This is a genomic window from Mesorhizobium sp. M0166 (genome assembly GCF_040322255.1).
Taxonomy (GTDB): domain Bacteria; phylum Pseudomonadota; class Alphaproteobacteria; order Rhizobiales; family Rhizobiaceae; genus Mesorhizobium.
The window spans coordinates 57,237-113,594 of the sequence record NZ_JAMYTD010000006.1; the positions used below are offsets into that span (position 1 = coordinate 57,237).

The following is a 56,358-nucleotide window of genomic DNA, read 5'->3' on the forward strand; positions in this document are numbered from 1 at the left end:
TACCCGCGACCTGCAGGAATCCGAGCGCTTTCTTAGCGTCGACGGATCGGACTGCGGCATCGCCAACGTCAATATCGGCACGTCAGGGGCCGAGATCGGCGGTGCCTTCGGTGGCGAGAAGGAGACCGGCGGCGGCCGCGAGTCGGGGTCCGATGCCTGGAAGGCCTATATGCGGCGCGCCACCAATACGGTGAATTATTCCAAGGCGCTGCCGCTTGCGCAGGGCGTGTCGTTCGACATCGATTGAAATGCCGGACCTTCGTCGCGGTGGCGCCAACATCGCGACGAAGGCGTTCGACTCGCTGTTCAGCTTGCTTCGGAAGTTACAACACAGTTGTCGAAGGCTGCATCGATGATGGCGAGCTTGACCGCCTGGGCGGTCATGTATTCCTGATAGAACTCGCTCGACACCCACATGACCGAATGACCGCGCTGGCCCAGCCAGCCGATGCTGCCGAGTTCCTCGGCATCGCGCAATTTGCGCGACAGGTGAGTCCGGGAAAGCTTGAGCCAGTTCGCAAAATCCCGGATTGAGACGACACCGGTCGGAATTCGGTCCAGATCGGCATGATCGGGATCGACGCCGGACATCAGCCAATCCATGACGATGCCGCCATTGTCGAGCCAGGTGAACAAGGAAAAAGTCTGTCTTGGCTCGCGCACGGCATGCGACGAAAGCAGGCCGTCGGCCACCAGTGGCTGCAATTTGGCGAGCGCATCCGGTTGTGCGACGAATGCCACCAGTCGAGATCCACCGTCCAGGCTGTCCAGCGTTTTCAGATGGGCCATGACCCAGCCGGCAACCGTCTCCAGAGTGCCCGCCGTCGGCTCAAACGGGCGGATGCGCCCGTATTTGATCGGCAAATGCCGGATGAAACCGTAATGCAGCATCTCCTTCAGGAAGGCGTCGGCGGTGTTGCGGCTGGCCACCAAATGCCGGCAGGTATCGTCCATGAACCGTGCGGACGTAAGTCCCTTGCGATGATCGTCCGGCTCTCGATCGAAATACAAGCCAAGGCCGATATGGGCCATCAGCCAACGTTGTTGGGTGGCGAATACGGAGGCCAGCCGCGGGTTCGCTTCATAGGTCTGGAGCAGCGTCCGCGACTGAGCCTGGACATGCCGACGCAATGCCGGATGGCTGGCAATGTCTTCAGAAACCAGCGCCATCCCCGCCGAGCCCAACCAAATTTGCAACTGGAAATACCGGTCACAATTTCAGCCTTCGCGGACCGTGTCCAGAGCCGGCGCATCAGGATACCAGCTGAATCCCGCCGGTTAGCAATTCCGCGACTGGGTCGCCGAGGACCTGATCTCGCGAAGCGCTGATCTTGCCGCACGAGACTAGCCTGCTCGAACCCATAATGGTGGCTTCGCCTGGCCAGCCGGCGTTCCCGACGGCGACGCGGAACCAACACCAGTTTTGCTCGTTGAAGAACGCTGATTGGACCGAGACAGTGAGGAACTACAGAATGGAGAATGGCCCTTTTGCCACGCCGCCCGCAGCTTTCCGGCAAACAGCGTCGGTCTGGCCGCGTGCGCTCAAGTGGCTGCTGCGCCGGGTGCGCAGTGCCTCCGACAGCTCGGGAACCATGTTGAAGCCAATCCTGTCCGAACCCGAGGATGATAGCGGGCCTACTCCGCCTCGACGCGCCTGAGGGTGACCGCGCTGCGATCTTGACGCCAAAAATGACCGCTCACATATCCTTTTAGGGCCGCGCCGCAGCCGACGGTCATGACCGCTTCGAAGGCCTGCCACGGCGGCGTGTCCGCCTGATGCGGAAGGCAAGAGCGGCAGTGGCGCGCAACGGCGGAACCATCGGGCATGCTTGGCTATTAGATACAGGCGGCTGCTGGTCTGCCGGGCCAGGAGCCTTTACTAATGATCATCAATCCCCCACCGGAAAGCGCCATCCCGGCATCCGTTCCGTCGGTCGATCCAAAAGCCGCCCCGACGCCTCGCAATGCCGAAGCGGAGGTCTTTTATATCGAAGCGATCCGCGAACTTGTCGCGACCGGCATCCCCTTTCTCGTCGCCGGCACCTATGCCGTAAGCGCCTATACCGGGATCATCCGCCCGACCAAGGATCTCGACATTTTCTGCAAGGCCGGCGACTGCCCGCGCATCCTCGCTCATTTCAAGCGGATCGGCTACGCCGTCGTGGTCGAGGACGACCGGTGGCTCGGCAAAGTGTTCAAGGGGACGCATTTTTTCGACGTCATTTTCGCCTCAATGAACGGCACAATGCCGGTCGACGACCAGTGGCTGGAGCACGCCCGTCAGGGCGAATTGCTGGGCAGCCAGGTGCGGATCATCGGTCCCACCGAGCTTGTCTGGTCCAAATGTTTCATCCAGGACCGCGGCCGCCACGATGGCGCCGACGTTTCGCACACCATCCTCAAGACGCACGACCAGATCGACTGGCAAAGGCTGCTTTCCTACATGGAAGTCCATTGGGAAGTTCTGCTGATGCATCTCTTGAACTTCCGATGGATCTATCCGTCGGAGCGGGGCCGCGTACCCGCCTGGCTGCTCGACGAGCTGCTTGACCGGCTGGCCAGGCAGCGCGAATTGCCACCTTCCCGGATGAAAATCTGCCGTGGGCGCATGCTTTCACGAACCGACTATGAGATCGACGTCAAGGACTGGGGCTTTGCCGACGTCGGCGGTGAAGGAGAACATAGCAATGGCTGACGAGCTCGAAACTGCTTCGGCAAAGGCGGAAAACGGCGGCACACTCAAAGTCGCCGCCATTGGCGATCTGCATGTCGGCAAGGAAGACCAGGCCTCGTACCGCGATCTTTTCGGCGAGATGTCGCGTGAAGCCCAGGTTCTCGTGCTGACGGGTGACCTTACCAATCTCGGCAAGCCTCGGGAGGCCGAAATCCTTGCCGAGGAACTGCGTGCCTGCACGATCCCGGTCGTCGCCGTACTTGGCAACCACGACTATGAGTCAGGCGCCGTCGACCAGGTCACCGACATTCTGCGCCAGGCGGGCGTTCACCTGCTCGACGGTGAAGCGACAGAGATTCACGAGGTCGGGTTCGTTGGGGTCAAGGGCTTCGTTGGCGGTTTTGGATCGCGCATGCTCGGCTCCTTCGGCGAACCAGCGATCAAGTCAATGGTGGCGGAAAGCGTGAACGAAGCGATGCGGCTTGAAAACGCGATGCGGCAGGTCCGCGCCAAACGCACGCTTGTCGTTCTGCACTACGCGCCTGTCGTCGAGACGGTCGAAGGCGAGCCGCTGGAGATATTCCCGTTTCTCGGTTCGTCACGCCTGGCCGAGACAATAGACCGGTTCCAGGTCAGCGCGGTGGTGCATGGTCATGCGCATCGCGGCGCCTATGAGGGCCGCACGCCGGGCGGGGCGCCGGTCTATAACGTTGCCATGCATGTCGCCAAGCCGACCGGCCGCCCCTACGCCATGCTCGAAATCTGACAGGCGGCGCCACCGGCGCAAGCAATCGTCAGTGCACACTGCAGAATGATCACGGCAATTGCCGGGTAACAGCCATCCGCTTCGGTGGAATGTCGTTTTCATCCGGGTTGGGAACGGGATCCTCGTCGGGGAGCCTGTCGGGGTCCGGCTCACGCACGGGCTTGGGATCGGGGATGGGAGGCGGTGGCACCGGGGTCGGTGTTGGCTCGGGTGTGGGAATAGTGGCCATCGTAATCATCTCCTCTTGGCGCAGAACAACGCAATGGGCCAGCTGGTTCCCGGCTTCCTCGTTTTTGGAAAATCACACGGTCGCACTTGGCCGGTCAGCCCATCTCCGGATTCGGCTGGCTGCCGCCCGACTTGTTTGACCGCAGCAGCAGCGCCAGCGGAACGAGCAGGGCGGTTGCCACCGCGCAGTAGCGGAAGACATCGACATAGGCGAGTAGCGTGGCCTGGCGGGCGATCAACTGGCCAAGCCAGCCGATCGCCTGCTGCTTCGCCTCGACTATCGGCGAACCCTGGGCGACGAAATGATCGGTCGCCTGCCGAAGCGCCTGCTGATAGGCGGGCGACGATTGCACGGTGTGGCCGACCAGATTCGATTGATGGATCTGGGAGCTTTGCGCAATGACGGTGTTGGACAGCGAGACGCCGATGCTGCCGCCGATATTGCGGGCAACGTTGATCAGCGCCGATGCCTGGTTGGTCTTCTGCGGGGGCAAACCGACATAGGCCGCGGTCGAGATGGGAATGAACAGGAACGGCAGTCCGACCATCAGGAAAACACGGGCAAAGGCAAAGAAGCGGAAGCTGGCGTCCGGAGTAAGCGAGGTCATATGCCAAAGGGCCACTGCGACCACCGACATGCCCATCATGATCAGGTATTTAGGCTGCACGATGCTGCCTACAAATCCGGACACCGGCATCAAGATCAGCATGGCGATGCCGCCCGGCATCATCGAAAGGCCCGAGAGCGTCGCGGTGTAGGCAAATGTCGTCTGCTGCAGCTGCGGCACGATCTGGGTGGTGCTGAACAGGATAGCACCGACCGCCATCATGACCAGGAAGGCCGTGCCGAACTGGCGCGTGAACAATAGGCGCATGTCGACGACCGGATCGCTGCGACTGAGTTCCCATGGGATAAGCAGCAGGAATGCGATCGCGGAAATCACTGCGAAAGTGGTGATGAAATCCGAGGCGAACCAATCGTAGCGCTGGCCCCGGTCGAGAAATATCTCCAGGCACCCCAAGGCTATCGCCACCAGGACGAAGCCGACCCCGTCGATCTTCAGGCCGCCTTTCAGCCGTTCCTTGCGTTCGCGTTCGAGGACGTCCGGTTCGACCACCAGCCATTGCACCAGGGCCAGCGACAGGATGCCGAACGGCACGTTGATGAAGAAGATCCAGTGCCAGGAGAAATGGTCTGTCAGCCAGCCGCCGATTGTCGGCCCGACCGTCGGTGCGACGATGACGGCAATGCCGTAAAGTGCGAAGGCTTGCGAGCGCTTTTCAGGCGGAAAGGTGTCGGCAAGGATCGATTGCTCGCTTGGCGCCATGCCGCCGCCGCCGAGGCCCTGAAGGACCCTGAACAGGATGAGCAGTTCCAGGTTGGGCGCCAGTCCGCACAGCAGCGACGCGACGGTGAAGGTCGCAACGCAGAGCATGTAGTAGCGCTTGCGGCCGATGACGCTTGCCAGCCAGCCGCTGACCGGGATGATCACCGAGTTGGCGACGAGATAGGTGGTAATCACCCAGGTGCTTTCGTCCATTCCGGCCGCCAGGCTGCCGGCGATGTTGCGCAGGGCGACATTGGCGATCGAGGTGTCCAGCACCAGCATGAAAGTGGCGATGGAGACGACGACGGCGATGAGCCAGGGATTGTGCGTCCCGGCGGCGGATCGGCTTTCGCCCTGATTTCTGGCGGTTTCGCCGCTCATCGCACCTTGACCGTCGGCACCACCGACAGGCCAGGGCCGAGAAGCACATCCGGCGGCTTGTCGAAGACGATCTTGACCGGCACGCGCTGCACCACCTTGACGTAGTTGCCGGTGGCATTTTCAGCCGGCAGGAGGCTGAAGGCGGTGCCGCTGCCGGCCTGGATGCTGTCGACGCGGCCATGGAAGGACTTGTCCGGGTAGGCATCGATATCAATGTCGACCGGCTGTCCCTGCCGCATCAGGTCGAGCTGCGTCTCCTTGAAATTGGCCTTCACCCAGACCTCGTCGGGAACGAACATCATCAATACCTGGCCGGGTTGGGCGTAGGTGCCGTTAGCGGCGGAAATGCTCGTTGCCCGCCCGGCTGCGGGTGCTGCGATAGTCGTGCGCGACAGCGTCGTGCGGGCTTGCTCCTGGCTGGCCTTGGCCTGATCGAGCTGCGCCTCGGCGCTCCTGGCCTGTGCCCGCAAGACCGAAACCTGGCTTTTTGCGGAGGCGACATTGGCCTCGGCGCTGTCCAGCGCGGCCTGGTCCTGACGCAACGTCGATGCCGCCTGCTGCGCCTGCTGTTGCGTTGCTGTGCCCCTGGCCAGGAGTTCGCGATTGCGTTGATCCTCGGCCTTGGCGAAATCAAGCGCTGCCTTGGCCTGTGCAACCTGTTTCTGGGCAGCGTTCACCTTTGCGTTTTGAGCCTCGATCTGGGCGGTGACATTGACGATTTCGGCCTCGGCCGCGGCGACGCCGGCGTCGGCCTGCTTCAGGTTTGCCTGATAGTCGCTGTCGTCGATACGCAGGAGGACATCGCCCACCTGTACATGCTGATTGTCGGTAACCGCCAGCTCGGTAATGCGGCCGGCTATTTGAGCGCCGATCGTCACCGTGCGGGCGTCAATGAAGGCGTCGTCGGTCGATTCGTACTGGCGAGCGTTCAGCCACCAGATCGCGATGCCTGCCGCGACGAGCAACAGCGCAAGCGCGATCGCTGCAGCCGCATAGGGATGGCGCCTGGGAAAGCCGAGCAGACCGGCCTTTCGTTGCGAGGCGTTCCCGTCGGGTTTTTCCTGCCGCGGCTCTGCCGATCGCTCACGAGATTCTCGAACCGGGGCCGGTTGCTCCCGGGTTTCATTTACAGGCTCGACGTCTTGCTCGACGCGTTGAGGCTTCGTGTCCAACGGAATTGCTTTCAAGACTGATACTGATATTGCAGCCGCCGAAGCGGACGCAAAGCCAAACGGCAAGCTTCCGCAAAAGTTCCTGTCTGGAACCGGGTTCGGTTAACGGGTCGACATCGAACACAGGCGGGGGCGCGTCGGAATTCGAGCGCCGCTTCACCGGGCAGGTGATCCGTACGCCTCATGTTGCGGCGGTCGGCCTTGTCAGCGCTCCATGGCGCGATAATTGCTCATGTAGGCGTGGGCGAATTCACCTGTCGACAGGAGCCGACCATGAAACATCAAACACTCGACCAACTGCAGGCCGTCGCGGAAGTTGAGTCCTTCGCGGCGTATCCGGCGATGACTCGAACCCAGCGGATTGAACGTTGGGCGGAACTTCTCGAACAAAACCCGACGCGATGCCTTGGGGCGCTTCCAGGCACCGAATATATGAACAGGGAAGCGCGCGACAGATCGCGTGGGGCTGGGACGCCGCTCACTGTCGCCTTCGAGGATCCGGTTCTGCGTGCCATGGGCCTCAGCGATGATACCTATGGTGAGGCAAAGCGCTTCTTCGAACTGAGCGACCGGCAGTTGCACCAAATCGTTTGCCATTGCCATGTCGGCGCTACGATGCAAGCGAGATGGGCCGCTGCCAGGGTGCGCGGGATAGTTCGCGGCAACAGATTTGTTGCCTGGCTGAAGGGCCTGATCGTGCATTGAGGCGGTACGAGGAACGGCGGAACACGCGTTCTTTCCGCGCCGTGGAGAGCGCTTCCGAACTTGGAAGGGCTCGTGCCGCGTCGGGCCGCGCAGATTGTGAAACTCCTCGACGCTTGGCTGCGCCTTGTCGCGGCCATGCGTCTGTCTTTGATGCGAGAATTTGAGTTGGCCTGCCGCAATTGAGGGCCGTCGCCGGACGGGCGTCCGAGCGCCGTCCAGGCCTGCCTGCGCGGCTACTAACGATGATGATCCTGCGATCGGGGACGATCCTGCGACCTGGCTACACTAGCGATCGATTTCTCCGAACACGATGTCGAGCGAGCCGATGATCGCGGCAACGTCGGCGATCATATGGCCTCGGGACAGGAAATCCATCGCTTGCAGGTGGGCGAAGGAAGGTGCGCGGATCTTGCATCGGTAGGGAACATTGCCTCCGTCCGACACGAGGTAGACGCCGAACTCGCCCTTCGGTGCCTCGACGGCGGCATAGACTTCACCGATCGGCACGCGAATGCCTTCGGTATAAAGTTTGAAGTGGTGGATCGTCGCTTCCATCGAGCGCTTCATCGTGGCACGGGGCGGCGGCGTGATCTTGTGGTTCGGGATCGCGACCGGCCCCTGACCTTCTGGTGAGCGCAACTTTTCCAGACATTGCCGCATGATGCGGACCGACTGGCGCATTTCCTCCATGCGTACGAGATAGCGGTCGTAGCAGTCGCCATGCTTGCCGACCGGGATGTCGAAATCCATCTCCGAATAGCATTCGTATGGCTGCGCCTTGCGCAGGTCCCAGGACGCGCCCGATCCGCGCACCATCACGCCGGAAAAGCCCCAGGCCCAGGCATCATCGAGGCCGATCACGCCGACATCGACATTGCGCTGCTTGAAAATACGGTTCTCGGTCAACAGCTCTTCGAGATTGTCGCAGACCTTGAGGAACGGATCGCAGAACTTCCAGATGTCGTCGAGGAGTTCCGGCGGCAGATCCTGATGCACGCCGCCAACCCTGAAATAATTCGCGTGCATGCGGGCACCGGACGCGCGCTCATAAAAGACCATCAGCTTCTCGCGCTCGACGAAACCCCAGAGCGGCGGCGTCAGCGCGCCGATGTCCATGGCTTGCGTGGTGACGTTGAGGAGGTGAGATAGCAGCCGGCCTATTTCGCAGAAAAGCACGCGAATGAGCTGCCCGCGTCTCGGAACCGATATTTCGAGGAGCTTCTCGGCAGCGAGACAGAATGCATGCTCCTGGTTCATCGGCGCGACGTAGTCGAGCCGGTCGAAATAGGGCAAGGCCTGCAGGTAGTTCTTGTACTCGATGAGCTTTTCGGTGCCGCGATGCAGCAGGCCGATATGGGGATCGGCACGTTCCACGATCTCGCCGTCGAGTTCGAGCACCAGCCGCAGGACGCCGTGAGCGGAGGGATGTTGTGGCCCGAAATTGATGGTGAAGTTGCGAACTGCAGCCTCGGCCATGACAGTCCTCCGCAATCAGGCGGACTTCCGTTCCGTGCCGGAACCGGCTTGTCCGCTTTCAGCCGCTCACGTCGTCGTCTGGATGATCAGCGTGAGCGTGCCGTCGCCGTCGATATTGGCCGCCACGACCTGCGTGGAATTAAGTCCGTTCGCCGCCAGTGCCGATGCCGCCTGCGGCGATGCGTCGATCGAACTTTGCAGGATGCGCAAATCCTCGGCGCTGGTCTGGGTGACGACGGCCTCCGCCTGTGCCTTGACGTCAGGAGGCAGATCCTCCATCGCCACGATTGTCACTGCGGTGAAATTCTGGGCGGAGAAGGCTTGGTCAGGTGTAGCCTGGTCGGGAGTGGTCCCTTCGGGCGTGGCTTGCTCTGGCAGGGATTGCGGCGCCGTTGGCGGCACAGGGGCAAGCTCTGGTCCCACGGCTTGCGCATAGACCGGCGAGGCAAGCGCCAGTGCCGAAAGTGTGGCAATTGTCGTCGATAGGCGCATGGCCGTTCCTTCCGTTTTGCTCAGCGGACGATCAATTCGGTGACGACAAAACCATCGTGTCGAAATATGGTTCCGTGACCGGGGAGCTGTCTTGCCGAAAGCCGTGATTGTCGCGGAAAGCAGGGCGCGAAATCCGGCGTTGCCTGTCTCAGGCAGCGGTGTGGCTGCGATCGGGCTGCGGCCAGCGCTGCAACGCCTCACGGCCCTGAGCGGTCAGTTCGTAGATCCCGCGATCGGTGCGTGCGAACCAGCGATACACATTGTGCAGCAGGATCTTGGGCGCGTTCGGCAGGTTGGGCTTCAAGTCACGCGGTCGCTTTGGGCCGTCGGCGAGGGCTGCGGCGCATGCCAGCGCCTGCTGGCGATAAGCGGTCATGATCGGCGCACGCGAGCCGCCGCCGGCGACAGGATCGCCCTGCCGACGCCGATGTTCGTCAATTAGCTTCGAGCGGCGCCGGGGATCGCGACGCGGAGCCAATGCCGTCGGGCTGAGCAGCACCTGAACCTCGCCGTTCGTTCGCACGCCAAGCAGGCCAAAGCCGAGGCGACGGCAGAGATTGCGGTATCTCACATCGCTCTCACGGCCCTTGCCACGGGTCGACATACATGCCGCAAGCCAGACCTCGTCGCTCGCCGCCATACGGTCGACCCCTTGGAGGACCAGCTCAAGGTTGAACGTCAGCTTCAGCTCGCAGATGACGACGATCGGTGGAGAGTCGGCACTCAGCGCCAGCAGATCGCAGCCGCCGATCTCGCCCTTGACCATAAATCCCAGGCCTTCCAGGAAGGCCTTGACCGGGCTGTAGAGTGACGTTTCGAGCATGGGCCTTTGTCGGCTGCGAATCATCCCGCCGATCGGCGGTTCAACGCGATGATCGCTCCTTGCCGTTGAACAGGAGGTAAACGACGGCCGAGCAAGTGGTCAGAGCCGTGCCATGGCCGCTTGCCAATTTGGTATGCTGGTATAATGTGTACCTGAGGTAGCATGCTCCACGTAGCTGCGCTGCGCTGGACATTCGGGCGCCCGAGACATCGTCCATGGCATCGTCATTCGAGCGGCGGCTCCCCTGCGTTTTCTAATCCGCCAACCGGCGGTAATGTGCATACAAGTCAATGGGATGACGATCGGCAGGGCCGTCGTTGGAATTCAGGAGTAACGGACACATGACAACGATTGCGCTGTTTGGTGCGGGCGGCAAAATGGGTTACCGTCTGTCGACCAACTTTCGCGGATCTCCCTATACGATACGCCATGTCGAGGTCAGCGACGCCGGCCGCGAGCGGCTTAAGTCGGGCCTCGGCATCGATGCCGTCAGCGCCGATGAGGCGCTTGATGGCGCCGATGTGGTGATCCTGGCGGTGCCGGACACGCACATCGGCAAGGTTGCGGCGAGTATCGAGAGCAAGCTTGCATCAGGCACGATGGTCGTCGTGCTCGACGCCGCAGCACCTTTCGCCGGGCATTTGCCGAAGCGGCCGGACCTGACCTATTTCGTCACCCACCCGTGCCATCCGCCGATCTTCAACGACGAGACCGACATGGCGGCCAAGAAGGATTATTTCGGCGGCGTCAAGGCCAAGCAGCACATGGTCAGCGCCTTGATGCAGGGACCGGAGGAGGATTTCGCCAAGGGTGAGGCGATCGCAAAGATCATCTGGGCGCCGGTCATGCGCTCGCATCGCGTCACGGTCGATCAGATGGCGCTGCTCGAGCCCGGCCTCTCGGAGACTGTCTGCGCCTCGCTGCTCGTCGTCATGAAAGAGGCCGTCGACGAGGTGGTGGCGCGCGGGGTCGATAAGCAGGCGGCGCTCGATTTCCTGCTTGGCCATATGAACGTGCTTGGCGCCGTCATCTTCGGCGAAACCAAAGGCGTGTTCTCCGACGCCTGCAACAAGGCGATAGAGTTCGGCAAGCCGGTGCTGATGCGCGACGACTGGAAGCGGGTGTTCGAGCCGGAGGAGATTGCCGCGAGCATTCAGCGCATCACGTGAGGGCAGCGACGCGTTCACCGGAACATGTCACCTGAAATTGTCATTGACTCATTATACCAGTTGGCTTAGCTGTTCGATGGATTGGGCCGTCAAGCTTCGCAGCAGGCTCAGGGGCTGGATGAGTGGAGGATAGGGGAAGCGGTCCGTCGGGGTGAAGTCGGCCAAGGCTTGTGAATCTGACGCGACCCGCCGCCTACGCCCGCTAACGAAATCGAATGCATATAGCCTTGCGACAAGGCACGGATTTTCAACGGGAGGAATACATGAAACTGACACGCAGAATGACGCTTGCGGCTTTTGCCGGCATGCTGGCGCTTGGCACCGCCGCCCCCGCCTATGCGGCGGATTTGATCGCCATCATCACGCCCTCGCATGACAATCCGTTCTTCAAGGCGGAAGCTGTCGGCGCGGAGGCCAAGGCCAAGGAACTCGGCTACGAGGCGTTGGTGCTCGTCCATGACGACGACGCCAACAAGCAGTCCGAATTGATCGACACGGCGATCGGCCGCGGCGCCAAGGCGATCATCCTCGACAATGCCGGCGCCGACGCCACCGTCGCCGCCGTGCAGAAGGCCAAGGACGCAGGCGTTCCTTCCTTCCTGATCGATCGCGAGATCAATGCCACCGGCGTTGCCGTCGCGCAGATCGTCTCCAACAATTATCAGGGCGCCCAGCTCGGCGCGCAGGAATTCGTCAAGCTGATGGGCGAAAAGGGTAATTTCGTCGAGCTCGTCGGCAAGGAATCCGACACCAATGCCGGCATCCGCTCCAAGGGTTACCACGACGTCATCGACGACTACCCGGACCTCAAGATGGTGGCGCAGCAGTCGGCCAACTGGAGCCAGACCGAGGCCTATTCAAAGATGGAATCGATCCTTCAGGCCAATCCCGATATCAAGGGCGTGATCTCCGGCAATGACACGATGGCGATGGGCGCTTATGCGGCACTTGCCGCTGCCGGCCGCAAGGACGTGATCGTCGTCGGCTTCGACGGGTCAAACGACGTGCGCGACTCGATCACCTCCGGCGGTATCAAGGCGACGGTCCTGCAGCCGGCCTTCGCGCAGGCGCAGATGGCGGTCGAGCAGGCAAACGACTTCATCAAGAACAAGAAGTCTCCCGCCGAAGAAAAGCAGCTGATGGACTGCGTCCTGGTCAATGGCGACAATGCCGCCAAGCTGGAGACATTCGCGCTCACAAACTGAGCCGATGTAACATCAAGCAGCAAGGGACGAGCCTCCGGTTCGTCCCTTGCTGCCATTTCGCCCTTGCTTCCATTTCTCAGGGTGCTCCTGACCGCCATGCCGAACGAGCCGACATGTTCAACACGCTGACCCGGCCGATCCTTGTCGCGCCGTTCCTTGCAGCCATAGTCAGCCTGACCGCCTGCAAGATCCTGCCGACGCCGTCAGCGGAAAACGGCGGCACTGGCTCCGCGTTCAATCCCGACAAGATGGTCGAGGACGTCTGGGCGGCGAAAGTGATACCCTATCTGCAGCAGAAGGCCGGGCCGTTTGCCGAGGTTCATGCCTTGGCCAAGACCGATCCCGCCGCCGCCGGCGCCAAATACGGCAACCCGAAAAAGCAGGCGAATTCGCCGTGGACCTTCGCCGTTCGGCTCGAGGGCAAGGTCGTTGCAGCCAATACACAGTCACGCGCGGCGACGATGGACGTCGATGCCGACGGCGACGGCAAGGCGGACGCGCGGGTGCAGATCGGACCCGCCATGCGCGGAACCGCGCTGCGCGACAGCCTCGACTTCATCCAGTTCAACGATTTCACCAACCAGATCGACTTCGCCCAGTTCGGCAAGGCTTTCAACGCCTATGCCGACAAGACCGTGCTTTCCAAGCTGCCGCGCGAGGCACTCGAGGGCCGCAGCGTCGAGGTACTCGGCGCCTATACGCCGGGCAGTGGCCAGGACCTGCCGCTGGTGACGCCGGCGGAGGCAAAGATCGGACCGAAGCCATGAGCGGCGATCAAGATGTCATCCTGAAGCTGGAGGATGTCTCGAAGGTCTATTCCGGCACCGTCGCGGTCAAGCGGGCGAATTTCGAGGTGCGCAAGGGCGCGGTCAACGTGCTGGTCGGCGAAAACGGAGCCGGCAAATCGACGCTGATGAAGATCATCGCCGGTGTCGAGCAGCCGACACTCGGGCGCATCCTGCTGGACGGCGAGGAGGTTTCCTTCTCGTCATCCGGGGACGCGGTGAATCGCGGCATCGGCATGGTTTTCCAGGAGCTGAACCTGTTCGGCAACCTGACTGTCGCCGAAAATATTTTCGCCACCCGCGAGATCACCAATCGTTTCCGCAAGATCGACCGCAAAGAGCAGGAGCGCCGCGCGGCGGAATTCCTTGAACGCCTGGAAGCCGGCATCCGGCCGGACATGCTGGTCGAGGATCTGCGCATCGGCCAGCAGCAGCTGGTCGAGATCGCCAAGGCGGTTTCGCTCGATGCGCGCATCCTGATCATGGACGAGCCGACGTCGGCGCTTAGCGCGGCGGAAGTCGAGGTCCTGTTCAAGGTGATTGCCGATCTCAAGGCGCGCGGCGTGGCAATCGTCTACATCTCGCACCGGCTCGAGGAACTGATCCGCATCGGCGACACCATCACCGTGCTGCGCGATGGGCGCATCACCGGCCAGGCGGAGATGAAAGACGTCGACACCCAGTGGATCGTGCGGCAGATGATCGGCTCGGACGCCAAGGACTTCGCCAAGGCCGACGGTCATGTGCCGGGCGAGGAAATATTCCGCGCCGAGGACATCTGCTTGCCGCGCGTCACCGGCGGGCTGGCGGTCGATCACGTCTCGCTATCGCTGCGCGCCGGCGAAATCCTCGGCATCTATGGCCTGATGGGCGCCGGACGCAGCGAGCTGTTCGATTGCATCATGGGCCGCCACGGCCATTCGACCGGCACGATATTCATTGCCGGCAAAAAAGTGCACGAGCGCGACACGACGCGGCGCATCCGGCGCGGTCTGGCGCTGATCCCTGAAGACCGCCAGCGCGAAGGGCTGGTGTCGATCCTCTCCGTCGCCAGCAATCTCACGCTGGCCAGCCTGTCGCGTTTCGTGCACCTGTTCCACATTCGCGGTGCCGCCGAACGACAGGCGGTGACCCAGACGGTGCGCGAACTGGCTATCAAGGTCGCCGATCCGGCGCAGGAAGTCTCGTCGCTATCGGGGGGCAACCAGCAGAAGGTGGTGATCGGCAAGGCGCTGCTCACCGGACCGAAGGTGCTGCTGATGGACGAGCCGAGCCGCGGCATCGACGTCGGCGCCAAGGCCGACGTGTTCCGCACCATGCGCAAGCTGTCGCGCGACGGCCTGGGGATCCTGTTTGCCACCTCGGATCTCGATGAGGTGATGGCGTTGTCCGACCGCATCGCAGTGATGAGCAATGGAAAACTGACCGGCATGTTCGACCGCGCAGAGGCGACGGAGGCCGCGCTCGTCGCTGCTTCAGCCCTCGGCCACGGACCGGTCCCGCACGGAGAGCAAGGCGCATGACTGACATTCCAGCCAAGGCGGCGGTCACCTCGATGTCGAGCGGCTCGGTCCTGCTGATGCTGATGAAGGCGAGGACGTTCATCGCGCTGATCGCCGTGCTGTTATTCTTCTCGATAGCTGCCCCCAATTTCCTATCGGCCGCCAATCTTATCCTGATGTCGAAGCACGTGGCGCTGAACGCATTCCTTGCAATGGGCATGACCTTCGTCATCATCACCGGCGGCATCGACCTGTCGGTCGGCTCGATCGTCGGCCTGTGCGGCATGGTGGCCGGCTATCTCGTGCTCAACGGCATCGACCTGCAGGTCGGCTACACCATCTATTTCAACGTCTTCGAGATCGCACTGATCACGCTTGCCGTCGGCATATTGATCGGCGCCGTCAACGGCTTGCTGATCACCAGGCTTAACGTTGCGCCGTTCATCGCCACGCTCGGCGTGCTCTATGTCGCGCGCGGCCTGGCGCTGCTGTCGTCGGACGGCCGTACCTTCCCCAATCTCGTCGGCAAGCCGGAGCTTGGTACCACCGGGTTCGGCTTCCTCGGCGCCGGCCGGTTGCTCGGCCTGCCGGTCGCGCTGTGGATTTTGCTCGTCGTTGCGCTAGGGGCGGCCTATCTCGCCAAATATACCCCGCTCGGCCGCCACATCTTCGCCGTCGGCGGCAATGAGCGGGCGGCACGGATTTCAGGCGTCCGCGTCAACATGGTGAAGATGTTCGTCTACATGTTCTCCGGCTTCTGCGCGGCGATCGTCGGGCTGATCATCTCGTCCGAACTGATGGCCTCGCATCCCGCGACTGGAGAGAGCTTCGAGTTGAATGCCATTGCCGCGGCAGTGCTCGGCGGCACCTCGATGTCGGGCGGACGTGGTACGATCGGCGGTACCATTGTCGGCGCCTTCGTCATCGGCATCCTTTCGGACGGGCTGGTGATGATGGGGGTGAGCTCGTTCTGGCAGATGGTGATCAAGGGCCTCGTCATCATCGTCGCCGTCGTCGTCGACCAGGCACAGCGCCGATTGCAGAGCCGGGTGACGCTGATGCAGATGGCAAAGGCCGGCTGATATGGCGGAACTGCGAGGAGCGCTGATCGGCTGCGGCTTCTTTGCCGTCAACCAGATGCATGCCTGGCGTGACGTCGAGGGTGCCTCGATCGCCGCCATCTGCGACCGCGATCCGGAGCGGCTGCGGATCGTCGGCGACCAGTTCGGGATTGCGCGGCGCTATACGGACGCGTCAGCGCTGTTTGCCGGCGAAAGGCTGGATTTCGTCGACATCGCCACCACCGCACCAAGCCACAGAATGCTCGTCGAGATGGCGGCGCAGCACGGCGTTCCGGCAATCTGCCAAAAACCGTTTGCGCCGACGCTTGCCGACGCCCAGGCGATGGTGACGGCCTGCGCCGACGCCGGCGTGCCGCTGATGGTGCATGAGAATTTTCGCTGGCAGTCGCCGATCCAGGCAGTGCGTACCGTGCTCGACAGCGGCGAAATCGGCGCTCCCTTCTTCGGACGGATCTCGTTCCGCTCTGCTTATGACGTATTTTCCGGCCAGCCTTATCTGGCGACGGGAAAGCGCTTCATCATCGAGGATCTCGGGATCCACATCCTCGACGTCGCCCGCTTTCTGCTGGGCGACGTCTCGACCGTCACCGCGCGAACGGCGCGCGTCAACCCTGCCATTGCCGGCGAGGACGTTGCGACGATGCTGATGGACCACATGGGCGGCGCCACTTCCGTGGTCGACTGCAGCTACGCCAGCAAGCTCGCTACCGAGCCGTTCCCCGAGACGCTGATCGAGATCGATGGCAGCGACGGCACGATCCGGCTGGCGCAGGGCTACCGGCTCACCGTCACCAGAAGAAGCGGTACAGTCGTCAGCGATGTCTCACCACCGCTGCTGGCCTGGGCATCGCGGCCGTGGCACAACATCCAGGAAAGCGTCGTCGCCATTCAAAAGCATTGGGTCGATTGCCTGACCAACGGAACCGAGCCCGCGACCTCGGGCGCGGACAACCTCAAGACATTGGCGCTGGTCGAGGCAGCGTACGCCGGCGCCGCAAGCCGGGAGCCGGTGCAGCTCGACACCTTGCTGAAATGACAGCCGACGCCTTCCTCCTCTACGGCACACGTGCCGTTGAAGCCGAGCCGGTCAGGCTGCGCGCCGGCGCGCTGACGGCGGACTTCGTCAACGGCAATCTGCGCACCATCCGCCACGGCGACACCGAAGTGCTGCGCGCCATCGCCTACATCGTCAGGGATCGCGACTGGGGCACTTACGAGCCGACGCTCACCGATTTGGAAATCGACCAGGGCGATGACGCTTTCTCCGTCAGCTATTCGGCAGGTTGTTTCGGGCCAGAGGGAAGCCGGCTCGACTTCCGTGCGACCATCAAGGGCGCCGCCGATGGCCGACTGGTCTTCGACGTGAGCGCTCGTCCCGACAGCGATTTCCAAACCAATCGCTGTGGTTTCTGCATCCTGCATCCGATCGCCGGCCTGACCGGCAGCCCGGTCACGGTCGAGCATACCGATGGCAGCGTGGTCGCGACCAGGCTTCCAGAGCTGATCGATCCCTGGCAGCCGTTCAAGGATCTGCGGGCGATCACCCATCAGGTCCGGCCCGGCGTCACCGCCGAATGCCGGATGGAAGGCGATACTTTCGAGATGGAGGACCAGCGCAACTGGTCGGATGCCTCCTACAAGACCTATGTCCGGCCGCTCGCGCTGCCATGGCCATACGTGCTGCCGGCCGGCGAGACCTTCCGTCAAACCGTCAGCTTGCGGGTAGCGGGTCGCGGGAAAGTGCCGGCCGCCGTGGCAAGCGCCGAACCGATTCGTGTCAGGCTCGGCCAAGCCGGACCGGTGCTGCCGAATGTTGGCGTCATCATCTACCCTGATCAGGTTGAGGCGGCGCTGGGCAAGCTGCCGATGCTGTCCGAGCTTGGCCCGCAGCAATTGATATTCCACTATGACCCGACGCGCGGCCACGGGCTTGCCGCCTTGCGGTCCTACGCCCGGCTCGCCGCCGCCTATCCGGTCCGGACAACGCTCGAATGTGTCATTGCCGGCGACGGCGATCTCGACGCCGAGCTTTCAGGCGTCGCCGACAGGGTGCGCCAGGCCGGGCTCAAGCTTTCGGCCATTGCCGTCTCGCCCTCGATCGACCGGCAGTCGACGCCACCGGGCAGCGCGTGGCCGCAATGCCCGCCGCTCCAAGACGTCTATTCTGCCGCCCGCCGCGCCTTCCCCGATATCCGCCTCGGCGGCGGCATGTTCAGCTATTTCACTGAGTTGAACCGCAAGCGCGTCCCGGCCGGTCAGCTCGATTTCGTCACGCATTGCACCTGCCCGATCGTGCACGCCGCCGACGATCTCAGCGTCATGCAATCGCTGGAAGCACTGCCTTTCATCACGGCGTCAGTTAGGACGATCTTCGGAACAATACCTTATCGGATCGGGCCGTCGACCATTGCCATGCGCCAGAACCCTTATGGCGGCGCGACCAAGGCCAATCCCGACAATCAGCGCATCGCCATGGCCGACCGCGACCCTCGCCACGCCGGGCTATTCGGGGCCGCATGGACGATCGGCTATGCCGCACGCGTTGCGCCGGCCGGGCTCGAAATGCTGACGCTCTGCAGCTTCACCGGACAATTCGGCGTACTGGCCTCGTCGGGCGAGCCTGTCGAAGAAGGTGCAACGCGGCTGATTTTCCACGCGGTGAAAGGACTTTGCGATCTGGCCGGCCATGCGCATGTGGCGGCGACAACGACCGATGAGACGCAGGTGCTGGCACTGGCCGGCCGCTCCCAGACCGGCAAGATCATCGTCTGGCTGGCGAACCTTACCCCGGACGATTTTCCGGTCGACCTTTCTGGGCTCGGCTCAGATCAGGGTCCTCTGAAGATTTGGGATGGACGAACGTCGCGCCAGATCCAGCGAAACGCGTCGGACCGAGACCGTCTTGTGATGACGCCCTACGCAATCGTCCGGATCGGCTGAAGTCATTTGCCGAGATTCATGGATAGCCGCACCTCGGCAGCCGTTGCCCGTAGCCGCAGCACTTCCGATGCCGACTTGTCACCGGATTTGCTTTCGAAACTCGCCTGGTGCCATTCCAGTTGTCTTGGAAAAAAGACGGCTGAACGAGGCGACGTCCTGATATCCCACCCGATAGCAAATTTCTGAAACGCTCAGTTTCGTTTCCTCAAGCATGGATTTTGCCAACTCCAGCCGCCTTTCCTGGATCCATTTTCCCGGCGTTGTCTGGAGTTCGTCGAAAAATCTGCGAGACAGGGTTCGCGAAGACATGCCCAATTCGGTTGCCAGAAATTTCAGATCGATTTTCGCCATCTTGACTTTCGAGAGCTCGCGCAGCTTGTTCTCGAATGGGCTGGCCTCGTTCGAAATTTCGTCGAGAGAAAATTCGTAGGGACTCTGGAATGTGCGCGGCGGCGGGAGAACCAGAAGTTTTCGAATGATCCGCTCCTCCTTCGAGAAGCCGAGATCAATCAGCAAAGCCCTGGCGAGTTCGAGTCCGGAAAACCCACCTCCGCATGTGTAGAGGCGGTCCTGGCGAATGAGCAAGCGGGAAGCGTCCCATCGCACTTGCGGAAACCGGCGGCTTGCCTCGGCTTTCAGCCACCAGGATATCGTCGCGCGTTTACCGTCCAATAATCCCGAATTGGCGAGCAGATAACACGCGCCGCAATGTGCTGCAATGATTGCGTCCTGCTGTTGCGCGAGCGCGATCAGCGGTTTTGAATGTTCACTCTCCTCGTCGAGCGAGCGCAGAAGCTCGGGAATCTCGACACCCGGCATCGCAATGAGAATCAGGACATCCATTTTCCGGGATGGTTGAGCCTTTGTCGGGAAGAAAATTCCGGTGCTTGATGCCGACGGCGCGCCCCTTGAAACGAACTCACAGGAGAGAACCTGTGAACGGCAGACGTCATTCACAAGCTGAAACATTTCCACGAGCGTCGAGACGACGGCCGAATAGAAATTCGACGGCAGCCAGATCACGACGTGGAGGCTCCTGTCAGCCATTGCGGTTCTCCCGGTGTCGTTCCCGTAGAGTGGCAAGTCTAGCATAGTCTTTGTCAAAATTGCCAATTCCAGAACAAGCGCGGCGCCTCCAGGATGGCCGCATGCGGGCTGCCGACGAAGCGGCCTGTGGAAATCCATGGCTGGGAAGATGCAAATGCTGAAATCGCTGAATGAAAACAACGCGGCACATATACCGGATTCAGAGCGTATCATAAAACCGCAGCGCTGGTCCGGGCCCAGACTGGCGCTCCTGGCGTTCGCGCAGTTCATCATCGCCATCGATTACAACATCGTCTATGTCGCCTTGCCAGATATTGGCCGTGATGTCGGCTTTACGGTCCAGTCGCTGCAATGGGTCGTAAGCGCCTACGCGGTGGCTTTTGGTGGTTTCCTGTTGCTCGGCGGCCGCGCAGCCGACCGGCTCGGGCCACGGCGCATGTTCATCCTGGCGCTGGTGATCTATGGCGTTTCCTCATTGGCCGGCGGATTTTCTCCCGATGCCCTAACGCTGGTGGCTGCCCGGGCGGTGCAAGGCCTGGGCGGAGCGCTGCTGTTTCCAGCAACCATGGCGTTGGTCAATACAAGTTTCGCGGAAGGCAGCGAACGCAACCGGGCGCTTGCTGTCTGGGGCGCGACGGGAAGCGGCGGCCTGGCAGCCGGCGCGATCATCGGCGGCGGCCTCACCAACAACTGGGGTTGGCAGGCGGTCTTCTTCTTCACCGTTCCGCTGGCCCTGTGTGCCGCGCTTATCGCTGCGCCAATTCTGCTGGCGCCAGATCCCGCGAGAACCAGCAGCCGCAGTTTTGATCTTCCGGGTGCGCTGGTCGTCACAGCAGCGGCGACCTTGTTGGTGTTCGGTCTAGCCAGTGGTCCCGAGGTGGGTTGGCAGACAGTTCGGGCCGCCGGATCACTGTCGATCGGGGCGCTGCTGCTTTGCGCCTTCGTTCTCATCGAGAGCCGCGTGCTTGATCCGCTCGCGCCACGGCGGTTGTTTGCCAATCGCAGCCTCGTCGCAGCCATGGCGGTGAGCTTCTTTCACCACATGGCGCTGAGTTCCGGTTACTACCTTCTTACGACGTATTTCCAAAATGTGCTCGGTTACAACGCGCTCGCCGCCGGCCTGGCATTCGTGCCGCTAGGGATACTTGCAATGATCGGCGGAGGGAAGACCGCGGCGCTGCTGCTCAACAATTGGGGGACGCGTGCGACGATGTTCGCCGGCATGGTCATATATGGGATCGGGCTGGCAGCGATCGCTTTTGCGATGTCGCCGGGCGGTTCGTATTGGACGGTGCTGCCGGTATCGTCATCTATGGTTTCGGCGGCGGCATTGCCTTTACGACGCTCTTCGCCGCTGCCGCTTCCGGAGTGGCTCCCCATGAACAGGGTGTCGCGTCGGCGCTGGCGTCGACCTCCCTGCAGATCGGCGCGGCATTGGGTCTCGCCGCCATTCTTGCCGTGGCCAATGCCCGTTTAGGCGGGCAGGCCGGCGTCGCATCGGATGTCGTCAACGGGTTGCGCGTTGCCGGTTGGTTCGCCGCGGCGGCGGCTCTCCTCGGTGCGGCTCTTGCCCTAACGCTGAGGCAGCGGAATACGGTGTCGCCTCGCGATGTTGCCGCTTGCCCCGAAGCTGCATCCTGATCTGTGGTCAGTCAGAAGGCCGAGAGCAAGGTCGCGGCCGCTACGCCGGTCGGGACCTTGCTCTTGATTTTCAGCTGCCGGAGTTCATCACGTAAAGCGCACGCGAGCGTTCGAGGTGCTTGATCATCGCCTTCTCGGCGCCATCCGCATCCTTGGCTTCGATGCGTCCGATGATCTCTTCGTGCTCGGTCAGCGTGAACTTTTCCTTGCCGGTCCAGATCAGCATTTCGGTGTGGTATTCCTTTAGCCAGCCAAGCATTGCCTCGCTGACGGCGACATAGATCGGGTTGCCGGATATTGCCGCTATCTGGGTATGGAATTTCATGTCGGCGGATATGAAGGCTTCCGAGTCGCCACGATGGCTGCGCTGCTCGGCAACCGTTGCCCGCAGCTGCTGCACGTCCTCGGCGGTGGCCTTCTCCGCGGCTTCCCTGACCATGCCGCGCTCGAAGAAGATACGCGCGTTCTTGAGGTGCTCGAGCGTGTCCTTCGATGACGACAGGATGATCTTGGCTGCGCCATCGACCTGCTTGATGATCGACTTGGCGGTGAGCTGCAGCACCTTGGCACGCTCACCATGCGAGATCGCGACCAGCCCCATATTGCTCAACGCCTGCATCGCCTCGCGGATCGCCGGCCTGCCGACCTCGAAGCGCTCCATCAATTCGCGCTCCGATGGCATGTCGTCACCCGGCAGCAATTCGCCGCTGGTGATCAGGCGCTTCAGTCTCAAGAATACTTCGTCGGAAAGCTTGCGCCGGACGATCGGCTCCGAACGGTTCATCGTCGCGAATCACTCCTTTGACCGACCTATACCTAGCATTTCCGCCGTGAATTCCGGAACGCCTGTTGCCGGCTCGCCCTTACCTGCCAAGCTGGATAGGGCTTGCAATGCTTATGTACTCATTATACCAGATTTCGAGGGCCAAGGAACCTTTTTCGAACCACCCGGCAGGCCGCGCGAATATGATTATTCTCACCTATCGCATCGAAACGCCTGGCAATGTCGAGGCGCTGGCGGCCAAGATCGCAAGCGACCAGTCGACCGGAACCTTCGTCGCGCTGGCCGGCGAGACCGAAGAGCTCAAGGCCAGGGTCGCAGCGCGGGTCCTGGCGATACGGCATCTGCAGGATGCGGATCGGCCGTCTCTTCCCGAAACCGGCCCGGAAGCCGGCTCCGAAGCAAGCAATGGCCCGGTCAAGCGCGCCGACGTCGACATCGCCTTTCCGCTGGACGCCATCGGCACCGACCTGTCGGCGCTGATGACCATCGCCATCGGTGGCACCTTTTCGATCAAGGGCCTGTCCGGCATCCGGGTTGTAGACATGAGGCTACCCGAGGAATACCGGGGCGCGCATCCGGGCCCGCAATTCGGCGTCACGGGCAGCCGCAGGCTGACCGGTGTCGCGGATCGTCCGATCATCGGGACCATCGTCAAGCCGGCGCTGGGGCTCCGTCCGCACGAGACGGCCGCAATGGTGCAAGAGCTCATTGCCGCCGGCGTCGATTTCATCAAGGATGACGAGAAGCTGATGAGCCCGGCCTATTCCCCGCTGTCGGAGCGGGTGAGGGCAATCATGCCACTGATCCTCGACCACGAGCAGAAGACCGGCAAGAAAGTTATGTATGCCTTCGGCATCTCACATGCCGATCCCGACGAGATGATGCGAAACCACGACCTGGTAGCAAACGCCGGAGGCAATTGCGCCGTGGTCAACATCAATTCGATTGGTTTCGGCGGTATGGCTTACCTCCGAAAACGCTCCAGCCTGGTGCTCCATGCCCACCGCAATGGCTGGGACATTCTCACCCGTCATCCCGGCCTCGGTATGGATTTCAAGGTCTGGCAGCAGTTCTGGCGGCTGCTCGGCGTCGACCAGTTCCAGATCAACGGCATCGCCTCGAAATACTGGGAACCCGACTGGTCCTTCGTAGAATCCTTCAAGGCGGTGACCACGCCGATCTTTTCGCCGGCCGATTGCGCATTGCCGGTCGCCGGCTCCGGTCAGTGGGGCGGGCAGGCGCCTGAAACCTTCCAGCGAACCGGCCGGACGGTCGATCTTCTCTATCTCTGCGGCGGTGGCATCGTCAGCCACCCGGACGGGCCGGGCGCCGGCGTGCGCGCCGTGCAGCAGGCCTGGCAGGCGGCGGTCCAAGACATTCCGTTGGCGGATTATGCCTTGAGCCATGTCGAGCTGGCGCGATCGATCGAGAAGTTCGGCGGCGAGGCGGCTTGACGCCATGCAAAACCTGCTTCTGAGTTATTATGGCGACGACCTTACCGGCTCGACCGACGTCATGGAGGCGCTCGAGCTCGGCGGCGTGCCGACCGTCCTGTTCATGCGCCAGCCGGACGAGGCGCTGCTTTCGCAGTTCGCGCATTGCCGCGCCCTCGGGCTTGCCGGCACCAGCCGCAGCGAGACGCCGCAGTGGATGGACACGCATCTGCGAGATGCCTTCGCCTGGCTGAAGACCGTCAACGCCGAGATCTGCCACTACAAGGTCTGCTCGACCTTCGATTCCAGCCCGGCGATCGGCAGCATCGGCCGGGCGATCGAGATCGGCCGCTCGGTTTTCCGGCAAGGCGGCGTGCCGCTGGTGGTCGGCGCGCCGCAGCTGAAGCGCTACACCGCCTTCGGTCATCTGTTCGCTGCCTATCGCGAAAAATATTTCCGCATAGACCGCCATCCGGTGATGAGCCGCCATCCGATAACGCCGATGGACGAATCCGACCTGCTGATCCATCTGTCGCGCCAGACAGACCTCAGCTCGGGCCTGGTCGACCTGGCGACGCTGCAGTCTGCGTCGCGGTCGGAAGCATTCGACCGGCTTGTGGAGGATGGCAGAGGTATCGTGCTTGTCGATGTCGACAGCCTGGAAACCCAGGCGCTTGCCGGCAAGGAGATTTGGCGCGCTCGCAAGCCGGGCGGTTATTTCGTCGTCGGCTCTTCGGGCATTGAATATGCCTTGTTGGTCGAATGGGCATCGAACCGGATCGTGGATGCCAAACCTGCCTTTTCGCCGCCGGGCGCTGCCGACAGGATCGCCGTGGTCTCGGGGAGCTGCTCGCCGACGACGGAACGACAGATCCGGCATGCTCTGGCCGACGGCTTCGACGGGATCGAGCTCGACCCGGTCGAACTGGTTTCCGAGACGTCGAACGACGCTATTGGGCGCGCGGTTGCAACCGGGCGCTCCACCCTACAGGCTGGGCGCAGCGTCATCCTCTACACCGCGCTCGGACCTGCGGCCGACCGCGGTACTGAAATCGATCTCCGGGAAGGCGCCCGCCATAAGCTCGGCCGTGGCCTTGGCGAGGTTCTCCGCGAACTGACGCTTCAAGAGCAGCTGCTGCGCGTGGTCATCGCCGGCGGCGACACGTCGAGCCATGCACTTGGCCAGATGAGCGTCGACGCGCTGACTGTGCGAATGCCGCTGCCCGTATCGCCGGGCTCGCCGCTTTGTGTGGCGCATTCAAGCGTTAAGGCGATCGATGGGCTGGAAATTGCCCTCAAGGGCGGGCAGGTCGGAACCGACCGCTATTTCTCCGCTATTCGCGATGGCGTCGGCGGTTGAGAGCGGGGAATATCGGGTCAAATCGTGATGCTCAATCGAGATCTAAGGTAATAATTAGCCGGCAAACCAGAAACTTAAGGCGTTCAGGTCGGCGGCGATGCCACTCATCCCGCTATCTGCCCATTGCCCTGCTTGGACGATACCGACGGGCATAGGCGACACAGGCGTCTACCGTGCTGACACAGAGCGCATCGCGGTTGTTCGGCAGGTTGTTGTCGCCGGCGTAGGCAACCTCGGCAACATGACCGTCAACCATTCGAATTTGTGTGTTGCAATAGCCGCCGGGGGCGACGTTGACGGAACCTCCGAGCGCCGGGACGGGGCCAATGGCCACCGTCGGAACGGCAATGTTGAGATTGCCGCGTTGAACGACGCGCTGATAGGTCCAGATCTGACCGGATTTGCCGACATCGGCAGTGGCGGTCGGAAAGCCGGCGCACATTCGAACGTCCGCCTCGCTAAGGCCGACCATCTCCCTGCGGGCTGCCGCCGCCGTGGCGTCCTCCTTTGCAGTGCTCGACGTGTCGTCAGGCATGACGCAGGATGACAGGATGGCGGCGCTTGCCGATAGAAGGAGAAGGGCAAGCTTTTGGGTGTGGAAAGATGTCATACCAACTTCGGATTGCGCGGGAGGCCCGAGTGCCAACCTAGGAAGTGGGCCAATCGAGTCAACCGGCAGAAAATTCACGAAGTCGTTTGGTCCGCCATTCCGCCGCACGTATCTGCTGCAAGAAGTTGAGGCTGCCGCCGTGACCGTAGCGCCCTATCTTCCGCGGGGGCATCGGATTTCCAAACCCGACCCCTTCTTGTCAGATGTACTGGCGCACGGTGCTGTGACTTTGGTTCGGCCGACGGTGTGCTAGTTTCCAGCCAATTGGTCCGGAGACGTCATGCCTGTCAAGCTGCAAGAAATCGCCCTCGCTCTTCTGCTGTTGGTTGCCGGAGTTGGGGTCGGTCACGCGGAGACGGCCCAGCGGCCGCCGCCCACAGGCGGGGTTCTCTCGCTCCTGCCACCGCCGCAGATTTCCGATCATTCGATCGTCATTGCCGGACGCACGCTCGATTACGAGGCCAAGGCCGGCACGCTGTCATTACCGTCCGGCAAAGGCGATATCACCGCCGAGATTTTCTATGTCGCCTATGCACTGCATTCCGGGAAAGAAACGGGACCGGATCCGCGCCGCCCGATCACCTTCGTGTTCAATGGCGGTCCGGGAGCAGCTTCCGCCTATCTTCATCTCGGCGCGCTCGGTCCGCGGGTCCTGGCGACGGCGGCCGATGGAAGTTTCCTGCCGCCGCCGCAGAGGCTGTTCGACAACCCCGACACCTGGCTCGACATGACCGACTTGGTCTTTGTGGACCCTGTCGGAACCGGTTACAGCCGTGAAGCGCCCGGCACGGAAGCACACAGCTTCTGGGGCGTCAGCCAGGACGCCGCGTCGATAGGCGCGTTTATCCGGCTCTATCTGGCGCAGACCAACCGTACGGCATCGCCTGTCTTCCTGGCTGGCGAAAGCTATGGCGGCTTTCGAGCAGCATTGCTCGCCAGGAAGCTTCAGGAAGACATCGGCATCAGCCCGAGCGGCGTCGTGCTGATTTCGCCGGCGCTCGAATTCACGCTGGTGCGCCCGGACGAGTTCCAGCCGCTCCACTGGGCGCTCGAACTGCCGTCGCTGGCGGCAGTGCGCCTGCATAGCGAAGGCGTTTCCGGCCCTGCTCTGCAGGAGCGGCTGGCGGAAGTCGAACGCTATGCGCTCGGCGATTATCTGGCCGCGCTGGCCGGTGGGCTGGAGCAGGGTGGACGCCTGGCGAGCCAGCGTGTCGCCGCAATCACCGGTCTGCCGCTCGATCTCGTCCAGCGGCACTTTGCACGCATTCCCATAGGGCTGTTCGCCAAGGAGTTTGCACGGGCAAAGGGCAATGTTCTCAGCGCCTATGACGGCAACATCGCGACAGCGGACGTGGCGCCAGAGAGCCTGGGAGTCGAGGGTCCCGATCCGGTGCTCGACCGAAGCGTGCCGGCGCTCACCTCCGCTTTCGTCGGCTATGTGCGTGATGAATTGAACTTCCGTACGGATATCAGCTATCGGCTTCTCAACCGTGAAGTCAGCGGCAACTGGGACTATGGGACGAGCGCGACGCGTCAGGGCTATGCGGGTGTCATGGACGACCTTCAGCAGGCGCGCACGCTGAATCCCAGCCTCGGCGTACTGATCGTCAACGGCTACAGCGACCTGGTGACGCCGTACATGGGCTCGCGCTACCTGCTTGGTCAACTTCCTTCGCTTGCCGGTGCAAAGCCCATTCGCACCGAGGTGCTGGAGGGGGGGCACATGATGTATCTGAGGCCGGATGGACGGGCGGCACTGAAGGAGGCCGCGTCCGAGCTTTACCGAACGACGCAATGAGACGGTTTGCGCAAAAAAGCGCCGGATGCGCTGTTCGCCCTCTCATCAGGCCCTAGTTCCATCGCGATTGATCGGTTACACACCTAGGATGGCGTCTTTTAGCGACGTTCGACAGCGGATTAGCCGGCTCTCCAGAATCGCGCCACTGGTGCGGCGTGCTGCCGAGCGGGCCATTCGGAATACCAGGCCACACAGGCTGACAAGCCTTGTCGACCGCTGGAATGCGCTGTCGCTGGCAACGCAGTTCCTGCTCGCGGGCGGTCTATTCTCCCTGTCGGCGATGGTGGTGGTGGGGATTTCCGTCACGAACCATATCGAAACCGTGGTCACGCAGAATTCGGCTTCCGCTACGGCTCTTTACGTGGATAGCGTTATTGCGCCGCTGCTTCCGGATATGCGCAAGAGCGAAGTCCTCGACGAGAGCGTCGCCCACGCGCTCGATGAAACGCTGGGACAAGGGGCACTCGGCACAAGGCTCGAATCCTTCAAGCTCTGGCGTCGCGACGGAACCATCCTGTATTCGACCGACAAGACATTGATCGGCAAGCGCTTTGAACCCGGCGACAATCTTCGGGCGGCATTCGCAGGCCAAATGGTTTCGGAGTTCGACAAGCTCGACGATCCGGACAGCGAGGCCGAAAGAGCCAGCGGCTTGCATCTCCTCGAGATCTACAATCCGGTGCTGCAGCCATGGTCGGGGGAAGTGGTGGCCGTTTCGGAATTCTACGAGGTCGCCACTGATTTTGAAAGAAACCTGCATCAGGCACTCATTCGAACCTGGCTGGACGTTGCCGCCGTCACGGCGGCCTTCTTTCTCGGGCTGTCGGCAATCGTGTTCCGTGGCAGCCGCACGATCAGTTCGCAGAGCCGCTCGTTGAAGCAGCGCATTGCCGAGCTTTCCGATCTGCTTGCTCAAAACAGACTGTTGAGGCTGCGGGTCCAGCGTGCCTCGCAGCGTGCCACCGCACTTAACGAACGCTATCTCAGGCGCATCGGTGCGGACTTGCACGATGGCCCCGCGCAATTGGTCGCTCTCGCGGCGCTGGGGATCGACAGCCCCGTCATTGCCGATCCCGCTACGCCGCAATCGAAGCGTGCACAGGAATTGCTGGCCATCAAAGCACATCTGGACGATGCCATGCGCGAGATCAGGAGCATCAGCAAGGGCCTTGTCCTGCCGCATATCGAGCATGCCGAGCTGGGTGAAATTCTCCAGCTAGCCGTACAGGCGCACGAAGAACGAACCGGCGTCAAAGTGAGATTATCGATGACCGGCGGCCATACCCCGTTGTCGCCGGCGGCCAAGATCTGCATCTTCCGCTTCGTCCAGGAGGCGCTGAACAATGGATTCCGTCATGCCGGAGGTGAAGGTCAGTCGGTGGAGAAACATTTCGACGGCGAGCGCGTTTGTATCGAAGTGGCCGACGCCGGCGCGGGTTTTGACCCGCGAATCGTGCGTCCCGAGAGACTGGGACTCGTTGGGCTGCGCGAGCGGGTTGAAAGCCTCGGGGGCCAGTTTACCGTGACTTCCTCACAGAGTGGCACAGTCGTAAGAATGGCCCTCAACATCGTTGAAATGGGGCAGACATGACAGTAGCCATCAAGCTCGCCATCGTCGACGACCACCCGCTGTTCAGGGAAGGCGTTGTGCGCACGCTCGATCAGATCGGCGGGTTCGAGATCGTCGGTGAAGGAAGCAGCAGAGACGATGCCCTGCGGATAATCGAAGACCAGCGGCCCGACATTCTGCTGATGGACATCTCGGTTCCTGGAGGTGGCCTTGGCGTGATCGGACCGGCCCTTGAGCGGCATCCGGCACTGAAAATTGTGATGCTGACCGTTTCGGAAGAAAACCAGCACGTGATGACCGCGTTGCAGAGCGGGGCAAGGGGCTATGTACTGAAGGGGGTCGGGTCGAGGACGTTGGCTGCGATCCTGCGCACGGTAGCGTCGGGCGAACGATATGTCTGTCCACAATTGTCGGCGCGCCTGTTGGCGGATCTGTCTGCTCAATCAAAAGAGCCGGCGAAAGCTGACGGACTTGCCGATCTCACCAGCCGCGAAAGGGAGATCCTGACGCTGGTTGCCGGGGGACTGAGCAACAAGCGGATCGGGCTTCGACTGAACCTGCACGAGAAGACGATAAAGCACCACATGACGCGAATCCTGGCCAAGCTCAACGTAAGCAACAGGACCGAAGCCGCGATGACCTTGCGCGATGCGACTGAGCGCCAGCATCCGACTGTTCGCGATCATGCTTGAGCCGAAATTGCCGCACGGCGCGGCGATGTGAACTGAGCCTCAGTTGATCATTTCAAGCAATCTGTCCCGATCGGAACGCGTCGCCAGGCGCCGAATGATGGTGCGACCCTTGGCATCCCGCATTTCATATTGGCCGCTATCAATGCGCTCGCTGAGGCCGTTCGAATGCACCACGCCAATGCTCGGCCCACTTACCTCGACCCGGTCTCCCGTGATGGCATTGATAAAGAGTCTTGGCCTGCTGTCCGGGTTTACCGCAGGGACGGGATCAGGGAGATTGTCGTCCTGCGACTTTGCTTTGCCCTTGCCGGCACCGGCGTTCGAGTTCGAATTGCCGGAGTTTCCACCCGAATTGCCCGAATTGCCGTTCCCATTCCCGTTCCCGCCCCCGTTCCCGCCATTGCCGTTGCCGCCGTCTTTGGCCCAGGCAGCCTGCAGGCCGAGCGTCGGCGACGGTCCATCGAACACGACGCGATAGGGGCTCACGACGAGAACGAAGGTCAAGACGACTACAGAAATGCCGACACGACGTCCTCGTGAAGATCCGGTCCTTCGTCTCCGGGTCGTCATCAATGAACTTGCCAGTCGCATGTCGGAAATCCCTTTAATCATACGGACCTGTCGTGCTGCCTCCTGTTCGAGTTCGTTTGATGCTTAAAACAACGGTTTGTATCCGGTAAGGTCAAGACCCACCAGTCCCACGATGGTAACTGGTGGGTCTCGCTAGCGCAGGAAGGGACTATTTACTGCGCAAGTCTTTTGCCTTCCCTTGGTTGCGTCTCTCTGCGGTAGCGCCGACTTCCACCGTCAGCCAACAATAAATCCAATGGCCGCGACCCCGAAACACAGGCCAAATAACGGAAAAAAGCAGCCAACGTGCCTGGTGAATGCTCGGGTCCATGGCGGCCTCCTGTAACAGTCGGCATCGCAACGGGGCTCCTCGGAACTCAGTTCCTGAAACTCTCGCATTTCGGGCTTTTGCGATAGCAGCCTCGGACCAAAGTTTGGCTGCGCGGGTCCTTGGTCGATAGGCCTACAGACTGAAGTCCCTATCCCAGGAGCCGCCCTGCATTCGGCGACCTTTGTGTCCAACTGGCAGTTGCGATCCACCGCCCCCTTCGAATGCTTTGCGTTTCTGGCTCTATGGCAGCAACGCCGTTGGTCTACTGCCGCATCGTTGAAACGGCACCAATACAGACCCATATGCGAATTGCGTCGGATGTCTCCTCCCATTGCGTCCGGCGCGTTCCCCTCTGGAGGTTGTAGACCTTCACACTTGGCCGGGCTTAACAGTCCGGCCTTTTCTTTTGGCATTTGCGCAATCCGCCTGACTGCCCTAACTTGCGAGACATCGGTAAAAATCGATTTGCAAATGCATTCACATGCTCATAACCTACCAAACCATGAGCACGATTTCCAAAGTTGCTACGCGAGCGGGCGTGTCGCGCACGACCGTGTCGCATGTCATCAACCATGCGGACCGGGTATCGAAATCGCTGCGTGAACGTGTACAAGCGGCGATCGACGAACTCGGCTACACGCCGAACCCGCAGGCGCAAAGTCTGCGCACCGGCCGCACCAACATCATCGCGATGCTGATCCCGGACATCCGCAACCCGTTCTATCCGGAACTGGTGAAAACGGCGCAGTCGACGCTCGAGGTGGTGGGCCTCGACATGCTGATCTTCAACACCGACGTGCCGGGCGGACATTCACAGGATCACGGCCGCGAATATTTACGCCAGATCGGGCGCAAGCGGGTCGACGGCGTCATCGTTGCCGACTTCGCGCTGCACGGCATGCACAGCGAACTGCTCAGCCTCGATCTGCCCGCCGTCTTCATCGGCCATCTGCCGAACCATGCTGTCGACAGCGTCCAGCTGGACGATTTCGGCGGCGGCTATCTGATGGGCGAGTATCTGGCGAAGAGGGGCCATCGCCGCGTCGCCCATGTCACCGGGCCTTCCTTTTTCAAGGAGGCGATGGCGCGTGCCGCCGGCTTCGAAAAAGGGCTCGCCGACAATGGCGTGCCAATCTCCGCCGATCTGCGGTTCGAGGGAAGCTATCTTGCTCCGTCGGGACGGGAAGCCGTTACCTGGCTTAAGGAGAAGCACGGCGGAAACCTGCCGTCGGCGATGTTCTTCGCCAATTATCTGATGGCCTCCGGTGCGCTGACCGAATTCTACGACCATGGGATCAATATCCCTCAGGATATCGCCATCGCAGTCTTCGATGACCTGCCTCAACTGGAATATGTCAGGCCGAAGCTGACCCGTGTCGGCAACAGTCCGACAATGCTTGCCAAGCTCGCCACGGAAATGCTGCTCGAACGGCTGGGTGCCAAAGTCGAGGGCGCGCCGCGCACCGAAGTGATCCCATGCGCGTTGAGCCCATTCGACAGCGCGTGACGCCAGATGCCGGCAATGGGAACGGAGGTCCCTTCGCCAACGTTCGACCGAACAACATCAAAGGGAGGAATTGATGACTGACAAAACGACCCGCGGCCGGCCATTGGCCAGCCTGAACCGCCGTCGGCTGATCCAGGCCGGCGCTACTTTCGCCGCCGGCCTCACAGGCTTCCCGTTTATCAACAGGATGGCCGTGCGCGCTCAGGAAGCGCCGCTGAAATTCTGGCAGTTCTATGCGCCTGGCGGAGACGTGAAGCCGCAGGTCCAGTGGTTCGAAAAGCTGGTGGCCGACTGGAACGACGGCCACGACCAGAAGGTCGAGCTCGAATATGTCGTCAACAGCGAATACATCTCCGGCTCCAAGCTGGCGACGGCCTTCGCGTCGGGCGAGGGCCCCGACATCTTCCTCATCAGCCCCGGCGATTTCCTGCGTTATTACAATGGCGGCGTGCTTGCCGACCTGACGCCGCATATCGAGGATGCCGCCAAAGCCGATTTCCCGGAAAGCGTCATCGCCAACCGCATGGTGGACGGCAAGATCTACGGCGTGCCGATGGAAGTCGAGCCGATGGCCTTCTACTATTCGGTCAAAGCGTTCGAGGATGCAAAGCTCAACGAGAACGACGTGCCGAAGACCTGGGACGAGCTGTTGGCGGTCGCCAAAAAACTGACGACGCCCAGCCGCTACGGCGTGCTGTTCGAAACGACTCCCGGCTATTACCAGAACTTCACCTGGTATCCGTTCCTGTGGCAGGGCGGCGGCGAATTCCAGGGCAAGGACGGCAAGAGCGCCTTCGATTCTCCGGCCACCGTCCAGGCGCTGAAACTCTGGCAGGACGCCATCAATACCGGCGTGGCGCCGCGTCAGGTGGTCGGCGGCGGCTTCGACATCGTCGCCAATCTCGGGGCGGGGCTGTGCGCCATGCAGAACTGCGGCATCTGGGGCATTTCGGCGATGGACAACAACGCCAAGGACGTGCCCTACGGCATCTTCAAATTGCCGACGCCGGCCAATGGCAAATACGTCACCGTCGGCGGCGGCTGGGCCTTCGTCGCCAATGCCGGAGGCAAGAACCCGGATGCCTCCGCCCAGTTCTGCGCCTGGGCGCTGGCCTCGATGGACCAAGCCTCGATCGACCGTGTCGTAAACTGGTGCACTGTCGCCAAGAGCGATATGCCACCGCGCAACAGCGCGCTGAAGGCCGGCGCCGATGTCTTCAGCACGGGCAAGTTCGGCACCTTCGCCAAGGAGATCCATCTGGGGACGCGCGCCGAGCCGCGGGTTCCGCCGGAAGCCTACAAGATCATCTCCGACGCCATCCAGTCGGCACAGCTTGGCGGGGTTGATGCCCAGCAGGCGGCAACGACGGCCAGTCAGCAACTCGACGCGTTCCTCGCTTCCTATTCCGGCGCGCCGATCCTTTAGGTCCTTTCCAGCATGGATCAGATGAAACCGCCAGCCGCGGGCGCTAATTCCGCCCGCGGCCTCACCGCCAAGCAAAGGGAGCGCTACGCTGCATGGCTGTTCGTCCTGCCCGATGCGCTCGGCCTGCTGGTGTTCGTCGGCGTGCCGATGCTGCTTTCGCTCGCCGTCGGGTTCTTCGAAGTCAACGGCTTCGGCGGCTATAGATTCGTCGGGCTCGGCAATTATCGGCGCATGTGGGGCGACCCGCTGTTCTGGTCGTCCGTGAAGGTGACCGTGGCCTATGCCGTCATGCTGGTGCCGGCGCTCTACGTCGCCGGACTGGGACTGGCGCTTCTGGTGCAGAAGACCAACCGCTTCAACGCGGTCATGCGCTCGATGTTCTTTGCGCCGCAGATGGTCAGTCTGGTCGTGGTGGCGCTCGTGTGGCAGCTCATGCTGGTCGAAAAGGTCGGCATCGTCAGCCGGCTGGCACCGCTCGTCGGCCTCGGCGGAATCTCGCTGCTCGGCGAACCAAACCTCGCGCTGTTCACGCTGGTGCTGGTCAGCGTCTGGTTCCTGATGGGCTTCTACATGCTGATCTTCCTCGGCGGGCTCCAGGACATCCCAGCGGAGTATTACGAAGCCGCGAAGATCGACGGCGCCGGGCCGGCGACCAGCTTCTGGTACATTACCTTGCCCCTGCTCAAGCCGACCAGCTTCTTCGTCCTCCTGGTCTCGCTGGTCGCTTCTGTCGCCGGCGGCCAGGTCTTCGACCTGATCTATGTGATGACCAAGGGCGGTCCGGTCAATTCGACCTCGGTACTGATCATCTACATCTACAAGCAGGCATTCCAGTTCGGCGCCTTCGGCTATGCGTCGGCGATGGCATCGCTGCTGGTGCTGGCGCTGATGCTGGTCACGGTCTTCTTCTTCGTGCTGACGCGCGGCGGGCGCTTCGAGCATGACTGACGGCCGAACTCCTTCCGGCCTTTCGCAGATACGGGCGGCGAGACTTGCCTGGATGCTGGCAACCGCCGCACTTGGCCTGATGACGGTATTCCCGCTTGTCTGGATGCTGGTCATCTCGCTGAAGCCAGCGAGCGACGTCTTCACGCCGAGCCTCATGCCGGAACGGCCGACGCTCGGCAATTTCCTCTATGTGCTGACCGAGGTGCCGTTCCTGCGCTATCTCTTCAATTCGTTCTTCGTGTCGGCGACGGTGACGGTCGCTGCGCTGTTCTTCCATTCGATGGCCGGCTATTCGCTCGCACGGCTGCGTTTTCCGGGCCGCGACACCCTGTTCCTCGCCATGTTCTCGACCTTCCTGGTGTCGCTTCCGGTCATCATCGTGCCGCTTTTCATCCTGACGCGGATGCTGCACATGCTGGACAGCTATGCCGGGCTGATCATTCCGGCGATCTTCAACGCATTCGGCATCTTTCTGCTCAGGCAATATTACCTGTCGCTGCCCAGGGAACTGGAAGAGGCCGCGATCATGGACGGCGCCGGCTACTGGCGCATCTATTGGAGCATCATCCTGCCGCTCAGCCGGCCGATCCTGTCGGCGCTGGCGATCCTGTTCTTCCTCGCCAACTGGAACGCTTTCCTGTGGCCGCTGACGATCACGTCGGACCTCAACCTCTGGGTGGTGCAGGTTGCGATCGCAAATTTCAAGAGCCAGTACGCCGCCGCCTGGAATTACGTCATGGCCGCCTCGACCATCGTCGCCGTGCCGATGCTGGTTCTTTTCGTGATCTTCCAACGCCAGATCATGGAATCCATCAAGACAAGCGGCCTGAAATAACCGCTGAAGCAAGAGGAGAAACACATGGACAATGCCGGCCTGTCGCCGCTTCGCGGGCTCGCCAAATTGCGCGACGCCAAAACCCGCCGGTTTTCAAGCTACGACCGCACCGGCGGCAATGACGACCGGCTGCACATAGAACCCGGCCAGACGGTGGTGATTGCCGAGCACGACGGTGCCGGCATCGTCACGCATATCTGGGCGACGCTCGCCTGCAAGAGCGAGGCATTCCTGCGCAAGATCGTGCTGCGCGCGTACTGGGATGGCGAGGAACATCCGAGCATCGAAACGCCGATCGGCGATTTCTTCGGCATGGGGCATGCTCGCACCCGCAATTTTGCCAGCCTGCCGGTGCAGGCAAGTCCAGAGGATGGCAAGGCCTTCAACTGCTATTTTCCGATGCCGTTTGCCAGCCACATGCGCTTCACCGTCACCAATGAGGCCGAGGACGACCTGCTTTTCTATTACTATGTCGATCTCGAACTGCATGAGGAACTCGAGGAAGGCCTGGGCCGCTTCCACGCCCAATACAGGCAGCAACGACCTGATGGCATAGACGAGACGGGGCTGGCCAACGAGCAGGTCCTGTTTGGCGGGGAAAACACCGACGGGAACGGCAACTACACCATCCTGGAGGCTGAAGGTCACGGCCACTATGTCGGCGTGCTCTATTCCGTCTATTCGCGCCGGCGTTCCGCACTATGGGACTGGTACGGCGAGGGCGACGACATGATCTTCGTTGACGGCGAGCCGGGCATTTCCGTGCCGGATACGGTGCGCAAGCCCGATCCGCGTATCGGACCGAAGGCCGAACTGATCGGAGATCGCGGCGAGACCAGCCCCGGCGTCAACGATGCCTGGCCGCCAACGCTGCACGGCACCGGCACGGAAGATTATTTCAACACGGCATGGTGCCCGACACAGGATTACAGCGCGCCCTATCACGGCATCATCGCTGCCGGCGGGCCGAACTGGACCGAGCCGGTTACGCTCTATCGCTGGCACATAGAGGACCCGGTCATCTTCCACAAACGCATCCGGGTGACCATCGAGCACGGTCACGCCAATCGCCGCTCGGACGACGTCTCGTCGGTCGCCTTCTGGTATCAGGCCGAACCGCACAAACCGTTCGAAGCGCTTGCCGATGTCGAGGACCGCATCCCCACCTATCGCGCGCCTTATCACAATTGGAATGCCGCCTTCGACGAGAAGAGGCGTTAGGCCGGCATGCGTTCGAATTGAGCCATGCATCCCGCGCTGTCTGCGTCGGGATCACCCTGCCGTAGCGCGCCGCCTCAGCTGCGAGGTGGAAGTTGCTGGACAGACCAGGTGTTACCGTCGGGATCCTCAAAGAAGACAAATCTGCCCCAGGGAAAATCCTTGATATCGCTGACCTCGATGCCTTGAGCGGCCAGGTACCGGTGCGCCTCGTCGATATCGGGCACGACCAGTTGCAGGCCCCTCATGGATCCCGGCGGGCTGTCGACGAGGCCCTTGCCCATGGCAATCGAACAGGCCGAACCGGGCGGCGTCAATTGCACGAAACGTATCTCGTCGCTTACGGTGTGATCGTGATCGAGATGAAAGCCGACCTTACCAACATAAAAGGCGATTGCTCTATCGACGTCCGATACGGGGACCGGGACCAGTTCCAGCTTCCAATCCATGACAGTCCTTTCGCAGCTTGATCGGTAAGTGGTGCCGGACACCGTGGGCGAAATCCCGCCATCTTCCCAATGCCATTGTCGGCGCGGGCCGCTCAGTCAGTCAAGAGATGTCCGGCAAGAGATATCCGGGTTCGGGCAACGTGAGGACTGGTCTCATTGCTGACGGCGTTCGGAACCGATGAGCGCCAACAGGCTCTCCGACCGACCGGCTCCCGCCGCTTTGCCAGGCGATTTTCATAGGACCACGAAACAATTATCTCCGGCCGCCGTTTCGCCTGCAGAACCTTTCGAGGAGGCGACGATGAGCGCAACCGGCTTAGACGTTTTTGACAAAACGCTGCAAATAACAAACATCTGGCTTGACGAGATCATGGCGGATCTTGGTCCGGATCGACACGTCGCCTGGCATACATTGGGCGCCGTTCTGCGAACCCTTCGGGACAGGCTACAGATCGGACTGGCGGCTAAATTGGGAGCGGAACTGCCGCTGCTCGTGCGGGGCGCCTACTATGATCGCTACCGGCCCGCCGACATGCCCGACAAGACACGCTCGCTCGAGGAGTTCCTGGGACACATCGCCGATGAATTGAAATCGACCCGTCCTGTCGATCCCGAGGATGCGGCACGCTCAGTGCTGCGTGTGCTTGCACGGCATATCGACCTTGGCCAGTCGGCAAAGGTGCGAGATGCGCTGCCAAAGGAAATCCAGGTGCTCTGGCCTGAAAGCGTGGGCGTCAAATAGTGGCGACCCCGCTCATGCGGACGCGCGACCGACCAACTGCCTCGAAACGCTGACGTTTAGAAACCTGCCGACGGTGTCCAGGTCGTCACGAATGCCGCACGATGTGTTCGACAAGGCGATGTGCCTCCTCGGCGATCGCCAATATTATGCCTGATTTGCGCGTGGAGGCGAAATCCAACCCGGCAAAGTAGATGCCTGGCAGGGCGGCCACGCCATCCTCGTGAACAGGCTGTCCTTCCGGGTCGAGCAGACCGGAAAGCCTCACCCAACTGAAATCGCCCTTGAAGCCGGTGCACCACACCACGGTCGTGATGCCGGACTCGGCAGAATCAAGAGAACGGACAGCCGGATTCGGCTGCTGCACTGCGACAGTCTCCGCTGGTCGGGTTCCGAAACGGGGGCATCGATTCCGGAGCGGCTGATGTATTCGTCGATATAGCGTTTGACGTTGGCGGAGGCCTCATCCGCAAAACGAACATGCTCTTCGAGATCGTCGGCGAATGACAGACGGCCGTCATCTTCGACACCTGCGAACCGCCCCAGCAGCACGACACCTTGGGCGCCGAGCCCTTGCAGGCTTATCGTGTGTTCTACCCCAAGCAGACCACGAGGTGGAATGCGCCCCGCAAGTCGAATGATCTCGTCTCGACGCACGTCGAGAAATCCGCTTTCGACGAGCCAGAGCATGATGTCGCGACCTCGGTAGCGCCGCGAGAGCCGCCCGACCCGGCTGGTGGCAAGGAAGACTCTTCGGCCTGCTTCCGCCAGTTCTTCCGCGATCTGGGCACCGGACTGGCCGCTTCCGACCACCAGCACCGCTCCAGCCGGGAGATCGGCGGCGCTGCGATAATCAGAAGCATCGATCTGGCGCAGGCCCGGCGGCAACGCAGCGACCCAAACTGGGCGCACCAGACAATTCAAGTCGCCGCTTGCGATCACCACGTTGCGTGCCAAAACTGTGCCGCGCGAGGTGGTCAACCGATAGACGCCATTCCCGTTCCCACCGGAGAGCTCGGTCACAACAGTGTCCGGTTCGACCGGTAGTTCGTTTCGCCTGGCGAAATCCTCAAGCAGGGCGACGAACTGGTCGCGCGTCAGGGCACCGAACGGATCTGAACCATCATAGAAGTCGCCTGGCATGACGGTCTGAACGTTTGGGATATTCATCCGGAAAGAATCCCACCGCTGCGTGCGCCAGGTCTCTCCGATGCGGCCTCGCTCCAATACGGCATGGTGCAAGCCTTGCCGTGCCAGCGAATAGCTGACGCCCAGGCCGGCCCAACCGGCCCCGACCACCACGCATCAAGGATGTTGGCGTCATCCGTCATTTGCCGCGGATCCGGGTGCTAGCGCCGGAGCAGCACTTCGAGGCGGCACCAACGCCATCAGCGTAACGCCTTGGCCGGCGAACAACCGCCAAACAGCAGCCGATGCTGCCTGAACCCATCTTCTGCATGGCTTCGCCCCCCGACGCGAGGGCACGATAACAGCTTTGTCGGATCACGGTACAACCAAATACTCATCCGAACCCGGCAATGGTCGCGGCTTAACCTGGAAAGATCGTGAAACCGCCGTCGACGCGGATTACCTGTCCGTTGATGAAGCGGGCGCGGGGACCGGCGAGGAAGGCCACCGCTTCGGCGATCTCTTCCGGCTCCGCATACCGGTTCAGCGATTTCTTGCGCGAATCCATGCGCTGCGGATCGACCACGCGGCTCGCCTGGAACCGTGCCGTCTTGGTGGCGCCAGGGCTCACCGCATTGACGCGTACGCCGTCCTCGATCAATTCCTTGGCGAGGCAGCGTGTATAATGGACGACGGCTGCCTTGAGCGTCGAGTAGACCACTTCGGGCGAGCATCCGATATGCGCTGCCGCCGAGGCGATGTTGATCACCGAGCCCGAGCCGCGCTTGACCATAGGCGGAACGAACGCCTGGCAGACCAGCATCGTGCCGATGAGGTTGTTCTCGGTCAGAACCTTGATGTCTTCGTAGTCGATGTCCAGTGCGTTGTTGGGACTGGGCTTTACGCCCTTGGCGCCGATGTCGCCGCCGGCGCAGTTCACCAGAATGTGCACGTCGCCGAGATCCGCCTCGATCTTCCTCTTCATTTCGGCGACAGCTTGCTTGTCGCCGATGTTGCCAGTGACCGCGGTGATGCGCGTCCCGTGCTTCTCCAAGCCCCTGGCAGAGTCGCCGAGGTCCGCGAATTCGCCATATTGAGATGGCCGGGCCCAATCGAGGTCGTGGACCGCGACGTTTGCGCCAAGTTCGGCCAAGCGGTCGGCCATCACGCGGCCGAGGCCGCGTCCCGAGCCGGTGACGAAGGCGGTCAGGCCGCTGAGTTCTCGGGCAGTCATGCTGATTTCTCCATTGCAATGAAATCGAATTTCATCATGTTGGCAGCGCTGCGCCGGATCATGTCGAGCTCGTACGAAACGAGCGCACCGTCATCGTCCCGTTCCCATGGCGTGCGGTAGTCGGCGTCGTCCGCAAGCCGGTTCAGGCGCGCCGCACTCAGGCAGGCCGCGAATTCGCGGGCGGTCTTCGGCGCATATCCGTTCCACCAGTCGTCGGTGAGACAGCGAACGTGACGGGCCTCCAGTGCGCCGGGCTCAAGCACGGCCGTCAGCGTGTCGTGGTGCTCGCCAAGGATGGCTGCCAGTTCGGCGAATGGCACGGCGCCGTCGCCGATGGCGCAGCGGACCAGGCGGTAGCCCTCATCCGTGAACTGGACGCGATAGTCCTTGAGGTGAACGTGGCGGACATGCGGCGCTATCCGGCGCGTGAAGGCAAGCGGCGCCTCGCCGACAGGAAAGGTGTTGCCGGTGTCGTAGGTGATGCCGACACCCGGCCCGCCGAGTTCGCAGAATGCAACCAGTTCGTCGCTGCCGAAGTCCTGATGGTTCTCGATGCCGAGCACCCGGCCCTCGGCCGCCGCACGCGGCCCCCATTCCGTCAAGGCAGCGCGAAGCGTTGCGTTGAACTCGCTCCATTTCGGACCCCACGCATTGCGGTCGCCGCACAGGACAGGCGTCAGTGCGATGCGGATCGTCGTCGCGTCGAGCAGGCGCGCAGCCCGAAAGGCGTTGTCCAGTGGACCTGCCACGAGCAATCCGCCGCTCACCACCGGGACGATGTCCAGCGCGGCCAGACGCCTGCGGAGCGCGACAATCTCGGCGTCAGTCAAGTCGGTCAACCAGGGTTCGTAGATCTCGAGCGTGCGCGCGCCCAGTTCCTGCGCCAGTGTTATGAAGCCATCCAGCCCTGCGCCGTCCGGATTGTGCCGCGGCGTGCCGCGGCCCTGCAGGCCGAGATAGTAGGTCAGTCCATAGGGGTTGAGGCCGAGACGAAGCATCAGCTTGGCGGTTCCAATTGAGATTCCAATTGAGAGCGGAGAGGCATCACTAGCGCAGACCGGCATCGACGGTGATGGACTGCTTGGTGATCATGCGGCTGTCGTCTGCTGCCAGGAAGAGCACGGTGCGTGCAATCTCCTCGCCCAGCAGGACGCGGCGGATCAATTGCCGCTGCACCGTCTGGTCGACTGCCTCCTGCGTCTTGAACCACAGCTCGCGCTGCCGCTCGGTCATCACGGCGCCGGGTTCGACTGCATTGACGCGGATGTTGTCGGGTCCGAACGACCGCGCCAACGCACGCGTTAGCGCCACCACGGCCCCCTTTGCGGTGGCATAGGCCAACATCTGATCCGCTCCGAACCGCCAGGCGATGGAAGAGAAGTTTACGATCGAGCCGAAGCCGAGTTCCTTCATGTGCGGATGCACAGCTTGAGCGGCGAAGAAGTGATGCCTCAGATTGACGTCGAAGCTGCGGTCCCAGTATTCGGCCGTTACCCCGTCGATGGGATGGCGCTGATCATTGGCGGCGTTATTCACCAGGACCGCAATCGGACCAAGCCGCGCGCGCACGCTTTCTACCGACGCCTTCAGCGCATCGACGTCGGTCACATCGCAATGGAGGTATAAGGGAGCCTGCCCGGCGGCACCACCGAGCTCGCGCACCAACGCCTCCGCTGGCTCATCCTGCACATCGAGAAAGGCCACCCGGGCGCCATTCGAAGCGAAGGCGCGGACCATATCGGCGCCGATGCCGGAGGCGCCGCCGGAGATCAGCACGACCCGATCGGTCAAGCTCGGATAAGTCGCGAATTGTACGGACATCGATTACAGAAGCGCCTTGGTTGTTGGATCGAACAGGCAGGCGCGCGACATGTCGATGCCCAGCGTTATCGTCTCGCCCATGACGGGAGCGTCGTCCGGCTCGAAACGGCCGGTGATCTCCAGGTCGCCCAGCCTGAGCACGGCAAGCGTCTCGGCCCCGGTCGGCTCGACCAGTTCGACCGGCGCCTGCATGGACGCCACAGCCGGTTTGCGTGACTTCAGGTCGGTCGTGAAACGGTAGATGTGTTCCGGCCGGATACCGAGCACGACGTCCTTTGGCGCACCGGCGGGCATCGGCGCGGCAAGGGCGAGGCTGGCGTCGCTGCCGTCAGCGGCGCGTACCGAGATGCTGGTCGAGCCCGTAAGCCGGGCGGGGATGAAATTCATCGCCGGCGATCCCATGAAACCGGCAACGAACATGTTCGTCGGCCGGTCGTAGATCCGCTTCGGCGTGTCGAACTGCTGTACCGAGCCCTGGTTCATCACCGCAATGCGGGATGCAAGCGTCATCGCCTCGACCTGATCGTGGGTGACGTACACCGTGGTCTTGCCGACGCGATGGTGGAGCTTCTTGATTTCGGTACGCATATCGACGCGCAGCTTGGCGTCGAGGTTGGACAGGGGCTCGTCGAACAAAAACAGCTTCGGGTCGCGGACGAGGGCACGCCCCATCGCAACGCGCTGCCGCTGGCCGCCCGAGAGCTGGCCGGGCTTGCGTTTAAGCAGCTGTTCGATCTGCAAGAGTGCGGCAACCCGCTGGACAGCTTCCGCTTGCGCCGCTTTTGGCACGCCGCGGCTTTCCATGCCGAAGGTGATGTTCTGGCGCACCGTCATCGTGGGATAGAGGGCGTATGACTGGAACACCATCGCAATGTCCCGGTCCTTGGGTTGCACCGAGTTCACCAGCCGGTCGCCGATCCAGATCTCTCCCGACGTGACCGTTTCCAGGCCGGCGATCATGGCGAGCAAGGTTGACTTGCCGCAGCCTGACGGGCCGACAAGGGCGACGAATTCTCCGGTCTTAGCCTCGAGATTGATGCCGGCAAGAATCTCGAGCGAGCCGTAGCTCTTGTGAAGGTTGCGGATCATCAACGCGGACATGGGCGACGCTTCATTTGATGGCGCCCTGGGTGAGGCCGCGCACGAAGTATTTTCCACCGAACAGATAGATCAGCAGCGGAGGCAGCGCGCCGATCAGCACGGCTGCGCTCATCACATCATAAGCACGCGCGGTCGTGCCGCCGGCCGTGAGTGCTACCAACGCCGCCGTGATCGGCTGCTGCTGGCCAGATGTGAAGACGACGCCGAACAAATACTCGTTCCAGATGCCGGTGAACTGCCAGATGACGGTGACGATCAGAATGGGTGGCGACAGGGGCAGGATGATCTTGCGGAAGATCCGCCAGAAGCCGGCGCCGTCGATGCGTGCCGCCTTGATCAGGTCGTCCGGTATGCTGACGTAGAAATTGCGGCAGAACAGGGTGGTGAACGAGATGCCCTGGACGACGTGGATCAGCACCAGCCCATATGTGGAATTGGTCAGGCCGAGCTTGCCGAGCAGGAACGCCCACGGCATCAGCGAAATCTGGCCGGGCATGAATACGCCGAGCAGCATCAGATTGAAGATCAGTTCAGAGCCCCTGAAGCGCCATTTGGAGAGGATGTAGCCGTTCATGGCGCCGAGAATGGTCGAGATGATGGTGGCGGGGATCGTCATCGCCAGCGAGTTGAAAAAATTGCGCTTCATCCCCTCGCAGGTACCGCTGACGCAGTAGGATCCCCAGGCCTGCGCCCACGCATCGAACCGGAAGCTGCGCGGTACGGAGATGAGGCCGTTGCGGGCAATCTCCGACTGCTCGCGCAATGAGTTGAAGATCACCACCAGCAATGGCACGAGATAGACGACCGCGAAAAGCGTCAGCACGGCATAGACAAGGAAGCGGCTCCAGAAATGCCGGCGCGTGGCGGCGGCTTCTTCCGGATCAAAACGGGCATTGGGGGAAATTTCAGCCATTGCGGCCCTCCGCCTGCCGGCGCCAGACGATCCACAAGGAGTACGGCACCAGCACCACCGCGACCGCCGCGAGCATCATCATCGCCGCGGCGGCACCTTCGCCGATTTGGCCGCGCTGGAACATCAGGTCGTAGACATAGATGGCGGGGAAGGTGGTGGACACACCTGGCCCGCCTCGCGTCAACGCCGCAACCAGGTCGAAGGTCTTTATGGCGAATTGTATCTGAATGACCGTCACCGCCAGGAATATCGGGGCGATGGTTGGCAGGATGACCCTCCGATAGGTCCGGAAAATCGACGCGCCGTCGATTTGCGCGGCTTTGACGAGGTCCGGATCGACGGACCGCAAGCCGGCCAGGAAGAGCGCCATTGCGAAGCCGGACGACTGCCAGATACCGGTTATGATCACCGCATAGATCGCAGTGTTGCGGTTGGCCGTCAGGGCGAAGCTGAAGTCGGTCCAGCCAAGCCCTCGAACGAAGGCCTGGATGCCGTCGACAGGGTTATACAGCCAGCTCCACACCGTACCGGTGACGATGAAGGACACCGCCAACGGATAGAGGAAGATGGTGCGCCAAACCGCCTCGCCGCGGACGCGCTGGTCGATTGCGATCGCGAGCAGCAGGCCAACGGCCATCGAGCCAACGATATAGAAGCCGCTGAACAGGAAGAGATTCGTATAGGCGATGTTCCAGCGCCGGTTTGCCCAGAGCGAAGCGTAATTGTCCAGGCCGACGAACCCATAGGTCGGCAATAGCGACGAATCGGACAGCGAGATGTAGAGCGTCCAGAGCGTGAAGACGAAAACATAGATGAAACTCGCAGCTATCGACGGCGCCAGCACCAGAATGGGCACCATCGTGCCCAGGCGCTCGCGCCACGGTCGGGCCGCGGCAGCTGCAGCTGGTACAATCAGATCATGGGTGGACATCGGGCTGCTCCGGCGAGGTCTGGCCGGGAGCTTCGCCCCCGGCCATCATCGGCAGCGTCATTTCTGCGCTTCGGCCGCATCCGCCATCGCGTTGGCCGCGTCCTGCGCACTCATATCCGGCGTTGCTACAAACTCCGTGATGCTATCCATTATTGCGCCGCGGACCTTTTGCGGAACCGTCATGTTGTGCGCCATCGAACGCACGAGCGTGCCGGCGGCGATCGAGGCTTGCAGATCCTTTTGCGAGAGTTGCTGGCAGGGATTGAAGCCGTTCGAAAGATCGACGTCGAGGCGGGCCGGAATGGACCCTTTGGTCTGATTGAAAATGGTCTGGAATTCGGGCGACAGGATGATGCTGGCAAGCAGCTTCTGTCCCTCGATATAGTCCGGGTCCTTCTGTTTGAAGAACACGACCGAGTCTGAATTCAAGATGAAACCCGGCTTGCCCCAATCGGTCGGCGCCTGGGCGCAGACATAGTCGGTGCCCTCCTTGAAGCCGCCGGCCGTCAGCAGGCCGATCGTCCAGTCGCCCATGATGTGGAAGGCGGCCTCGCCGCGGCCGACGAGATGCGACATGGTATCCCAGTCACGCCCGTTCATGCCGGGGTCCATGTACTTCGAGGTCATGGTGCGGAACTGCTCGAAGGCCTTGACCATGCCATCGCTGCGCATGGCATCGACGTCGCCCTCGACGAAAGCTTTCCTGTAGAGATCGAGGTCCTGACCATACACGACCACTTCGAAGACGGTCGAGTCGGTCCAGTCGGCGGTCGAGTGCGAAATGCAGATCTTGCCGCTGGCCACGATCTTGTCGCAGGCGGCGTTGAATTCCGCCCATGTCTTCGGCATCTCGGTGACGCCCGCGTCCTTCATGACCTTCGGCGATGCCCACAGCCAGTTGATGCGGTGGATGTTCATCGGCGCGGCCACCCAATTCCCGGTCGGCTTCATCACCGGCAGTAATTCGGGAGCGACGACCTTCTCCCAATTTTCCGCCTTCGCCAGGTCGTCGAGATTGGCTGTCATGCCCGTCTCGTTCCATTCGGCGATCTCGGGGCCTTTGAGCTGCACAGCGGGAGGTGCGTTGCCGGCGATCACATCGGCACGCAGTTTGGCCAGGGTATTGGCCGTATGGCCTGCGATGGAGGTCTGCTGCCAGGTGCCACCCTTGGCGGTAAACATCTCGCCGAGCTTGGCGATAGCCTGGGCGTCCGATCCGGTGGCCCATTGATGCAAGAGGTTGGTCTTCGGCTCCGCGAGCGCTGTTCCGGTAATCAAAGTGAAGGCGGTAGCGGCCGCAAAGGCCGTCCTCAGGTATTTCATCGTTTCACTCCCATATGTGATGCACGGTTCGTATCGACCGCTTGTGGCCCGCGATTTGAGGTCGTGGCCGGCGAGATGCAGTAATCTCCGTTCTTTCCAAGATGACATATTTGGGCTATCAGTCAACGTGCTTTGTGCTCATCATGAACAAACCTTCGCTTAGAAATTGGCTGATCGACAGGCCGTCTGCGTCGCCGGAGAGCCTGATCGTTCGATGCTTGCGCGAGCGCGGCGTGCTTTCTGCGTCGCAAATTACCCGCATTACCGGTTTGGCGCGGTCGACGGTTTCAACTGCGCTCAACGGCTTGAGAAAGTCGGGGATGGTGATCGAATCCTCGGCCCATCATGACGCGGCCAGGGGTATTGGCAGGCCTGCCACGACATTGACGCTCAATCCCGCTGCGGGCACCTGCGTCGGCATCCATCTGGGCCTCGACGAAATGCGGTGTGTCGTCGCCGACGTGTCGCATTCTTTCGTTGCCGAACAAACTATCCCCATGGGTCTGGACTACCAGCCGCAACAGACGGCCCAGCTTGCCAAGTCAGTAATTGCCCGATGCTACGAAGAGAACGGTCTGCCGATGGCGGGGCTCCTGGGGGTTGGGGTCTCCGTCTCGGGCCCAGTCAGCCGCGAAGGAGTGGTGCTGCGCGCGAGTATCGTTCCGACCTGGGCCGGGGTCAACATCCGCGATGTGTTCGGGCCGGTCCTCGAACAGCCGATCTTCGCCGACAATGAGAGCAACTGCTCGGCCATTGCCGAGCTGATGTGGGGTGCGGCCGTCGGCCAGGACGATTTCGTGCTGTTCAAGGTCGATCTGGGCGTCGGCGGGGCCATTGTCCAGCACGGCCGGCTGGTGAGCGGCATCGCCGGCGGCGCCGGCGAATTCGGGCACATCAGCATCGATCCCGGTGGCGACCTTTGCCGGTGCGGCAATCGAGGATGCCTGGAGCTCTATGCCAGCTTTGCCCGGCCGCTCGAGCAGATTTCGCGCATCGTGCGGCGGCCGGTCACGATGGACGACGTGATCATGATGGCCGAGAAGGGCGACGTGAGGGCGCTGCGGATGATCGAGGACACCGCCGAGTTCGCCGGTCGTGGCCTTGGCTTGATCGGTTCGGTGCTCAATCCGCCGCTCATCATCATCGGCGGCCGCATGGCGTTGGCGGGCGACATTCTCCTGGCACCGCTGATCGCGTCATATGAACGCCACACGCTCATCAAGTCCCGCGATGTGGCACCCGCGTTGCGCACACGGATAATCGTTGGCAAGCACACGGAGAACGATGCATTGCTCGGCGCGGTCGGCCTCGTGCTGCGCCACAACAGCCGGCTTCAGTGACCCGGCTTCGCTTCGGGTGGTGCTCTGATTTTGCGAGCTGCCTCGCCGCTCCGGCGGAGGTGAGGTTCACTACGCGACACGCACCGTGCGCTGCCTCGGCTTGATCGCGGTGGCGAGCAGCAGGCCGGCGACGATGAGGGCGGCACCGGCGAGATCGTAGTCTTGCAAGCTTTCGCCAAGGAACAGATAAGCGAGAACGGCGACGAAGGCGGTCTGGAGATAGAGCAGCATGCTGGCGCGCCCCGCGCCAAGCGTCTCGACGCTACGGTTGTAGAGATAGTACATCAGAGCGCCGCCCGGGCCAGCCACATAGGCGAGAGCCAGAAGGCCGTTCGCATGCAGCGCCGAACGATCCCCGGAAAACAGTTCCCAGAGATAGAAGGGCAGTGCGGCCAGCGCGCCGGCTCCCAGCAGCAGGACCACCATCGGCAGAAGCTCGATAGCGAATTTGGCGCGACGCAGCAGCACGGTGTAGAGGCCCCAGCAAAACGCGCTGCCGACGATCCACAACTCGCCGGGATTGAATTGCAGCTGCGTCAGCGCAGCAAGGTCGCCGCGCGCCACGATCACCACCATGCCGGCCAGAGCGACCAGCGCTCCAAGCGCTTTCCAGACACCGAGGGACTCGCCGAGCACGAAGCGGGCAAGCACCATGGTCATGATCGGCGACAGCGCCATGATGATGCCGGCAGTTGTCGCGTTGGTGTAGTTGAGGCCCGTGTAGATCATGCCCTGACACAAGGTCAGCCCGATGGCACCGATGACCAGCACCTCGATCACCCGGGATTGGATCAGCACGAGCATCGCCCCGTGATGACGATGGACGATAGGCAGCAGGATCGCGCAGGCAAGCGTCAGCCGCCAGAAGCAGAGCGCCCAAGGCGGCATCTCGGGGGCAACCCACTTGGCGGCGATATAGACGCCGGCCGACAGGAGCCAGCAGAGCGTCGCGAGGGAATAGGCGAGCGGAAGTGATGCGCCGGGTGTCGCCTTCGCTACACTTGGATGTGCTATCGGCAGCGATTGGATGTCTGTCTCCTCCAACCGCAGACTTTTAGCAGATTTGCAGCGTCTTGCTAAGCAGCAACAACAGCTGTTTGACCAACTGGTGCAATCGGTGGGTCATTGTGGGTTCCGCCGTTCATGGTCTCGTTCCATTCCAACGCATGTTGGCCCATGAGCAACTCGATACCGAAAAGCGCAAGCCGTATCGATTTCGCGCGATACGAATGTGAGATTCATATCGCGACAGATATTCGCGCGGTTGCCACAATCTCCTCGCGCCATATTTCTACCGAGAGCAGATTTGTCGCGAATTCCTGGCACTCGGATCACGAGTGCCGCTGCTTCGAAGCAATTGGAAGAATAAGCCACTGACTTGCGTTTGCACAAAGAGCGCGACACAAATCCATGCGGAGGACGTCCGATGCCTGCCGGCTTCCGAGGAAGCGTACTCGTAGCGGTATTGGGCGCCGTCGTGGCAAGCTGCGCTGGCATTCCGGCGCAAAAAACCGGGCCGGCGCAAAAAACGGGGGCAATAACCGGCTATGGCCCCAATCCCACCTTACCGAAACCACGACCGACGCTGATCCCGACTGTTAACATCGCCGAGGCGAAAGGCTGGCAGAAAGGCGGTATGCCGACCCCGGCGAAGGGGCTGACAGTGAACGCCTTCGCCACCGGCCTCGACCATCCGCGCTGGCTACATGTGCTTCCGAACGGCGACGTGCTGGTTGCTGAAACCAATGCCCCTGCCAAGCATGACGAAGGCTTTAGTCTTAGAAAGGTCTTCATGGACCTAGCTATGAAGCGGGCTGGCGCCGCGACCAAAAGTGCCAACCGCATCACGCTCCTGCGCGACACCGATGGCGACGGCATTGCGGATGTGCGCACGACGTTCGCGGAAGGCCTCAATTCGCCCTTCGGCATGACGCTGTCCAAAGGCAAGCTCTTTGTCGCGAATACCGACGCGCTCGTCGCATTCCCCTACTCCAATGGCCAGACCCGAGTCAGCGCGTCGCCGGAAAAGATCATCGACTTGCCAGCCGGGGACCTCAACCATCATTGGACCAAGGACGTGATCGCAACTCCGGATGGACGCAAGCTCTATGTCACCGTTGGTTCCAACAGCAACGTTGGAGAAAACGGCATAGCCGCGGAGAAGAACCGCGCCGCTGTCCTTGAAGTGGATCGGTCGACCCGCCGCACTCGGGTCTTCGCCTCGGGCCTGCGCAACCCGAACGGGCTCTCCTGGAATCCTGAAAAGGGGGAGCTTTGGGTCGCCGTGAACGAGCGTGACGAGATCGGCGACGACCTTGTGCCGGATTACATGACCTCAGTTCGTGACGGCGCTTTCTACGGCTGGCCTTACAGCTACTACGGACAGAACGTCGACGAACGTGCCAAGCCGCAGCGCCCCGATCTCGTGGCGACGGCGATCAAGCCCGATTACGCCCTGGGCTCTCATACCGCCTCGCTGGGACTGACCTTCTCCAAAGGCGCCCGGCTCGGTCCGAGCTACGGCAACGGCGCCTTCGTTGGCCAGCACGGCTCGTGGAATAGAAGCGTGCACAGCGGCTACAAGGTGATCTTCGTGCCGTTCCATGGTGGCAAACCGAGCGGTCCTCCGAAAGATGTGCTCACTGGCTTCATCGGGCGTAATGGCGAGGCGATGGGCCGTCCGGTCGGCGTTGCTATCGATCAGACTGGCGCACTGCTCGTCGCCGATGACGTCGGTAACGTCATCTGGCGGGTCCGCCGGGCGAATGGCCGTTGAGCGCAGGTGCCTTTCTGATTCCGACCTCACCAGCCTTCGGCTACGGCGCCACGCCCGGTATGGCTTCATTCGGCTGCGATTTCGATGCATATGCCAGATGATAACATCGCGCCTGCCGCATGTCGGCCGTTGCGGAGAGGTCTATTTTGCGCATGGCTGTGCAATGAGGCCGAGCGACGCCACCAAGCGACCAACGGTTGATTTCGCGGCAATGGCCGCGAGTCAGTCCCTGCCTTGCTCCAAAGCCTGAGCGTCGATAGACCTGCCTGCTATTTCCTCAGCTAATAGATCGATATGATTGCAGGATTAACGGTTTCATAGCCCAGGCGCGGCTCCGATTTGTCTTTCGAAATCGCGCTGGAGACAGTTCCGGTTGAACTGCAATCCACCTTTGTTTCCCTCTTTTTCTTGATCGTGCTGCCCGACAGGTCGGCGCAGGCCGACGTTACTGCTGTACTGACCACCCTCTTTTTCTCGTGCGCAACGGCGGCGGTGGATAGGGCAATCACAATTGCCGCGCAAACAATCGTCAATCTCATTGATTTTCCCCCTTAGAGCACCGCAAACGTGTGGTCGACTGCCTTGAGACGCCGGCGAAGACGGTACTCGCGCCTGGCCGGCCCATCCGGCTTTCGACGGCACAAGATTGTAACTACATTAGCTACAGCGCAAGTAACCATTTCGGACTAGGGAACGGGGCTCACCCTTCGACGGAAAGCGGCTGGGCTGCCGGCGAAAAAGCAGGCGTTTTAGCCGTTCTCGCCGCCGAGCGCCTTCCGATTTTGGGACAGAGGTTGGCTGATGCCCTTAAACTCACGGCTACGCATTGGTTGGATCTATGCAGCGACAAGGCCAATCTTGGCAAAGCCTCTGCATAGTCACCTTCGGGCAGCACCAGTCTTGGAATTCACGCCCTCAAGCAAGGCGAGCAGGCCTTTCAGAATTTCGATTGGCGGCGGCGGACAACCTGGAATGTGCAGATCGACAGGCAACGCCTCGGACACTCCGCGCACCACGGCATAGCTGCCGGCGAAACAGCCGCCATTACCTGCGCAATCTCCAAGTGCGACCACCCATTTTGGGTTGGGTGTTGCGTCGTAGGTCCGCTTCAATGCCTCGCGCATGTTTTTTGTGACCGGCCCGGTGACGAGCAGTACATCGGCATGGCGGGGTGATGCGACGAACCGGATCCCAAAACGCTCGATGTCATAGAAGGCGTTGTTCAGCGCGTGCATTTCAAGTTCGCAGCCGTTGCAGGAACCGGCATCGACCGCCCGGATCGACAGGCTTCGCCCTAATCGTTTGTGAGCAGCCCCATCGAGCGCGCGTGCGAGTTCGTCGACTGCCGTGCTGCTTGCCAACGGCGGACGCTCGGTGAGAGGGGGGCGTATCAGGCTTTCAAAAAGAAGCTTGCGCATGACAGCGTGCCTTCAGAGATCATGGCCCGAATAAGAGCAGTTGAACGATTTGTTGCACAGCGGAAAGTCGGCGACGATGTTTCCTTCGATCGCCGCTTCAAGGAGCGGCCATTGAAACCATGACGGATCACGGAGGTGACAGCGCTCGACCAAGCCGCCCTTGCCAATGCGCAGCCAGGCCAGAATGTCGCCGCGGAAACCTTCGACCAGCGCCATGCCTTCATGCGGTTGGTCTGTCTGCGCGAAATCGATACGGATCGGTCCGTCTGGCAGTTGTCGCAGGATTTGTTCGATCAGGGACAGGCTCTGTTCGACCTCGTGGATACGAATCCAGACACGGGCGTTCACGTCGCCTTCCTGGAGTAGAGGCACATCGAAAGCGAGCTCGTCATAGGGTGGATAGGCGACATTGCGGCGGGCATCGAAGTCCCGACCGGAGGCCCGGCCAACATACCCGCCGGCGCGATACTGTCGGGCGAGCTCCACCTTCAGCCGGCCAGTTGCGACTGTCCGATCCTGCAGCGACGCCGTGTTGTCGTAGAGCTCGACCAGTGCGGGAAACCGCTGCCTGATCTCTGCGATCAGGGACCTGAGCGCTGTAGTGCCCTCATCGCTCAGGAAGCTTGCCACGCCTCCGGGCACGATGCAGTCGCGCATCAAACGATGACCGAAGGCAGCATCGCTTGCCCGCAATACGCGCTCACGCAGCACCCCACAGTGGGCATGCATGAGCGCGAAGGCGGCATCATTGCAGATAGCGCCGATGTCGCCCAGATGATTGGCCAGGCGCTCCAATTCGGCCATGAGCGCTCGCAGCCAGACCGCGCGTGGGGGAACCTCGACACCCAGCGCCGCTTCGACCGCGCGGGCAAAAGCGAGGGAGTATGCCACGGTACTGTCGCCGGAAGTTCTGCCCGCCAGTTTGGCTGCACGGTCGATGTCGGACCCCGCCATCAGGCCTTCTATACCCTTGTGCGCGTAGCCGAGGCGCTCCTCCAGCCGGACGACCGTTTCGCCGCTCGCTGTAAATCGAAAATGGCCTGGCTCGATGATGCCGGCATGCACGGGTCCGACCGGGATCTGATGCAGGCTCTCCCCCTCGGCAGGCAGGAAAGGGTAGGGGGCGGCTGTCGCAGCAGACGTCCGGACGCGGGTACTCAACGGATAGCTGACACCCCAATGGCCATGATCAAGCCACCGTCTCGTATCAGGCGCGCCTTGTGGCAGGAGCCCGAACAGGTCAGCAGCCGCGCGTTCGAGCCGCAATGCGGGCGGATGCAGCCGGCCGACCGATGGGTAGCGGCCACTGGGGCATTCCAGGCTGACGACGCCGATGTCCCCGGCGCCTTCATCGAGAAGTGCCATGTGGACGGCACCTGGCTCACCCCATAGGCCGAGCAAGCTCCAGTGGCCGTCGGCCAATTGCTCGACGGCAAAGCCCCATTTTTTCGGAGTCACCACGGCGCGCGACCACGGGAAATGATTTTCGACACGTTGGCCAGCAAGGATGAGATCGATCAGCGCGGGCATGCTCTTTCTCTCCTCTGCTCACCCCAGGATACTTGCGACGTGCTGGAACCATGTGACCAGCGGTGGCGGCAGATAGACGCCGGCGGCAAACACCAACGCCAAGTGGGAATACATCGGAATGTAGGACGCCTCAGCGGGTGCCGTGCTGCCGCGCGGTTCGCCGAAAGCGACGCCGGTCAGTCGAAGCAACAGGGCGCCGAAAGCGAGCAGAATCCCGAAAACCAACGGCATCGCCAAAAGGGGGTGCCTTGCAAATGTCGAACTCACGACCAGGAATTCGCTCATGAAGATGCCGAGCGGAGGCAGGCCGGCAATGGCAACGACGCCGATGACGAGCGCCCAGCCAAGCGCAGGATGCGTTTCCGTCAGTCCCCGGATTTCGGCGATGTTCTGTGTACCCTTGACCTGGGCAATGTGGCCGACCGTGAAAAAGATCGCCGACTTGGTCAGGCTATGCATGACCATGTGCAGCAGGCCGGCAAAATTGGCGAGCGGGCCTCCTATGCCGAAAGCGAACACGATGATGCCCATGTGCTCGATCGAGGAGTACGCGAACAGGCGTTTGATGTCGCGGCGGCGGTAGAGCATGAAGGCCGCGAAGACAAGCGACGTCAGTCCCATCGTGATCATCAATGGCCCAGGTGCGATCGCTTCCGGGCTTGCCGCGAGCAACAGCTTGAAGCGCAGCACGGCATAGAGCGCAACGTTTAACAGCAAGCCCGACAGCACTGCGGAAATCGGCGTTGGACCCTCAGCATGCGCGTCTGGCAGCCAGGCATGCAAGGGCGCAAGGCCGACCTTCGTCCCGTAGCCGAGCAGCAGAAAGATGAAGGCGACATTGAGCAGACCCGGATCGAAGCGCGCGGCGTGAGCGATGAGCACCGTCCAGACCATCGCATTCGTCCCCTCGCCAACAACCGGCTGTACAGCCATGTAGACGAGGATGGTGCCGAACAGTGCGAGCGCGATGCCGACGCTGCCCAGAATGAAATATTTCCAGGCGGCCTCCAGCGCTTCGTGCGTGCGGTAGATGCCGACCATAAGCACGGTGGTCAGCGTGGCAAGTTCCACCGCCACCCACATCAAGCCAATATTGTTCGAGACGAACGCCAGGTTCATGCCGAACATCATGACCTGGTACATTGCGTGATAAAACCGCAAGTTCGGGACTGTCAGCCGCCCGATCTCCAGTTCGTGGGCAATGTAGGAAGCGCTGAAGACGCTAGTGGTGAAGCCGACGAATGTGTTGAGCACGATAAAGACGATATTGAGATCGTCGACGAGCAGATACTGCCCGGGCTGCGGGCGGTCGGTGACAAGAAGCGACAGTGCGGCGAGCAAGGTCAGCAAGCTCGCAGCGACATTGACGCCCGCCGATATCCGGTATTTCGGCAGCACCGCCAGGAGTGCGGCCGCGAAGACCGGTATCAGCAAAATGGCGGCCACCGCATCGAGGGAAAACGCGGTCAACGGTGTTCTCCCCTGTAGTCGTCGAGCGCGCCGACATCCACCGAGTCGAACCTCTCGCGGATGCGGAACAGGAAGACTCCGATGACGATGAAGGCGATAAGGATCGAGAAGGCGACACTGATCTCGACGACCAGGGGCATGCCCTTGGCCCCCGTGGCGGCGAGGACCAGACCGTTCTCGAGCGACATGAATCCGACAACTTGGCTGACGGCGTTGCGGCGGGTGACCATCACCAGCAGCCCCAGCAAAATGATGGACAGCGCGAAAGCCAGGTCCTCGCGGGCGAGGGGATCAGCCTCGGGAGTGACGCGCAGCATCAGGACCATGGACAGGGCCACCAGGCCTATCCCCGCAAGCATGGTCGTACCGATGCCGACGGCGGTCTCGACGTCACGATGGATGCCGAGCCGCTGAATGATGCGATGAAGCCCGACAGGAATGACGATCGCCTTGAAGACGAGGGCGATCGCCGCCGTGACGTAGAGATGATGCGCGTCCTGAATGTATGCCTGCCAAGCTACGGACAGGGCCAGCACGATTGCATGAAGCGCAAAAACGTTGATCAGCGCAAAGAGGCGATCCTGATACAGCATCATGAAACTGACCAGCACCAGGCCGCCGGCAAGCAGGTGAGCGATGTCGAAGGTGAGGCCGTTCATCAGAGGCTCCGTGAGACGAACAGCAGGAGCGTGCCGAGCAGGGCCAGCATCAGTGCTGCCCCGAGGAAATCCGGGACGCGGAAGACGCGCATCTTGGCGATGGCGGTCTCAAAAACAGCGAGGAGAACGCCACAGACGGCAAGCTTGCCGACATAGGCGACGACACCCGGAGCAAGTGATTCCAGTCCTGCCTCGGCGCTCGCCAGTCCCCAAGGTAGGAAGACGCAGGAAATCAGCGACACATAGAGCAGAAGCTTGAGGAAGGCGGCAAACTCGATCATCGCCAGATGGCGACCGGAATATTCCAGCACCATCGCCTCATGAACCATGGTGAGTTCCAGATGGGTCGATGGGTTGTCCACGGGTATGCGGGCGTTTTCGGCGATCGCCACCATCACGAGGGCGATAAGCGACATCCCGAGCGACACCCGCAAGCCAACCTCCGGTGACCCCATGAAGGCGGCGACCGTTGAGAGTTGCGTAGCACCCGCGACGAGCGCCAGGCTGAACACGATGAGCAGCATGGCGGGTTCGGCCAGCGAAGCGATCATCACCTCGCGGCTCGAGCCGATGCCGCCAAAGCTCGTGCCGACGTCCATGCCTGCCAGCGCCAGGAAGAACCGGGCGCTTCCCAGCAGTGCGACAATGGCTATGAGATCGGCGGTCCAACTGAATGTAAGGCCGGCGGCGAATGTCGGGATGAGCGCCGCGCCGACCCAGGTGGTGGCAAAGATCAGATAGGGCGTCACGCGAAACAGCCAGGATGCGTTGTCCGCCAGAACGACTTCCTTGCGCATCAGCCGCAAGAGATCGCGGTAAGGTTGGATCAGGGAAGGACCCTGGCGGCGCAAGAGCCGTGCCTTCACCTTGCGCACGAATCCGGTCAGGAGCGGCGCCAGCAAAAGCACCAGCGCCATCTGCGCGCCTTGAACGGCCAACTCGAGAATCACGGCCATAGTGCGAGCACCAGGAGCAGGACAATGAGAAAGAGAAAGACGAGGGTCAGGTAGCGCCTGATCGTCAGGAAC

Annotated in this window: 54 protein-coding genes (2 of these 54 running past the window's edge); 25 read left to right on the forward strand and 29 right to left on the reverse strand. The window is 61.8% G+C overall.

From position 1 onward, the window contains the following. Positions 1–247: the 3' portion of an L-piperidine-6-carboxylate dehydrogenase gene (gene amaB / locus NKJ46_RS09860; protein WP_352664449.1), read on the forward strand. The gene continues 1,265 nt to the left of window position 1, outside the view; 247 of the gene's 1,512 nt are visible here — the last part of the coding sequence; the start codon falls outside the window, past its left edge; its stop codon occupies positions 245–247. Between the two features lie 59 nt (positions 248–306). On the opposite strand, the gene NKJ46_RS09865 is transcribed toward amaB, so the two are convergent. Further along, the gene (locus tag NKJ46_RS09865) at positions 307–1,170 is read right to left on the reverse strand and encodes a hypothetical protein (RefSeq protein ID WP_352664451.1); all 864 of its coding nucleotides are present in this window, start codon (positions 1,168–1,170) and stop codon (positions 307–309) included. 712 nt (positions 1,171–1,882) lie between these two features. Here NKJ46_RS09865 and NKJ46_RS09870 point away from each other — a divergent pair. Both NKJ46_RS09870 and NKJ46_RS09875 read left to right on the forward strand, forming a co-directional pair. Then, complete coding sequence (locus NKJ46_RS09870) at positions 1,883–2,695, forward strand: nucleotidyltransferase family protein (RefSeq protein ID WP_352664453.1); 813 nt, start codon at positions 1,883–1,885, stop codon at positions 2,693–2,695. Continuing rightward, the gene (locus tag NKJ46_RS09875; RefSeq protein ID WP_352664455.1) at positions 2,688–3,440 is read left to right on the forward strand and encodes a metallophosphoesterase family protein; all 753 of its coding nucleotides are present in this window, start codon (positions 2,688–2,690) and stop codon (positions 3,438–3,440) included. Before NKJ46_RS09870 ends, NKJ46_RS09875 begins: the two co-directional genes overlap by 8 nt. A 49-nt stretch (positions 3,441–3,489) precedes the next feature. Here the strand turns inward: NKJ46_RS09875 and NKJ46_RS09880 are convergent, their stop codons facing one another. The 3 genes from NKJ46_RS09880 to NKJ46_RS09890 form a co-directional block, all read right to left on the reverse strand. After that, the gene (locus NKJ46_RS09880; protein ID WP_352664457.1) at positions 3,490–3,669 is read right to left on the reverse strand and encodes a hypothetical protein; all 180 of its coding nucleotides are present in this window, start codon (positions 3,667–3,669) and stop codon (positions 3,490–3,492) included. Positions 3,670–3,763: 94 nt separating this feature from the next. Next, positions 3,764–5,377 (reverse strand): DHA2 family efflux MFS transporter permease subunit, encoded by a 1,614-nt coding sequence (locus tag NKJ46_RS09885; RefSeq protein WP_352664459.1) that lies wholly within the window; start codon positions 5,375–5,377, stop codon positions 3,764–3,766. After that, the gene (locus tag NKJ46_RS09890; RefSeq protein WP_352664461.1) at positions 5,374–6,549 is read right to left on the reverse strand and encodes an HlyD family secretion protein; all 1,176 of its coding nucleotides are present in this window, start codon (positions 6,547–6,549) and stop codon (positions 5,374–5,376) included. The genes NKJ46_RS09885 and NKJ46_RS09890 overlap by 4 nt, the downstream gene beginning before the upstream one ends. 273 nt (positions 6,550–6,822) lie before the next feature. On the opposite strand from NKJ46_RS09890, the gene NKJ46_RS09895 reads away from it, so the two are divergent. After that, entirely contained in the window at positions 6,823–7,254 is a 432-nt protein-coding gene (locus NKJ46_RS09895) for a hypothetical protein (RefSeq protein ID WP_352664760.1), read from the forward strand. Positions 7,255–7,539: 285 nt separating this feature from the next. Here the strand turns inward: NKJ46_RS09895 and NKJ46_RS09900 are convergent, their stop codons facing one another. The 3 genes from NKJ46_RS09900 to NKJ46_RS09910 all read right to left on the reverse strand — a co-directional run bounded on the left by NKJ46_RS09900 (position 7,540) and on the right by NKJ46_RS09910 (position 10,045). Continuing rightward, positions 7,540–8,730, reverse strand: coding sequence for an NADH-quinone oxidoreductase subunit D (locus NKJ46_RS09900; protein ID WP_352664463.1), 1,191 nt, complete (start codon positions 8,728–8,730; stop codon positions 7,540–7,542). Positions 8,731–8,796: 66 nt separating this feature from the next. Then, complete coding sequence (locus NKJ46_RS09905) at positions 8,797–9,222, reverse strand: hypothetical protein (protein WP_352664465.1); 426 nt, start codon at positions 9,220–9,222, stop codon at positions 8,797–8,799. A gap of 148 nt (positions 9,223–9,370) precedes the next feature. Then, entirely contained in the window at positions 9,371–10,045 is a 675-nt protein-coding gene (locus NKJ46_RS09910) for a DUF2161 domain-containing phosphodiesterase (RefSeq protein ID WP_352664467.1), read from the reverse strand. 341 nt (positions 10,046–10,386) lie between these two features. On the opposite strand from NKJ46_RS09910, the gene NKJ46_RS09915 reads away from it, so the two are divergent. The 7 genes from NKJ46_RS09915 to apnL all read left to right on the forward strand — a co-directional run bounded on the left by NKJ46_RS09915 (position 10,387) and on the right by apnL (position 18,728). Further along, positions 10,387–11,214: a phosphogluconate dehydrogenase C-terminal domain-containing protein gene (locus NKJ46_RS09915; RefSeq protein WP_352568083.1), complete on the forward strand. Its 828-nt coding sequence runs from the start codon at positions 10,387–10,389 to the stop codon at positions 11,212–11,214. A gap of 263 nt (positions 11,215–11,477) precedes the next feature. Next, the gene (locus NKJ46_RS09920; RefSeq protein ID WP_023675475.1) at positions 11,478–12,419 is read left to right on the forward strand and encodes a D-ribose ABC transporter substrate-binding protein; all 942 of its coding nucleotides are present in this window, start codon (positions 11,478–11,480) and stop codon (positions 12,417–12,419) included. A gap of 113 nt (positions 12,420–12,532) precedes the next feature. Beyond that, positions 12,533–13,186: a DUF2291 family protein gene (locus NKJ46_RS09925; RefSeq protein ID WP_352664469.1), complete on the forward strand. Its 654-nt coding sequence runs from the start codon at positions 12,533–12,535 to the stop codon at positions 13,184–13,186. Beyond that, positions 13,183–14,727, forward strand: coding sequence for a sugar ABC transporter ATP-binding protein (locus tag NKJ46_RS09930; RefSeq protein ID WP_352664471.1), 1,545 nt, complete (start codon positions 13,183–13,185; stop codon positions 14,725–14,727). Before NKJ46_RS09925 ends, NKJ46_RS09930 begins: the two co-directional genes overlap by 4 nt. Beyond that, the gene (locus NKJ46_RS09935; protein ID WP_352664473.1) at positions 14,724–15,788 is read left to right on the forward strand and encodes an ABC transporter permease; all 1,065 of its coding nucleotides are present in this window, start codon (positions 14,724–14,726) and stop codon (positions 15,786–15,788) included. Before NKJ46_RS09930 ends, NKJ46_RS09935 begins: the two co-directional genes overlap by 4 nt. Position 15,789: 1 nt before the next feature. Beyond that, on the forward strand, positions 15,790–16,824 hold the full coding sequence (locus NKJ46_RS09940) for a Gfo/Idh/MocA family protein (RefSeq protein ID WP_352664475.1): 1,035 nt from the start codon (positions 15,790–15,792) through the stop codon (positions 16,822–16,824). After that, on the forward strand, positions 16,821–18,728 hold the full coding sequence (apnL, locus tag NKJ46_RS09945; RefSeq protein WP_352664476.1) for a D-apionate lactonase: 1,908 nt from the start codon (positions 16,821–16,823) through the stop codon (positions 18,726–18,728). Before NKJ46_RS09940 ends, apnL begins: the two co-directional genes overlap by 4 nt. A 78-nt stretch (positions 18,729–18,806) precedes the next feature. On the opposite strand, the gene NKJ46_RS09950 is transcribed toward apnL, so the two are convergent. Further along, positions 18,807–19,775 (reverse strand): GlxA family transcriptional regulator, encoded by a 969-nt coding sequence (locus NKJ46_RS09950; RefSeq protein ID WP_352664478.1) that lies wholly within the window; start codon positions 19,773–19,775, stop codon positions 18,807–18,809. Positions 19,776–19,929: 154 nt separating this feature from the next. Here NKJ46_RS09950 and NKJ46_RS09955 point away from each other — a divergent pair, with 154 nt between their 5' ends. Continuing rightward, entirely contained in the window at positions 19,930–21,252 is a 1,323-nt protein-coding gene (locus tag NKJ46_RS09955; protein ID WP_352664480.1) for an MFS transporter, read from the forward strand. 234 nt (positions 21,253–21,486) lie between these two features. Here the strand turns inward: NKJ46_RS09955 and NKJ46_RS09960 are convergent, their stop codons facing one another. Then, positions 21,487–22,200 carry a transcriptional regulator NanR gene (locus tag NKJ46_RS09960; RefSeq protein WP_352664482.1) on the reverse strand — a complete coding sequence of 238 codons (714 nt, stop codon included), beginning with the start codon at positions 22,198–22,200 and terminating at the stop codon, positions 21,487–21,489. Between the two features lie 182 nt (positions 22,201–22,382). Between NKJ46_RS09960 and oiaX the strand changes: the two genes are divergently transcribed. Together oiaX and NKJ46_RS09970 are read left to right on the forward strand one after the other, a co-directional pair. After that, a complete protein-coding gene (oiaX, locus tag NKJ46_RS09965; protein ID WP_352664484.1) occupies positions 22,383–23,654 on the forward strand; it encodes a 3-oxo-isoapionate-4-phosphate decarboxylase OiaX in 1,272 nt (423 codons plus the stop codon). A 4-nt stretch (positions 23,655–23,658) separates the two neighbouring features. Next, a complete protein-coding gene (locus NKJ46_RS09970) occupies positions 23,659–24,993 on the forward strand; it encodes a four-carbon acid sugar kinase family protein (RefSeq protein WP_352664486.1) in 1,335 nt (444 codons plus the stop codon). A gap of 112 nt (positions 24,994–25,105) precedes the next feature. Here the strand turns inward: NKJ46_RS09970 and NKJ46_RS09975 are convergent, their stop codons facing one another. Next, entirely contained in the window at positions 25,106–25,603 is a 498-nt protein-coding gene (locus NKJ46_RS09975) for a hypothetical protein (protein ID WP_352664488.1), read from the reverse strand. Between the two features lie 280 nt (positions 25,604–25,883). Here NKJ46_RS09975 and NKJ46_RS09980 point away from each other — a divergent pair, with 280 nt between their 5' ends. The 3 genes from NKJ46_RS09980 (at position 25,884) to NKJ46_RS09990 (ending at position 29,663) form a co-directional block, all read left to right on the forward strand. After that, entirely contained in the window at positions 25,884–27,401 is a 1,518-nt protein-coding gene (locus tag NKJ46_RS09980) for a S10 family peptidase (RefSeq protein WP_352664490.1), read from the forward strand. 535 nt (positions 27,402–27,936) lie between these two features. Beyond that, on the forward strand, positions 27,937–28,992 hold the full coding sequence (locus NKJ46_RS09985) for a sensor histidine kinase (protein WP_352664492.1): 1,056 nt from the start codon (positions 27,937–27,939) through the stop codon (positions 28,990–28,992). Continuing rightward, positions 28,989–29,663, forward strand: coding sequence for a response regulator (locus NKJ46_RS09990; protein WP_352664494.1), 675 nt, complete (start codon positions 28,989–28,991; stop codon positions 29,661–29,663). The genes NKJ46_RS09985 and NKJ46_RS09990 overlap by 4 nt, the downstream gene beginning before the upstream one ends. A gap of 39 nt (positions 29,664–29,702) precedes the next feature. Here the strand turns inward: NKJ46_RS09990 and NKJ46_RS09995 are convergent, their stop codons facing one another. After that, a complete protein-coding gene (locus NKJ46_RS09995) occupies positions 29,703–30,167 on the reverse strand; it encodes a hypothetical protein (RefSeq protein ID WP_352664496.1) in 465 nt (154 codons plus the stop codon). 899 nt (positions 30,168–31,066) lie between these two features. Between NKJ46_RS09995 and NKJ46_RS10000 the strand changes: the two genes are divergently transcribed. The 5 genes from NKJ46_RS10000 to NKJ46_RS10020 all read left to right on the forward strand — a co-directional run bounded on the left by NKJ46_RS10000 (position 31,067) and on the right by NKJ46_RS10020 (position 36,501). Next, complete coding sequence (locus tag NKJ46_RS10000; protein ID WP_352664498.1) at positions 31,067–32,071, forward strand: LacI family DNA-binding transcriptional regulator; 1,005 nt, start codon at positions 31,067–31,069, stop codon at positions 32,069–32,071. Positions 32,072–32,144: 73 nt separating this feature from the next. Next, a complete protein-coding gene (locus NKJ46_RS10005) occupies positions 32,145–33,497 on the forward strand; it encodes an ABC transporter substrate-binding protein (protein WP_352664500.1) in 1,353 nt (450 codons plus the stop codon). A gap of 21 nt (positions 33,498–33,518) precedes the next feature. After that, positions 33,519–34,445, forward strand: coding sequence for a carbohydrate ABC transporter permease (locus tag NKJ46_RS10010; protein WP_352664502.1), 927 nt, complete (start codon positions 33,519–33,521; stop codon positions 34,443–34,445). Then, complete coding sequence (locus NKJ46_RS10015) at positions 34,438–35,280, forward strand: carbohydrate ABC transporter permease (RefSeq protein ID WP_352664504.1); 843 nt, start codon at positions 34,438–34,440, stop codon at positions 35,278–35,280. Before NKJ46_RS10010 ends, NKJ46_RS10015 begins: the two co-directional genes overlap by 8 nt. A gap of 24 nt (positions 35,281–35,304) precedes the next feature. Continuing rightward, entirely contained in the window at positions 35,305–36,501 is a 1,197-nt protein-coding gene (locus NKJ46_RS10020) for a glycoside hydrolase family 172 protein (protein WP_352664506.1), read from the forward strand. Positions 36,502–36,575: 74 nt separating this feature from the next. Here NKJ46_RS10020 and NKJ46_RS10025 read toward each other — a convergent pair whose 3' ends face one another. After that, the gene (locus tag NKJ46_RS10025) at positions 36,576–36,947 is read right to left on the reverse strand and encodes a VOC family protein (protein ID WP_352664508.1); all 372 of its coding nucleotides are present in this window, start codon (positions 36,945–36,947) and stop codon (positions 36,576–36,578) included. 301 nt (positions 36,948–37,248) lie between these two features. Here NKJ46_RS10025 and NKJ46_RS10030 point away from each other — a divergent pair, with 301 nt between their 5' ends. Beyond that, the gene (locus tag NKJ46_RS10030) at positions 37,249–37,689 is read left to right on the forward strand and encodes a DUF2267 domain-containing protein (protein WP_352664510.1); all 441 of its coding nucleotides are present in this window, start codon (positions 37,249–37,251) and stop codon (positions 37,687–37,689) included. 85 nt (positions 37,690–37,774) lie between these two features. Here the strand turns inward: NKJ46_RS10030 and NKJ46_RS10035 are convergent, their stop codons facing one another. From NKJ46_RS10035 to NKJ46_RS10075, 9 genes are all read right to left on the reverse strand, one after another. Further along, complete coding sequence (locus NKJ46_RS10035) at positions 37,775–37,900, reverse strand: hypothetical protein (protein WP_352664512.1); 126 nt, start codon at positions 37,898–37,900, stop codon at positions 37,775–37,777. A 50-nt stretch (positions 37,901–37,950) separates the two neighbouring features. Then, complete coding sequence (locus NKJ46_RS10040) at positions 37,951–38,988, reverse strand: NAD(P)-binding domain-containing protein (protein WP_352664514.1); 1,038 nt, start codon at positions 38,986–38,988, stop codon at positions 37,951–37,953. 247 nt (positions 38,989–39,235) lie between these two features. Continuing rightward, the gene (locus NKJ46_RS10045; RefSeq protein ID WP_352664516.1) at positions 39,236–40,048 is read right to left on the reverse strand and encodes an SDR family NAD(P)-dependent oxidoreductase; all 813 of its coding nucleotides are present in this window, start codon (positions 40,046–40,048) and stop codon (positions 39,236–39,238) included. Next, complete coding sequence (locus NKJ46_RS10050) at positions 40,045–41,046, reverse strand: sugar phosphate isomerase/epimerase family protein (RefSeq protein ID WP_352664518.1); 1,002 nt, start codon at positions 41,044–41,046, stop codon at positions 40,045–40,047. Before NKJ46_RS10050 ends, NKJ46_RS10045 begins: the two co-directional genes overlap by 4 nt. Positions 41,047–41,095: 49 nt before the next feature. After that, entirely contained in the window at positions 41,096–41,869 is a 774-nt protein-coding gene (locus NKJ46_RS10055) for an SDR family NAD(P)-dependent oxidoreductase (RefSeq protein ID WP_352664520.1), read from the reverse strand. Between the two features lie 3 nt (positions 41,870–41,872). Further along, a complete protein-coding gene (locus tag NKJ46_RS10060; RefSeq protein WP_352664522.1) occupies positions 41,873–42,970 on the reverse strand; it encodes an ABC transporter ATP-binding protein in 1,098 nt (365 codons plus the stop codon). Positions 42,971–42,980: 10 nt separating this feature from the next. After that, on the reverse strand, positions 42,981–43,883 hold the full coding sequence (locus tag NKJ46_RS10065) for a carbohydrate ABC transporter permease (protein ID WP_352664524.1): 903 nt from the start codon (positions 43,881–43,883) through the stop codon (positions 42,981–42,983). Beyond that, entirely contained in the window at positions 43,876–44,814 is a 939-nt protein-coding gene (locus NKJ46_RS10070; RefSeq protein ID WP_352664526.1) for a carbohydrate ABC transporter permease, read from the reverse strand. The genes NKJ46_RS10065 and NKJ46_RS10070 overlap by 8 nt, the downstream gene beginning before the upstream one ends. A 57-nt stretch (positions 44,815–44,871) precedes the next feature. Then, complete coding sequence (locus tag NKJ46_RS10075) at positions 44,872–46,137, reverse strand: ABC transporter substrate-binding protein (protein WP_352664528.1); 1,266 nt, start codon at positions 46,135–46,137, stop codon at positions 44,872–44,874. A gap of 143 nt (positions 46,138–46,280) precedes the next feature. Between NKJ46_RS10075 and NKJ46_RS10080 the strand changes: the two genes are divergently transcribed. Next, the gene (locus tag NKJ46_RS10080) at positions 46,281–47,477 is read left to right on the forward strand and encodes an ROK family transcriptional regulator (RefSeq protein WP_352664530.1); all 1,197 of its coding nucleotides are present in this window, start codon (positions 46,281–46,283) and stop codon (positions 47,475–47,477) included. Positions 47,478–47,546: 69 nt separating this feature from the next. Here NKJ46_RS10080 and NKJ46_RS10085 read toward each other — a convergent pair whose 3' ends face one another. Continuing rightward, positions 47,547–48,506: a DMT family transporter gene (locus NKJ46_RS10085; protein WP_352664762.1), complete on the reverse strand. Its 960-nt coding sequence runs from the start codon at positions 48,504–48,506 to the stop codon at positions 47,547–47,549. Between the two features lie 397 nt (positions 48,507–48,903). Between NKJ46_RS10085 and NKJ46_RS10090 the strand changes: the two genes are divergently transcribed. Further along, positions 48,904–50,253: a PQQ-dependent sugar dehydrogenase gene (locus tag NKJ46_RS10090; RefSeq protein WP_352664532.1), complete on the forward strand. Its 1,350-nt coding sequence runs from the start codon at positions 48,904–48,906 to the stop codon at positions 50,251–50,253. A gap of 281 nt (positions 50,254–50,534) precedes the next feature. On the opposite strand, the gene NKJ46_RS10095 is transcribed toward NKJ46_RS10090, so the two are convergent. The 7 genes from NKJ46_RS10095 to hyfB all read right to left on the reverse strand — a co-directional run. Further along, positions 50,535–50,792: a hypothetical protein gene (locus NKJ46_RS10095; RefSeq protein ID WP_352664534.1), complete on the reverse strand. Its 258-nt coding sequence runs from the start codon at positions 50,790–50,792 to the stop codon at positions 50,535–50,537. Between the two features lie 339 nt (positions 50,793–51,131). Then, the gene (locus NKJ46_RS10100) at positions 51,132–51,671 is read right to left on the reverse strand and encodes an NADH-quinone oxidoreductase subunit B family protein (RefSeq protein WP_352452927.1); all 540 of its coding nucleotides are present in this window, start codon (positions 51,669–51,671) and stop codon (positions 51,132–51,134) included. A gap of 12 nt (positions 51,672–51,683) precedes the next feature. Then, positions 51,684–53,201, reverse strand: coding sequence for a hydrogenase large subunit (locus NKJ46_RS10105; protein WP_352664536.1), 1,518 nt, complete (start codon positions 53,199–53,201; stop codon positions 51,684–51,686). Positions 53,202–53,219: 18 nt separating this feature from the next. Then, on the reverse strand, positions 53,220–54,671 hold the full coding sequence (locus NKJ46_RS10110) for a hydrogenase 4 subunit F (RefSeq protein ID WP_352664538.1): 1,452 nt from the start codon (positions 54,669–54,671) through the stop codon (positions 53,220–53,222). After that, complete coding sequence (locus NKJ46_RS10115; RefSeq protein ID WP_352488877.1) at positions 54,668–55,330, reverse strand: hydrogenase-4 component E; 663 nt, start codon at positions 55,328–55,330, stop codon at positions 54,668–54,670. The genes NKJ46_RS10110 and NKJ46_RS10115 overlap by 4 nt, the downstream gene beginning before the upstream one ends. Continuing rightward, positions 55,330–56,286 carry a respiratory chain complex I subunit 1 family protein gene (locus NKJ46_RS10120; RefSeq protein WP_352664540.1) on the reverse strand — a complete coding sequence of 319 codons (957 nt, stop codon included), beginning with the start codon at positions 56,284–56,286 and terminating at the stop codon, positions 55,330–55,332. Before NKJ46_RS10120 ends, NKJ46_RS10115 begins: the two co-directional genes overlap by 1 nt. Further along, positions 56,277–56,358, reverse strand: the final stretch of a protein-coding gene (gene hyfB, locus NKJ46_RS10125) for a hydrogenase 4 subunit B (protein WP_502903379.1). 1,940 nt of this gene lie beyond the right edge of the window; only the last 82 of its 2,022 coding nucleotides appear in the window; the start codon falls outside the window, past its right edge; the stop codon is at positions 56,277–56,279. The genes NKJ46_RS10120 and hyfB overlap by 10 nt, the downstream gene beginning before the upstream one ends.

Excerpts from the sequence above, each read along its gene's own strand:
- oiaX (WP_352664484.1), top strand. The coding sequence starts at position 22,383 with ATGATTATTCTCACCTATCGCATCGAAACGCCTGGCAATGTCGAGGCG.
- NKJ46_RS10095 (WP_352664534.1), bottom strand. The coding sequence starts at position 50,792 with ATGAGATTGACGATTGTTTGCGCGGCAATTGTGATTGCCCTATCCACC.
- NKJ46_RS10030 (WP_352664510.1), top strand. The coding sequence starts at position 37,249 with ATGAGCGCAACCGGCTTAGACGTTTTTGACAAAACGCTGCAAATAACA.
- NKJ46_RS10060 (WP_352664522.1), bottom strand. The coding sequence starts at position 42,970 with ATGTCCGCGTTGATGATCCGCAACCTTCACAAGAGCTACGGCTCGCTC.
- NKJ46_RS09865 (WP_352664451.1), bottom strand. The coding sequence starts at position 1,170 with ATGGCGCTGGTTTCTGAAGACATTGCCAGCCATCCGGCATTGCGTCGG.
- NKJ46_RS09910 (WP_352664467.1), bottom strand. The coding sequence starts at position 10,045 with ATGCTCGAAACGTCACTCTACAGCCCGGTCAAGGCCTTCCTGGAAGGC.
- NKJ46_RS09875 (WP_352664455.1), top strand. The coding sequence starts at position 2,688 with ATGGCTGACGAGCTCGAAACTGCTTCGGCAAAGGCGGAAAACGGCGGC.
- NKJ46_RS09980 (WP_352664490.1), top strand. The coding sequence starts at position 25,884 with ATGCCTGTCAAGCTGCAAGAAATCGCCCTCGCTCTTCTGCTGTTGGTT.
- NKJ46_RS10020 (WP_352664506.1), top strand. The coding sequence starts at position 35,305 with ATGGACAATGCCGGCCTGTCGCCGCTTCGCGGGCTCGCCAAATTGCGC.
- NKJ46_RS10025 (WP_352664508.1), bottom strand. The coding sequence starts at position 36,947 with ATGGATTGGAAGCTGGAACTGGTCCCGGTCCCCGTATCGGACGTCGAT.
- NKJ46_RS09905 (WP_352664465.1), bottom strand. The coding sequence starts at position 9,222 with ATGCGCCTATCGACGACAATTGCCACACTTTCGGCACTGGCGCTTGCC.
- NKJ46_RS09960 (WP_352664482.1), bottom strand. The coding sequence starts at position 22,200 with ATGAACCGTTCGGAGCCGATCGTCCGGCGCAAGCTTTCCGACGAAGTA.
- NKJ46_RS09975 (WP_352664488.1), bottom strand. The coding sequence starts at position 25,603 with ATGACATCTTTCCACACCCAAAAGCTTGCCCTTCTCCTTCTATCGGCA.
- NKJ46_RS10005 (WP_352664500.1), top strand. The coding sequence starts at position 32,145 with ATGACTGACAAAACGACCCGCGGCCGGCCATTGGCCAGCCTGAACCGC.
- NKJ46_RS10105 (WP_352664536.1), bottom strand. The coding sequence starts at position 53,201 with ATGCCCGCGCTGATCGATCTCATCCTTGCTGGCCAACGTGTCGAAAAT.
- NKJ46_RS10010 (WP_352664502.1), top strand. The coding sequence starts at position 33,519 with ATGAAACCGCCAGCCGCGGGCGCTAATTCCGCCCGCGGCCTCACCGCC.
- NKJ46_RS10070 (WP_352664526.1), bottom strand. The coding sequence starts at position 44,814 with ATGTCCACCCATGATCTGATTGTACCAGCTGCAGCTGCCGCGGCCCGA.
- NKJ46_RS10100 (WP_352452927.1), bottom strand. The coding sequence starts at position 51,671 with ATGCGCAAGCTTCTTTTTGAAAGCCTGATACGCCCCCCTCTCACCGAG.
- NKJ46_RS09940 (WP_352664475.1), top strand. The coding sequence starts at position 15,790 with ATGGCGGAACTGCGAGGAGCGCTGATCGGCTGCGGCTTCTTTGCCGTC.
- NKJ46_RS10065 (WP_352664524.1), bottom strand. The coding sequence starts at position 43,883 with ATGGCTGAAATTTCCCCCAATGCCCGTTTTGATCCGGAAGAAGCCGCC.
- NKJ46_RS09955 (WP_352664480.1), top strand. The coding sequence starts at position 19,930 with ATGCTGAAATCGCTGAATGAAAACAACGCGGCACATATACCGGATTCA.
- NKJ46_RS10090 (WP_352664532.1), top strand. The coding sequence starts at position 48,904 with ATGCCTGCCGGCTTCCGAGGAAGCGTACTCGTAGCGGTATTGGGCGCC.
- NKJ46_RS09885 (WP_352664459.1), bottom strand. The coding sequence starts at position 5,377 with ATGAGCGGCGAAACCGCCAGAAATCAGGGCGAAAGCCGATCCGCCGCC.
- NKJ46_RS09970 (WP_352664486.1), top strand. The coding sequence starts at position 23,659 with ATGCAAAACCTGCTTCTGAGTTATTATGGCGACGACCTTACCGGCTCG.
- NKJ46_RS10055 (WP_352664520.1), bottom strand. The coding sequence starts at position 41,869 with ATGTCCGTACAATTCGCGACTTATCCGAGCTTGACCGATCGGGTCGTG.
- NKJ46_RS09990 (WP_352664494.1), top strand. The coding sequence starts at position 28,989 with ATGACAGTAGCCATCAAGCTCGCCATCGTCGACGACCACCCGCTGTTC.
- NKJ46_RS09900 (WP_352664463.1), bottom strand. The coding sequence starts at position 8,730 with ATGGCCGAGGCTGCAGTTCGCAACTTCACCATCAATTTCGGGCCACAA.
- NKJ46_RS09950 (WP_352664478.1), bottom strand. The coding sequence starts at position 19,775 with ATGGCTGACAGGAGCCTCCACGTCGTGATCTGGCTGCCGTCGAATTTC.
- NKJ46_RS10015 (WP_352664504.1), top strand. The coding sequence starts at position 34,438 with ATGACTGACGGCCGAACTCCTTCCGGCCTTTCGCAGATACGGGCGGCG.
- apnL (WP_352664476.1), top strand. The coding sequence starts at position 16,821 with ATGACAGCCGACGCCTTCCTCCTCTACGGCACACGTGCCGTTGAAGCC.
- NKJ46_RS09880 (WP_352664457.1), bottom strand. The coding sequence starts at position 3,669 with ATGGCCACTATTCCCACACCCGAGCCAACACCGACCCCGGTGCCACCG.
- NKJ46_RS10000 (WP_352664498.1), top strand. The coding sequence starts at position 31,067 with ATGAGCACGATTTCCAAAGTTGCTACGCGAGCGGGCGTGTCGCGCACG.
- NKJ46_RS09870 (WP_352664453.1), top strand. The coding sequence starts at position 1,883 with ATGATCATCAATCCCCCACCGGAAAGCGCCATCCCGGCATCCGTTCCG.
- NKJ46_RS10045 (WP_352664516.1), bottom strand. The coding sequence starts at position 40,048 with ATGACTGCCCGAGAACTCAGCGGCCTGACCGCCTTCGTCACCGGCTCG.
- NKJ46_RS09925 (WP_352664469.1), top strand. The coding sequence starts at position 12,533 with ATGTTCAACACGCTGACCCGGCCGATCCTTGTCGCGCCGTTCCTTGCA.
- NKJ46_RS09920 (WP_023675475.1), top strand. The coding sequence starts at position 11,478 with ATGAAACTGACACGCAGAATGACGCTTGCGGCTTTTGCCGGCATGCTG.
- NKJ46_RS09935 (WP_352664473.1), top strand. The coding sequence starts at position 14,724 with ATGACTGACATTCCAGCCAAGGCGGCGGTCACCTCGATGTCGAGCGGC.
- NKJ46_RS09895 (WP_352664760.1), top strand. The coding sequence starts at position 6,823 with ATGAAACATCAAACACTCGACCAACTGCAGGCCGTCGCGGAAGTTGAG.
- NKJ46_RS10050 (WP_352664518.1), bottom strand. The coding sequence starts at position 41,046 with ATGCTTCGTCTCGGCCTCAACCCCTATGGACTGACCTACTATCTCGGC.
- NKJ46_RS09930 (WP_352664471.1), top strand. The coding sequence starts at position 13,183 with ATGAGCGGCGATCAAGATGTCATCCTGAAGCTGGAGGATGTCTCGAAG.
- NKJ46_RS09915 (WP_352568083.1), top strand. The coding sequence starts at position 10,387 with ATGACAACGATTGCGCTGTTTGGTGCGGGCGGCAAAATGGGTTACCGT.
- NKJ46_RS10120 (WP_352664540.1), bottom strand. The coding sequence starts at position 56,286 with ATGGCCGTGATTCTCGAGTTGGCCGTTCAAGGCGCGCAGATGGCGCTG.
- NKJ46_RS10080 (WP_352664530.1), top strand. The coding sequence starts at position 46,281 with ATGAACAAACCTTCGCTTAGAAATTGGCTGATCGACAGGCCGTCTGCG.
- NKJ46_RS10115 (WP_352488877.1), bottom strand. The coding sequence starts at position 55,330 with ATGAACGGCCTCACCTTCGACATCGCTCACCTGCTTGCCGGCGGCCTG.
- NKJ46_RS10075 (WP_352664528.1), bottom strand. The coding sequence starts at position 46,137 with ATGAAATACCTGAGGACGGCCTTTGCGGCCGCTACCGCCTTCACTTTG.